This is a genomic window from Parvibaculum sp. MBR-TMA-1.3b-4.2 (assembly GCF_053628815.1).
In genome coordinates, this window is the sequence record NZ_JBRJHC010000001.1 from 3588825 (window position 1) to 3646495 (window position 57671).

Sequence of the window (57671 nt, forward strand, 5' to 3'; positions counted from 1 at the left end):
GGCGCAGGGGGCGGAAGTCATTTCTCGTCCCAGATGCCCGGCAGGTGCAGCCTTCAATCTTCGGCACCGATCGCGTCAAACCCGTCGACCGGATCGCCGGTACGGTTTCGGGCACACAGGTCGGGTGGACCGAAGCATGTGGATTACGCGTCGACTATCGTTTCGATCGCCTTTGGCTTCTCCTCGAACCTACGATCGTGACCGATATTCCCGAGGATGCGTCGGAAGAACATATCGAACTGGTTCGTGAGTTCATTCGGGAGCGTCGCGCCCGGCGGCACAACCGCCACGCCAACGCCCTGCTTGATGGATGGATCACGTTGATCGTCGGCAAGGGTCAAAGCGTGAGGCTACGAGCCTTCGATATCGGCGACGGTGTAGATGCTGAATTCGAACTTTTGCGGACATCGGGGTTCAGCGGGGTGGGACGTCCATGAACGCCGAGGCCAAGCCCTACCGCCTGCCGGGTCACATCGTTCTGCAGGAACCGCGGCTGCGCTTCGGTTCGCAGGATCAGCGCGATGTCGATATCCATCCCATGGAAGGCTTGTTACGGTTTGGTCCGTACAGCAAAGACAAACTTTCGGCCGTCTCCAACCCTATCCGAATTGGAATGATCGCGCCTGCTGGACGGACCGATCGTCTGGTGGGGCAGATTCGCGAATTGGACCAGGTTCACCAACCCCGGGAACGTAAGGCCTATCTGCCCCAGTACCGCGGCTTCGAGAGTATTTTTGGAGTTCGCCTCACCCGTGGGGGGACAGGTACCAGCGTCGAGTTGCCGGCGGATCTTTCCGATCGCATAGCGGCCTCGCCCACGCCACATATCATTCTTGCCGAGGCGCTGACTCAGGCGCTTTTCGCCCTGCGAAACCTTCGCGACGCTTACGATGTCGTCGTTATCTTGCTCACCGAGGAATGGAAGGCCGGGTTTCGCGGGACGGCCGGGGATGATTTCGATCTGCACGATTATGTGAAGGCCTACGCTGCCTCCGAAGGAATCTGCGTGCAGTTTCTCCGGGATGTAAGTGCGCTCGACTATTTCTGTCGATGCAGTGTCGCCTGGCGGCTGGGAATTGCCCTCTACACGAAGGCCGGTGGTGTGCCTTGGGTGCTCGCAGACGCCGATCCCGGCGCGGCGTTCATCGGCATCGACTACGCTTTGCGAGCTGGCGGCGGAAGGGATACGCGGTTCGCCATTTGCTGCAGCCAGGTATTCGATGCCGAGGGATCGGGACTGGAATTCGTCGCATACGAAGCAGATGGGGTCAGGATGTTCGGGAAGAACCCCTTCCTGCGCCGGGAACAGATGCTGAAGGTGATGACGCGCAGCCTTGCCATCTACCAGCGCAAGCATTCGGGCGATCCGCCGAAACGCATCGTGGTCCACAAGAATACCGAGTTCCGCGATGAGGAAGTCGAAGGTGTATTCGATGCCTTCCCTAACGCCGACAATATCGAGCTGGTTCACGTCCAGCAGAGCTGTGGGTGGCGGGGCATCCTGATCCAGAAGCCACAGCAACCGCATGGCTATCCGTGTCGGCGCGGCACGACCTTCCAGCTCGGCCCGCACGAGGCTTTGCTGTGGACGCAGGGTAACCTTCCCGAAGTCGCGGGTGGCAAGGACTATTACAAGGAGGGGAAGGGAACGCCCGAGCCGTTGATGCTGGTTCGGCACGCCGGTTTGAGTTCGATGGACGATCTCTGCCGGGAAACGCTAGCCCTAACCAAAATGGACTGGAATAATGACGGGCCATACGACCGCCTGCCTGTCACCTTGAATTTCGCCGGTACGCTCGCGACGATCGTCAAACGCATGCCGAAGCTGGAGCCGCACTCTTATCCGGTCCGCCTTTTCATGTAGACGCGGGCGGTCCGAAGTGAAGCGCATCCAGGTGGCGGTGCGCGGCCTTCAGCATCAGGCCGGCCGAATGACTTTCGTTTCGACCAAAGCGTGGAGATGGGCACGCAGGCTGACCGGAATGTGGCCGCCGGTAACGAACACGCCGGCCTCCATATTCTTTTCGAGCGCATGACCCGTCAGATTCGCGCTCGTTAGAAACGCCGCGTCGCTGTCTGCCACGGCGACTTTTGCATGAACGCGCCCGTTCGTGAACGGATGTGGCCGACCGGTCCACGAATATAGCAGGGCCGAAGGAACGCAGCCTCTCATCGTCGCCACCGGGTCGACGAGCAAACTACCGCCTTCAGTCAGGGAAGCCTCTACGAGAATTCGGGTCTCGACGCCCCGGTCGATCGCGGAATTGATTGCGCCGATGACGGACGGCACGTCGTAGGCGACGAAGCTGACGATGAAGAGTTCCGTTTTAGCTCGCTGGATGAGGTCCAATAGCACCTGCTCGGTGCGTCGGGTTGCGACGAACGGAGTCGTTGGGCCGGTCCAGACCAACTCGACGTTGCTCTCGCGTTGAGTCCGTTGTCGTGTGCGAGCGGCGCCCAGCAGCATCCCCGCCACTACGTCTCCTGAGAGTCCAGACTGTGCCCATGTCGTGAGGAGGAGATCCAATGCGGCACGGGCTGCCGGCGTGCCCACGACCTGGCTCAAGCCGCGATCCAGTTCGAGCGACGTCGTTCCCCGGATGTGAGAAGCGATTGCTCCGATCTTGGATGGAGACAGCAGGACCACGAGTTCCGCGACCGCATTTAATAGCGGCTCCATCATGCACTCCGGAAAAACGCGGCATCAGGATTTTCGAGCGTGGGGACAATCAACGCACGATCCAGATGTCGATTGCCCCGTTCGCAAGAGGTCTCTGATACGAAGGAGCAGGCGTGGCACGAAGCGCCATGCAACGATTGATCCTTGCTGGGGTCATGCTCGGAACACAAGGGATCGGACGCGCAGATATGTGCCCGATCAAGGGCCTGGTGGAGAAGTCGCCCAAGGTTTTCGGGTTTGCCCAGTTCGACCAATCCACCGAGTGTTCCATCAGAGTCTGCGGCGGCCGTGTAGATAAGGAACCCGGCCTGATCCTTGTTGTCGTCAATCTCCGCGTAAATTCGCTCTCGAATGCTAGCGGCGTTATACCCGCACTCGAGTGCGAGTTCTCTGATCAACATGTGCGCGAGGGTGTGAAGCATCACATAGCGCGCACCAGGATAGCCTTCGTTCGGATCCAGATTTCGTTTATGGCGCCAACCGCGATGTCCCAGCCGTAAGCGTGCATCAAGCGACTTCACCGCATCCTTGTCCGCCCACGACTTCAGTGCATCTGCGTTGAAGCGGATGAATATGCCCTCGCCATGGACCTGCGTCGCGGGCACCCAATCTGGTGCAGAACGACCGAGGGGAGCTCGTGGGGCTGCGGCGTCTCCTGTCCCTTCATCTGGGGATTCAATCCGAGTGAACCCGAGCAGGGCATTCACTTCGCGTAGCCGCTCCAGAAGCAGCACGCGCGTGATAGTCGGTTCGAATCCCGAAGGGACGCCGACCTTCTTGCTCATGAAATGTGGGTAGTCAGTCGGCGGATTTTCGGCCGTCAGCACATCCCACTCGGGACCTTTGAGATCGTTTTGCTCGATATCCACCGCCCCGTTCCGGTGGGCTTCTATGGCCGCCCATATCTGCTCGTTCGAGAACTGCTCGATGCCAGGAAGCTGCGCGGTCTTTTTGAGCGTCTTGACCACGAAGCCAACTTCGGACGCTGATGCGACATCCTCGAAGAACGTCCAGCCGTCGGCGACGAGTTGAGCCAAGGGGCTACCCGTTTGCGGGATGGCGAGAACGGACAATGTCACTGGGAACCAGCCATTGGTGGCGCCAAGCAGGATGGCACGTGGTTCCTCGGCGCAATCGTCCTCGAAGCGATCGACGTGCGGGTGCCTTCCCCGACACCCCGGGAGATTGTCACGCCCCGCTTGTCCGAAGGCTTGCGCCATGTTCTTGGAGGCGCCGCACCCATCGCACTTGACCCAAAGATTTTCGGTCTGAAGTGAAGCGCCGCTCTCGAAAAATCTGAGCGTGGCTCGGCAAGTGCTTGGTCCACCATGAACGAACCAGTGCCAAGCAAAGTCGTCTAAGTGGCCGGCCCGGCAAGCCATGAGGAAGCGAGCAGGTACTGCATCGGCATCCCTCGCTTTCTGGTTGTTGTTCGACCCTCGGCAGCCTTCATGAACGAAACGCGTCGATTCCGGGCGATATCGATTCTCCTTCAGCTTGAACAGGCCGGTGTCGTAGGGCGACAGCAAGCCGCATTTCACGCAGCGAAGCCACCTCGGGAAGGGCTTCACGGGGACTCCGATCAGCGCGGCAGCAGAAAAGGGATCCACGATGTCCCGCTCGCCGATCGGCGGCATTCGCAGTGAGTCGACTTGGGGGCCGAGGACGCTTCGCACGTTGGCGAGCAACCGCGCCTCCTGGATCGGCTGGCATCTATCCTTCTCCCAGCGATCGATGCCCATGGTGACGACTGACAGGTTCGGGAGGTCGATCAAGGCCCCTGGACCATAGGTCCACAGGAGTTGGCTCGGCCGGACTTCTCCTACGGGTGTCCTGCTCATTCCTGATCCTCCTCGGCCACGGTTACCCGCGGCCGCCATGTCGGATCGGTGGTCGAGCGGCTGTCTTCCATCACGAGCCTCACACCAGGCTCTACTTCGCGCATCGACATCGGGACGGTCCAATCGGTCCAAGGCTTGATGCCCGGTGCATTGAGCAGCGGGTAGGCGGTGGGCCCCGCTCCATACTTCTGGTAGACGAGGGTGCGGCCACCGACGCCGGCTTCGTTTGCCCATTCGTCGGCGCGGCTCTTCATCGCGGCTTCGGTCAAAGCCTTCTTTCCCGAATCCTCGGTGACTTCCCAGGTGCGTGCGGCGACGGCTCGAATAGTCTCCAGCATTTCATTGAGGCTGGGGCTATTCATCGCGCCGGCGCCATTGTTCGGCGCGAACGGGTCGTAGGAGTGGCGCATGATCGAAAGCATCGCGCCGGTGAGCCCTCGGTCTAGCGCCCTCGGTGAGAACGGAGTGACGGACTGGGCTTCGACATGCTGGTAGAAGGTCGCGTGGTAGTGCTCGAACGTCTCGTAGTGCGACAGGTCGCGCGGCCGCGCCCAGGTCAGCACGGTCGCCACGAGTCCCGGCGGCGTGCGGCCCACGCGGCTGGTGGCCTGGATGTATTCCGCCGTTCCCTTGGGCTGACCGTTGACGACCATCACCCCGAGACGATTCACATCGACACCGACGGAAAGCATGTTGGTCGCAAGGACGGCATCGATCGGTCGAGCTTCTCCGGGCTTCCTGTTGGTCACGCATTTGCCTTGTGCCGGATCGAAAACCCCCTCGAACGGAACCTCGAGCTGATCGAGGTATCGAGGAATGTCCTGACTGGAGACGCGCGACGTCAATTCGCTGACTTCCTCGACACGGCGCTGGGAGAGCCCCGGCCGGTCCACCAAGCTCATGTTGACGCGGAACGAACGCGTCTGGACGTCGTCCTCCGCCAATCGCTTCATACCGCCGAGTTCTCGCAGCGAGTTGAAGTAGCCGACGAGCGTCATGTAGGGGTCGGCTACGGGGCCGAACCGATCGAACAGTGCCTGCGCAGCCGTCAGGAACGCCGTGTAGGTCCTGATCAGAACCGCAGGACGCGAGCTGCCCGGCGCGCAGACGCCCATGTAGCGTCGGCCGGGCTTTTCGTTGATGGGCCGCTGAACGGAGAAGAAGTTGTCCTCGACGTCCAGTCCCGAGGGTGGAAACACAGAGATTCGCCGCATGAACACATTGCGCACTTGATCATCGGCGCGCCGCACGGTCGCGGTGGAGGCGACGACCTTGGGGCGGACTTTCGTATGGCCGAGAACCCAACTGCTCAGTTCATCGACGGCCGTCTCGTACAGACCGACCATAGTCCCCAGCGGGCCGCTGATTAGATGGAACTCGTCCTGGATGATCAGGTCTGGCGGCCTGATGGCTCGAACCGGCTTCACACTGGCGGCCGGATGTGAACCCCTCGCTCGGTGCCCGGTGCCACAGTCGTGGCTCGGCCAGAGCAAGCCATGGCGCCCGCACTCCTGATCGACCCGGCCGAACAGGTTCCGCACTTCCGGGCGCCACGCCATCATCGCGAACTTGTCCACGGTCGCGATCATCATCGTGGGGGGACGGTGGTAGATCTCCTCATCGACGACCTTCACCGGGAGGCCCGGGTGAGGCTGGCCACTCGATTTCGCTTTCGAGAAATCGCAACCGCCGAGTTTGTCGCCGCAGTGGATCAGTGTTCTTCCCGCGATCCTGTCCACCTCGATGTCGCGGCCGCCAGAGATCTCCGAACCGCACCAAGGGCAGCTGGTCAGCTGTGCGGGCGAAGCGATGCCTGCCTTGTTGCGGTCGTTATTTCGAATGGCCTCGATGGCCTGATGAGATGCTTCGGTCGTGCCCGGTGTCACACGGTTGCCGACCCAGAGTCCCAGCGAGAACGGCTCCTTGCCCCAAGTCTTGTCGTCCGCGCGGCGGATCACCTCCATCGCGCAGAGCAAGGTCGTCGCCCGCTGGAATTGCTGCAGGGTCAGAAGGCGCAGCGTGTAGCGCATGATGACGGCGAGGCCGCGCGTCGCGTCCAAACCACCAAGATCATTCTTCAGGCGCCGCATGGCCATGGCGAAGCCGGCCACGCCCAGATAGGCCTCGGTCTTGCCGCCGCCGGTTGGGAACCACAGGAGATCGGCGAATGCCTCTACCGGCTTCGTTCGGTCCGGATGCGCAGGATCGGCAAGCGAAGGGATTGAGAGCAACAGGAATGCCAGCTGGAACGGACGCCACGACCTGTTTTTCGGAAGGTCCAACGCCGCGACGTCGACGTCCTCGTTCCGTCTGCGCTTGAGCGCATAGATGCTTCGCACACGCTGCATCGCCATTGACCGGTTGGCGAAGCGAAATGCCTCCAGCGCCTTGGCATCGGTGAAGAGCGTATTCATTCCCTCGCGAAGGCGGCGCAGTATCTCTTCACAGCGCGCAACAACGTCGTTGCCCGGATCGTCGAAGCCGGTGATCTCGGTTCCCAATCGCTTCTTCTGCTCGTCGATCCAGACGGCGTAATCGTCGATGAGGCATGATAGCGCCTCGCGCAGCGGGTCAGGGTCCATGTCGGCCAGCCGCGTCATGTCGAGCCAGCCTTCATCGACCATGCGCCGCATGGCGGGGCGATCCCTCGGGTCGAGGCCCGGAGTTTCCGTCACAGCGACTTCGTAGCGGGGGATGATCTCGGTTCGGACGAGATGCGCCTTTGTCGGGTCGTCGAGTGTCGTCTCGGCATGGACAGACACCCCATGTCCGACTGCGAATTCCAGGCGGCTGCGATAGATGAGTGCGAGCCGGTCGCGTTCCGGGTCGTCGACCACGACGTCGTTGGTCGGACGGCGCCTGAACACCGATTTGTCGCCTCGGCCTTCCGGGGCTTCGACGGTGATCTCCGGCTGGAACAGCCAGGTGCGGTCCTTGTTGTCATCGGGTTCGAGCTGACCGTTCACGAGGAACACCGTGACTAGCCGTTCTCCCTTGTTGTTCGTCCGCACGGTGCCTTGCAGGCGGACGTCCGGCTGGTCGCGATCGGGTGTCGATGGTTTGATCTGGCCGTCGACGAGTGGCAGCGTGACCACGCCACCACACGGGATTCGTTGCCAGACCTTGACCTTCACCTCTTCTTCGTGACCGGTTGCGCGGTTCTTGCGAGTCTTGACGATCTCGTGCTCATCGTTGGGGACACGCTCGTAACGCCCCCATCGTGCATCGACGACCAATGTCGCGACGTCGGGCGCCACGCAAAACGTGAGACCCATGCTGGACGGGACCAAGGACTGGTTGTTGGTCGTGTCGATCTCGTCGAGTGCGTCGTCCTCCGGCTCAACGCGGCCCGATGCGCTCGCGAACTCGGCACCGGGCTCGTGGAGCGGCGCCGTCCGTTCATCCTCGAGGTCGCCACTCTCGTCTGCAGCCGAGGCAGGCTCGACCCGGGGCGTCTGATCATCATCGGGCCGCCGCGGCGCCAGCTTCCCGACGAGATAGCGGTCACGGACGCTCATGTCCTTGATCAGCTCGTGCGGTCCACCTGCGGGGCCGAGCAGATCGTCCCGCACAGCCAACTCCAGAAGGTCGCGCACATAGACGACGTCTTCGATCAGCGGCACCGCATCCGGGCTTGCGACACCGAGTAGCGACAAAACGCGAAGGTATTCGTCCCATGGCAGCCGCGCAGCCGGTCCGGTCGGCGCCGTCAGGCCGAGGTCTGCGAGCGGCACCGCCGGATCGACGGGATGCCAATGGTCGAAATGAATCGTTGCGCCGGCGAGGTCCGAGCGGATGCGGACGATACGGCCGATCCCGGAGGCATGGCCATCATCGTGCAGGACGACGATCCAGTGGCCTTCCTCAATCGCGCTCCGGGCGGGCGGTCCGCCGTCGATACGCACGGAATGGTGAGGCGAGCCGGATGCACTTTTTACGATCCAGGCGCTGGCGGGCGGCTCGGTGGTCGTGGTCGGATCAGCCATGGTCAATCGCCCCCCTCAATGGTCGTAGGAAGAACATCTTCGAGGTCGAGAGTCAGTTCGGACGCGGAAACGGCGCGCGATCGACGCGCACGCCCTTTGCTTAGGCCAGACGTCGCGCCGTGCAGACCTTGATCAACTTCTTCCTGGTAACGCTGTCGGTTCAACTCCGCCAAGCGACGTAGAACTTCGATGCGAGCCTCTTCCGAAACAGTAAAGCGAGTACGGTCGTTTTCAGGTAGGTAAGTCGCCTCGTGGAAGGCATGATCTAGATCAAAATCAGCCCACCCATAACTACGGCATACAGCCACGTCCATTTGTTGGTGGAGATCGCGGAGCCGAACTATCGCGTCATCGCTGCACCGAGGATCGTGAAAACGATTGTAAAGAGCAGTCAGTCCAACAGACATCTCGCGATTGATGGATGCTCTTAACTCGGTGTATTGCCTGCCGATTTCATCAAGCGCACCATCGCGTTGCGCTGGGAGGGGCATCTTTTCAAAGCAATCCGTTGGCGTGTACCGCAGACGAGTTTCTTGCGTGGAAGCTTGTTTTCTTGTCCAGATCTCATGAATATTTGACTGCAACAGGCAGAAATCATCAAATCCGTTAATGGCAAAGATAATCACATCGAGTGTAAATATCTGATTGTTCGGCAAGAATGCGACGTTCAAGAACTTGGAAACTCGTGTGATCCCCAAAACACGTTCTAAGGTTCTCTCATCGTGGGTCCAACCGTCTGGGTGAGACTCGAACTGCTGCCCACGTCCTAAAGCATGATAAAGTGCAGGGCGCTTTTCCGCGTATTGCCACCACCTTTGAGGCAAAGGCTTTCTCAGCTGAAAATTTCCATCTTTCTTTAGGCGCTGGCGCTCTGGCTTTACACGCTCTTCGATCCATTCGTAGGGTTCCGAATAGTTCCTCGCCTTGTCCTCTGGCCAATCCCAAAAATTAATGACCCATCGGCTAGCATTCTGCTCGGGATCAGAATTGAGATCCATGCCATTTATATAGGGGAATAGAACTTCAGCGTTGGATGGGTTTAGTTCGATCATTCTCCTTGCCTCATTCTCGTCTAGCGTGAAGCCAAGGCCGAGAATGTATGTTGCGATAAAGGAGATGCCTTTATTGGCGGCAAGCTCTTTGGGGGACCATTCATCTTGGTCCGAGAGAAAGGGCGACACAAGGTCAACCACCCGCCCTGAAAGGACCCGTTGCCCACTCCAAGCCCCTTTATGGATATGGACGCGGCTTGTGGAAACCGCAGCATCTCCTGGCCACGGTTCATTCGGATAAGCTGCACGGATGACAGCGCAGCTACGGACCATGGTCTCCAATCCAACCTGTCTCGTGTCTCCTTCCGAGATTGTATTGACTGCAAGCAGGCCGAACCCCCCGCCGCCCCGCAGCAACGAAAATGCGCGTAGGAAGAAGTAAGCCACGAGATCGGCCGATCCACGCCGTCCTTCTGCAATTTGACCCACGAGCCAGTTGCGGAAAGCCGTGCCCATAGCTCCGGTGATCCTCTGACCGCCTAGGAAGGGCGGGTTTCCAACGAAGGCATCAAAGCCACCGTTCTCACGGAGAAACACTTCGGGGAACTCCAGCGGCCAATGATACGGTCGTCGCGCCGCGCCGTCGGGTGCATCTTTGGCCAGGTCAACCGATGCGTCGCGCAAGAGCCTGTCCTTCACCGGAGTGTCGCCGCTCGCGGCAGCGTCGGCGAATGCAGCCAGCGTCTCGATCCGAGCAGTCCGATCCCCCGCACGTTCTTCGGCCAAGACGATGCCGACGAACGCGTCGGCGATGCGTCTCGGCAGTGCCAGCTCGCCGCGCGACTGTGCATCCAAAGCGGCCATGGCCTCGACGTCGTGAATGTCGCGAATGGGGATCGCACGCAGCCGCGCGCGAAGCTCAAGCGCCTTGTCGACGGCTGACTGAATGGTCCGGCCGAACAGCCTAAGCTGAGCTTTGCCCTTCGGGTTCATGTCGAGCTCGACGAGCTGGCCGAGATCATGGATGCCGAAGAGGCTGTCGCCACTGCGCAGGTTGTGGTCGAGAAAGCCGAATGGGCGCCCCTTAGACATCGTGGTCAGCCAGAGCGACAGCTTCGCGAGTTCAACGGCCAGCGGGTTCCGATCCACGCCATAGAGGCACCGCTCAGCGATGAGGCGCCGTGCGAGGATCGCGCGCTCTTCGGCGTCCTGGGACAGAGGCTCGAACCCTTCCGTATCGCCTTCGTCGAGGATGCGACCTTCGACATCCATCTTCTTGCCGCTCGCTTCGGTGACCGACCAGGCCTCGACCAGTCGATCGGAGAACCAGCGACAGGCCTGGACCAGGAAGGCTCCGGATCCCATTGCGGGGTCACATATCTTAAGATCGAGCAATTCCTCCGCGTCCCTCAGCTCCCATTCCTCGGGCGCCTTGCCCTCGGCTGGGCCGCGATAGACGACCGGCGTGAGGGTCTCCTCGACGATCTTCTCAGTCAGGCTCTTCGGCGTGTAGTGCGTCCCACTCTCGCGCCGGTCCGCGCCGAGCACGACCACGAAGGCGCCGGAATGATGGACGAGCGGATAGCCCCATGGGTCGGTCCGCAGGAGGGGTGCGAAGGGTAGGATGCGATCGCGCAGGCCAATGTCACCCCGGCAGACGGTGAGCAGTCGCGCGGCCAGGCGGTCATCGGACGGTCGCTCAAGGGAATTGCGAATGGCGGACTCCGAGCGCTCGCTCCGTTCCTTCAGAAGTTCGGCGACCCTCGCCGTGCCGTCTAGGCGCGCCGACTCCATCTCGCCGAGCGTCACACGCGGGCTCTTGGCCTTCGCACCGCTCTCGAGTTCCAGCGTCACGTCGTCGACGCGCTTCACCGTGCGGTCGAGGAGACCCTCGTACACGTGGCCGATCTGCTCCACGTCCAGCGCGCGATAGGACAGCGTGCGGCCTTCGAAGGTCTGGATCGCTTCCAGCAGGAGCAGAACGGTGCGGTCGTCGATCGGCAACGGTTCCGCCGGATCGCATCGCCAACTCGTCCCCTTCTTGCGCCCTTCGAGAAAGGGATAGCGATCGGGATCGAACAGCGAACCACCGAGTGCCGGGAGGCGCAGCGTCGGATGGTCGATGCCGCCATAGACGCCACGAAACAATGCGAGCAGACGAGACCATGCAGATCGGCGACGCTCAAGGATCTCTTCGGAATCCGCGCGCAGCTGCATCCGCAGGCTGGAGATCGCATAGAAAGAATCGTAGCGGGGATCGCCGAGCAGCAGCAGTCCGCGCTCTTCGGCAGCCAGCAGGAAGACGAGCCGCATCATGACCGTCAGGCCGGCCTCATAGAGCTCTCGTGGGTCGACGTCGCGCAGGAGGTCGCGATTGCGGTCCTGATCAGCGCGATCAAGAGCCTGGACGAGCACTTCGACAGCGCGCCGGACCTGCTCCCCCAGCGCTTCGGTCACATCGTCTTGGTGCTTGAGAGACCGCTCGAACAGGGCTGGCAGCTTCCCAACATCAGGCCCGAAGAAGCGGCGGACGCCCAGTAGGCTGACGAAGGCGCGCAGCGTTTCGGGCTCCTGACCCCAAAGCCGCGCATACCAGCTCGCGAAGCCTGCCACGACGCCGACGGGCGCATGGACGAGCATCCAGCGCTCGCCATTGGTCACGATGCCAGTGGGGCATTCCGTCGCCCGGAGCAAAGCAACCATCCGATCAGCCGGTGAGATCGCGAGGCCATCGAAACGGCGGGTCGCGTCGAGATCGGTATCAGGCTCGTAGACGTGGATGAGTAGGAGAGGTTCGTCGCTATTCGTCGGATTCACGACTGCCAGATCGGGCATGACCGTGACACCGTGTTCGGGCATCGAGACCGTCAGGCGCTCGGGCAGAGTCGTGTTGCGGCGCAACACCTCGCCATCCATCTCCAGCGCGCTGACCAGCACTTCATCGACCCATGCCGCATGCAAGGCTGGCAAGTCGAGGTCGTCCATGTCGACCGCGTCGCGCCATTCCTCATATGTTCGACGCAGCCGCTGGGGCCGGCCGGAAGTCAGAGCTTCGAGGCCCTGAGGAAAGACATCCCTCAGTACGGGGACCGCTAGGAAGGGCCCGGAAACTTCGATGAGGTTCAGCCATTCGTGATCGTTGCTCATCCGCGCTTCTCCGTCGCGAGGGAGTTCGGCACCAACAGCACAACGGCCACAGGGAAGGTGTGCTCGATGGCGTTGGAGTGCCGTTCCTCGATCGCGCGCAATTCTTGTTCTCGTTCCTTCGGGATTCGGGCCAGGCGTGCTTCGAGGGCCGCCCGATCGCGCTTGAGCTGAGTGCGCTCGTCCTCGGAGAATAGGGAGAGCTGCACGGGTTGCTGTTCCGCGGCGATCTCGGTCTTAAGCGCCCGCTCGAGGTCGTCCAGAACTTGGCGAATGTCATCGGCCTCCCTGCGCTTCCGCGTCTCGATCGTGTTCACGAGGAAGCGCAACCGATCCTTCGATCGCGCCTCGACGGCGGCCAGAACGGCATCACGCTGCTTGTCGAACCGGGTCCGTAGGGCGTCGAACGTCGAATCCGACAGGGCGGTGGGGTGCGATTCCTCCAGCCAGCGGCGAACTTCCGTAACCCGGTCCTCCCGCCGGAAACCGGCATCGCGCAGATAACCCCCGGCCTCGGTGAGTTCCTCGTGCAGGCGGTGATGGTTCCCGCCAGTCACGACGAGCCGCGACATCACGACCGCGGCTGGTCCATCGATCCGCCCGTCCGGAAGCGATCGAACGGTGACACGGTGCAGCTTCTTCACGTCGTCGCGCGCCCAGATCTCCGCACGCAGGAGACGGAGGCTCATTTGAACCAGACGGTGATTCAGGTGGACGAGAACCACGTCGTCACGCCCCTTAGCGACATCGTGGTCGAAGGTGATGGGGCGGATCTTCTGAGTGTAGGGATGTTCGAGCCCCTCCAGGCATCGAGACCACGACCCTGACAAGGGCGGCATGCGAAAGACGGTCCCGTCCGGTGCTCCCGATAGCGAGACCGGTTCCAGATCGGGTTTGTCCGCGAGATGCAATGCGGTGCGTACGGCCCGTTCGATGTGATCGGGCACCAAGCTCTGCTCGCGCCGGGTCTCGTTCAGCCGCTCGTGGAGTTTGGCGACACGGTCGCGAAGATCGCGCTCGGCCTTCACGAAGCGGCGAGACTTTTCCATCCGGGCCTCGGCTTGTCGCGTGTCGAGATCGCGGCGGCGGCCTTCGAGGAGATCGGGCAGTTGAGGTGCGATGACCGGGTTGACGCTGCCCATGTCGGCACGCATCGCATCCAGCTTCCGGAGCGCACGCAGGATGTCGTCTCCGTGGCCACCCTCAGCGTCCACCGGGTGCCAGATGACAACCTCGCTGGCGCGTTGACCGTGGCGATCGATACGGCCGTTCCGCTGCTCCATCACGTTCGGGTTGTAGGGAATTTCTAGGTGGATCATCAGGTGGCAATGGTTCTGGAGATCGATGCCCTCCGACGCAGCGTCGGTCGCCAACAGGATTCTCACAGGGGATTCCGAGGGGTTGGCCTGGAACGCGGCCTTCACGGCCTCGCGTTCCTTCGGATCCATGCCGCCATAGATCAGCGCCAATCGCTCAGCCCCGAAACCTTGGGCCGCGAGGATCTCGTGCATCCACTGCTGTGTGGCTCGATACTCGGTGAACAGGATCACCCGTTCGTTCGTCCACCGGTCACCGTTCTTCAGGTGTTTAGCCAGCCAGTCCAGCAAGGCACTGGCCTTGGCATCCGTTCGACGTGCTGCCTGCTGTGCCCACGAACGCAACCAGTCCAGCATCCGGCGTTCTTCGTCGCTTGGTGGTCGGACGTGCTTCCCGGCTTCCTCGATAGCTTCTGCTTCGGCGGCCTCCCGCTGGGCGTCGTCTGCGTAGTCCTCCTCGGTTTTCGCTATCGCCCGCCGGAGGATACGATCATCGAATTTCTTCTGGCTGCGTTCGCTCGACGCCCGGCCTTCGATCGTCGCGATATGCCGTTCCAGCGTGGCTGCGAATGCCGCAGGAGACGAAGAGAGGCGCTTGCGCAGCAATTGGTGCACGAAGTGATCGACGGCACGCCCGCCATCAGCCCCGCTTTCGCGACTCTTGATGTATGCTTCGAGCTGCCGCCGAGCATCCTTCTCTTCATCCGCATACTCGATCCGCAGCGCTTCCAGTCGCCTCTCGGGGTAGATGGGCTTGCCATTCGCATCGACGAGATCGCTCTTCAGTCGCCGAACCATGACCCGGGCGAGTTGCGGGTCGCTTGGGAGGACGTTTCTTGCAAACCGCTGATCATCTAGCAGCTCGAGCAGCGCAGTGAAGGATTCCGTGTAACCGTCGTGCGGCGTGGCGGTGAGAAACAGCTTGTGCTGGAAGTGTGGCGCGGCCAGCCGGACCAGCCGTGTCCTGAGGCTTTCGACAGCATAGCGGCCGACGGTCGGGGCGACGTTGTGAGCCTCGTCGATGATCAGCAGGTCGAACTTTCGAGGATGGCTCACGTGCGGAGGCAATGCATCGCGCAGGAGACGCAGGCCTTCGCCTTGCTTGGCCCAGTCCATCGAAGTGATCAGACGGGGAAAAGACGTCCATGGATTGGCGTGCAGGCCTCGTTCCCGGCGCAGACGCTTGACGTAATCCGTGTCGACGATCTGGAACTCGAGCCCGAACTTCTCCTGCATCTCGACGCGCCACTTTTCTTGCAAAGAGGCCGGGCAGAGCACGAGGACGGTGCGGGCGCGGTGGCGCAGGAGCATCTCTTGAACGACGAGCCCTGCCTCGATGGTCTTCCCGAGGCCGACGTCATCGGCGATCAGCAGACTGGTGCGCGCCATGTCGATCGCGCGCACGAGTGGATCCAGCTGAAAGTCTTCGATGCTGACGCCGCTGCGGAATGGCGCCTGCAGATAGCCGCGGTCCGCGTTCGTCGCGGCGCCCCAAAGGACTGCATCGAGGAACGCCTGAAGTGTCGAGGGATCGTCCAGGCCGGTCATTCGTGGCAGTCCGGCCCGTTCGATCACATGCGCGCCGGGCTCGAGTTCCCAGAGCACCTCGATCTCTTCGCCGAGCGCATCTTCGTCTATGGAGGCAAGCCGGACCAGATGCCGCTTGGGAAGTCCTGGCGCAACCGAACCGCCATCGACCTCGGAGACGATCCATTGACGGCGGCGAGCTTCGACCAGCTGGCCCGGCTCGGGGGCGGTGTTGTGGGCGACCTTGGCTGCGATTTCATCTGCGGTCATCGACATAGGTCGGTCCCATTCTTCTTGCGTGCGTCGACGAGCTCGGCGATGCGGTTCGCGGCATCGCTGGCGTCTTCGTGTTCCCAGATCCGGACGATCTTCCAACCAAGGGCGTTCAGCCGCTGATCGGTGTCGGAATCCCTGGAGCGATTGGTTTCGATCTTTTCCCGCCAGAAAACGGCATTGCTCTTCGGCCACGAGGCATGCTCGGGACAGCCATGCCAGAAGCAACCGTCGACGAAGACGGCGATACGAACGCTGGGAAATACGATATCTGCCACGCGCCTGGGCTTCGTCAGCAACGGCACGTGGAGGCGATAGCGCAGGCCTCTAGCATGCAGAATCCTGCGAAGGTTTAGCTCCGCTTGCGTGCCCTTCTGCCGCACGCGGGCCATCCGACGGCTGGCCTCATGCGACGAGGGACTTACGCGCGACATCCGCGACGCCTCCCTTCCTCTTTCCTTTCGTCCTCTCGGCCTGGACCCCTAGGTGTGACGCTATGCTTTGGCCGATCACCTCTCCGAGAGTGACCGGCACCGCGTTTCCGATCATCCGGCCCAAGGCCTTGAAATGAACGGGGGCTCCCTCCGGGATGAAGGAATAGGACTTGGGGAATCCTTGAAGGATCGCCCCTTCTCGCAGCGAGATAGCGCGATCCTGTTCAGGGTGTCCGAACCGGCCATTCCCGAAGCCGTAGAACTGGGTCGTCAGGGTCGGAGCGGGTTCGTCCCAATGCATCCGGCCATAGACGCCCGGATAGGTTTGGCCCGTCTCGCGACGGTGGCAGTCGGCGACGAGATGCTTCGGCCAGTCCCGCCACGTGCCACCGGGGCGAGACGCGCGAATTCGTTCGAGGTTCAGTTCGGAGAGCTTGGATGCCGCGTGCAGCGGGTCCTTGGGTTGGGCCCCGCCTTGGGTGATCGGGGCGAGCTTGCCTATCGCTCCACGAACGGTCGTTGGTCGATCATGTGTTGGGGCGACCAGTTCGATTGGGCCGAGGCGGGAGGCGAGCAACACCATGCGTCGCCGATTTTGCGGCAGCCCGTAGAGGGAGCAATCAACCACATCCTGGTGAACGTGGTACCCCATTTTCCGAAGCGTCTCGACGAAGTCGTCGAACACCGCGTGCTTGGCCACCGACGGAACGTTCTCCATCGTGACCAGATCGGGGCGCGTCCCTTTGATCAGTCGGCCGAACTGGTAGAGCAGCCCCCATCGGGGACTTCCGACGACGTCGTAACGCTGGGCATATGTCGAGAACGGCTGGCAGGGGGCGCACCCGGCGAGCACCCGGATTTCGGCATCGCCGAACAACTCGTTGATACGTTTTGGAGAGATACGCCCCACGTCCTCATTGATGAAGCGCGCTGCGTTGTTGGCTTCGAACGGGTGACGGCATGCTTCGTCGACGTCTATGCCAGCGACAACCTCGATGCCTTCTGATATCAGACCGTGCGTGAGCCCCCCGGCCCCACAGAAAAGGTCGACGCATGCAACATCATCCATCCTCTTTTTCTCCCCCCGCATGCTTCCCCTTCCGTGAAATCAGCCCAGCCGCTTCATTTTCCTTGTAATCGTCCGATGCTTTTCCGGTCCTGACCCAGTCATCAATTTCATCGGTCTTGAACTTCCAAAGCCTCCCGACCTTGTGGGCTGGCATGTCCTTCTTGGCGATCCAGCCGTAGACCGTGTCTTTGCTGACACCGAGATATTCAGCGATCTCCTCTACGGAGACCCAGCGGTCGGACATGGTGCGGCCTTTCAGCAGCCAGCTCGATTCAGAGCGCGAGTATTTCACCCGGCCGAGCGAGAGTAAACCGAAATAAAGCCGGTTTGGTTGGATTTGGTCGTATCTAGTGGGGTTTGCGCGGGCCTTTGCGGCAATGCTGTTGCTGGCCGAGTGCCTACGGCGATCAGGGATGAGGTGACCGCGCCATGAGGACGTCAGCAGGTCGTTGAAAAGGATAAGCGAGGGTCGCCGATCACTACTGCGACTCTATATCTCTGATGCGCTTCAGGATGGCGCCCAGGAACACATCGCGGGGATGCTCGCTTTCGGCACCGCTTGGCACCATCATCGCAGCCATATCGTCCACCAGATCGGTGCCGCTGGTGACGGGGAATTGAAGCCGCACGCCATTCGCGCGAAGATCGCTGTCGGCGATGCGCTCAATCGACGCCGTATCCAGCGGTTCAATCTCACGGCTCAGAATGCGCAGCTTTTCGGCCACTGGGAAATCGCCCACGTCCGTGTAACCAGGCGGCAGACCAATTGCAGCTTCGACATCCTGCCAGCCGTATCCCAGCGCCGCCATGCCTTCTTGAGTGAAGGCGCGGCCAGGACAGGAATGAAAGGGGAAGGCGCGAGAGCACTCGAGAAGCAGGCTTGCCAGCTTAACCAGATGTGCCGCGCAACATGCGGCGATGTCCCGGCCCGTCAGTTCCTCTGGCACTGCACGCGGCTGGCCCACGAAGCGATAGGTCCAACCACCGCCCGGAAAGGAGCCGCCTACGAAAGAAACCGGTCCTTGCTTCTGCGAAATGTTCCGCAGCTCCAGGAAAAAGCGCATCGCGGCATCGACCTTCATGCGCGCCTGCTGCTTCTCGTACCAAACGGCAAAGCCGGGCACATCCGCCAAGGTCTTCTGAAGAACGAAGGTCACGCTGCGACTGGCGGATAGGAAGGCATTCAGTTCGAACTGAAATTCCAGCCCATCCGATTGGTTCAGGCGCGCGAGAAAATGCTCGGCCTCGAGGAGTTTTTCGACAGGATGGCGAAGCGTGGTGAAAGTATGGGGCACGGGTTCCGTCAAATCGGCTATGGCGTCTGGGCGAACCTAGTTCATTTTCCTTGGTCTAGTCAGGCGTCTGATGTCCCGAATTTGTGATCCGTTCGATTTCTTCGGCCGAAGCCAGAATCGCCGGAAAATCCGGAGCCGCGCCAAAGATCATGGCAGTGGTGTTGGCATAATCACGACCAAGCGCATCAATCATCTCACCGACCGGTACGATGGCAAACGAGCCTGGGGCGGCGGAGACCAGATCATAGTCTGGGCGGTCGAAGAACATGCGCGCATGGCGCACGCAGTCAGCGCCGAGGCTGGGGTCCGCAAGCGCCGCTTTCCCGACCTCCGAGCCGAGCAGGCAATGTAGGTCGTAATAGTGCCGCGATACGCGCTGGCCTTCCTGCCGGAGAACACCGCGCCGCTCGTACCAGCGCCGCAAACCGTGGGCGATCACGACCTTGTCCCAGAAGGTGCGGGTGGCTTCGATCGTCGTGACATTGGTGACCGTCAGGTCCAGTCCCGCGGCTTCCTCGGCGATATAGGGTTTGATCGGGACTGGGCGGTTCGGATCCAGCGCCGATTTTGCGCCGGACTCGATACGCACGACCGGTCGAACATAGGCGCCGTCGCGTGGCTCGACCTCGGGATACCAGACGAGCAACGTCTGACCATCGGGATCGGCTTCGTCGATCTCGACCCGCCCGGCGCCATTGGTGACGTCACTGAGCTTCGCGCTGAGGATTTCGTGGAGCGGGCCTGTGATGTAGGTCCGGCACGCGTCCCGGATTGCATCGAGCCTGGCCCGGCGCTTCTTGTTCGACAGCGCCTCCAGTTCCTCGACCGAAGCGGGCTCGTCGAGGTCGTCGCGGAAGACGGTGACGTCGATGTCCTCGGAGAAGCGCTCGATCAGGCCATAAGCTTTCGACAACGAGGTGCCGCCCTTGAACAGCAGGCGTGGTCCGCCGACGGGCCGTTCATGATAGAGCGCATTCAGCGTCCAGCAGACCCAGAAATCCTTTTCGACATTGCCGATCGGTGTGCCGAGCCGATTGGCGGTGGTGAGAAACAGATCGAGCCGGTCACCCGGCGGCGCGGCGATGACCTGCCTGTATGCGGCATTGGTCATGACTGGCGCTCGTCTGCATCGGTTGCGCCAAGCAGGTCTCGCAGGAACTCCTGCATCCAGATCGGAAGCGCGGAGAGGCCGGCGCGAAGATCGTCACGGATCGCCTGCCCGTGCTGCGGGTCGGCGAAAAGGCGGCGCAGCGCGGCCCGGACGCGGGCGCGCTCATCGTCCTGCGCAAGCATGTCCTGCATCCAGTGCAGCGCCTGGACGACGCGCATCGCCGGCCGGCCGGCCCAATAGAGGCGGCTGGGCGCGGCGAGCTTGAAGTGGATCTCTTGGCTACCGAGCTTGATCGGCTTCAGACGCGCGTCGACCAGCACCTCGATGCGCGCCGGGACGGCGGTGGTGAGGCCGAGATCGTTGGCGGCGGTCATACCGTCCACCACGGCGCGCGCCTGGTCGCGGCGGGTGACGGCGCGGATGACGGCGCGATAATCGGGCACGGTGGGGCGGCCGGTCAGCTCATTCTTGCGGGGCTGATCGTAGAGACCGCGGTCGATACGGCGCAGATCGCCTGCAGTGGCGAGGCGCTGCAGGGTCTTGTCGATTGCTGCGCGGCCGCCAAGATCGGCGAAATCGCCGGGTGTCCAGACCTCGTTCGGGCTGGACGCGATCCGGGCGAGGAGCCGGGAGCGAAGGTCACTATCGTGTGCTGAGGTCGCCATGTCCGAAATATGATACATTTTTCGGACAAAGGCAAGTGGCGTCCGAAGGGTGCTACAATCTTCGGACAGGTTAGTGCTGTCGGCAGCGCCATGACCGGGGCTTTGAGCCTTTGGCCAGTCACCGACGATAGTCCACCCTCGGTCGGTCGTCGTCAGTTCCCACCCTCGTCAACACCAGCCCGACGGAGCAGGTCTCCGATACTTGTGGAGCCGATCCGGCAAACAGCGATCACGCGGTCGAAGGAAATGACGCGGCCACTGCGACCTCGTTCGGTCGTACAAACGACAGGCTGGCTAAGGGCCAGTCTAGCGAGCGCAGCCTTGGCCGCTTCACCACCCAGCCTATGAAGTTCCGGGGCGTCGAAGTCGGCGATCCGAACCTCGATCCATTCTTCCGGGTTGGCTGTTTGGCCCACACAGAGGCTGTCGCCATCGCCGACATATCGAACTGTGCCAGAGAACTCGACGCCGGGACGACCCGGCAGGCGGCCTTCGCAAGGATCGGCCTTCGCGGGGGTCGCCAAAACGAGGAGGGCAAGTGGGGCAGCGCCAAGCACAATTCTCCAGCTCACGCCGCTTCCTTCATGGCATTCCGGCGGCTCTTCTTCGCCAGGAGGGCGCGCACGAAAGTGTTCCACTTCTTCATCGCCGCTCGCTTCTCGGGCATGTAGTTCCAGCGATCGTAGCTCTTGGAGCTAACGTCCTGCAGCGTGTGATTTTGCAAACGATCGCGGATTTCTTTCGAAAGGCCGGCCTTCCCGGCGAGGGTCTTCCAGGTTCGTCGCAGGTCACGGTTTGTCACGACAGGGATTACTTCACGCTCCCGCTGACGCCACATGAACGAGTATAGCGTCCCGTGGCTCACGGGTTTGGATGGGTCCGTCGCTGAAGGGAAGAACCAGCCATGCGCGTTGGGTTTGATAGACTCAATGAGTTCCGCGGCGATCTCCGGCACCGGTATAGCGTGGGGCTTTCCGTTCTTGGTCTTCGACCAGTCAATGATGCGTTCTTTGGCGTCCCATTGATCCACATGTAGCCGAGCAATTTCCTGGACGCGCTGGCCGGTTAGCATGAGAATCCTGACGGCGCGCGTATAGGGTGGATGGACCGGCGTGTCGGGGCACTCGAGCCAGCGATAGAGCCGAACGAATTCTTCCTCATCAAGCCAGCGAGTGCCGACGCTCTTCGGCTCTGTCGGGATGCCAGCGGCCGGATTGTAGACAAGGCGAAAGCGACGCGACGAGGCCGTGCGATAATCATGTTCGGATTTCATGCCCCAACTGTAGGCGGACCGGATGTAGCTTCGCACATGGTCTGCCATTGACCGCTTTCCGCGCTCGTAGATCGGGCGGATCAGTTCGATGATCTCTGCAGGTTCGATTTCGCGAGCAGGGCGATTGCGCCCGAGAGTGTCAGCGATCTTGTTAAGGCCTTTTTCCGCCTCTTTCCACGATGGCTTACCTGCTCCCTTCAGGTACGTGACATAGGCCTCGAAAAGATCGGCCACCGTACCAGGGCGAGTGTCGCCGGCAATCTTGATGCTGCGGCCTTTCTGGATCAGGTCGGCAAAGTCGCGCTTGAACACCTCTCGCGCCTTGCTCAGCGTCATTGCGGGATAGGACCCGAGCTTCTTCTTGGTCCGCCTTTTGTCGCGCCATTGCTGCGCCATCCAATCCGCGGTGACGCGGGTCGGCATCGGCTTCATGACGAGGACGAGGCGGCCGGTGCCGTGCCCGTCTCCATCGACGAGGCTTAGCTGTTTCCCGGTTTGCTCAACCTGTTTGAGGGCGCGGCGTATCTCTCCATCTGTAAGGCTTGGCACTAGGATCTCCCATCGGCTTGCAAGTGGGGTCGCCGAACGGGTTTGTGGGGTCGGCGACTGGGGTCAAAAGGGTATCCGATCCCCTTGAAACCGACCCCAATATGCCATGCTATCCGGCAGTACGACAAGTCGAAAACATCAATTGATTCAATGGGTATATGCGTGACTCACCGGGATCGAAAAAGAGCGAGTGGGATGATTGTGGACGAGGATGAGGGCGGAGGCGTTGAGTTCCAGCGCGCGTTTCACCACCTCGCGCGGATAAACGGGCGTGTGGTCGACGGTTCCCTTCTGCTGCACTTCATCTGCAATCAGCACGTTCTTGCGGTCGAGAAAGAGGATGCGGAACTGCTCGGTCGGATTGTGCGCCATGGAGGCGGAGCAATAGTCGAGCAGCTCCTGCCAGGAGGAGATGACTTCCTTCTCGATCACCGTGGCGCGCGACAGGCGCAGGCCTGCTTCGCGCGCGATACGCAATTCGGTGACGATGGCATCCTTGACGCCGTTCACTTCGCGTAACCGGTCCGGCTCGGCGGAGAGCACTTCGGAGAAGCCGCCGAAACGGGCGATGAGTTCCTTGGCCAGCGGTTTCACGTCGCGGCGGGGAACGGCGCGGAAGAGGATGAGTTCCAGCAGCTCATAATCGGGGAGGGCGTCGGGGGCGGTCAGGAAGCGCTCACGCAAGCGCTCTCGGTGGCCGGCGTAATGCGGCTTCTCGTCGTGCTTCCCGCTGGTCCCCCCGGACAATGCCGCCCTATTTGCGATAGGGCGGGCAGTCGAACCCGGCAGGCGATTTGGTGAAAATCTCGTAGCCGGTCTCCGTCACGCCGATGGAATGCTCGAACTGGGCGGAAAGCGAGCGGTCGCGCGTGACCGCGGTCCAGCCGTCCGACAGGATCTTCACGCCGGGCTTGCCGGCATTGATCATCGGTTCGATGGTGAAGAACATGCCCTGCTTCAGCGCCGCGCCCTGACCGGGGCGGCCATAGTGAAGCACGTTGGGCAGATCGTGGAAGACGCGGCCCAAACCGTGGCCGCAGAACTCGCGCACCACGGAGAAGCGTTCGCCTTCGGCATACTCCTGAATGGCCGCGCCGATATCGCCCAGCGTGGCGCCGGGCTTCACCACCTCGATGCCGCGCATCATCGCCTCATAGGTGATCTGCGTCAGGCGCTCGGCCTTGCGGGAGACCTCGCCCGCGAAATACATGCGGTTCGTATCGCCGTGCCAGCCGTCGAGGATGTAGGTGATGTCGATATTCAGAATGTCGCCGTCGCGCAGCGCGCGGTCGCCCGGAATGCCGTGGCAGACGACATGGTTGAGCGAGGTGCAGCTGGAATGGCGGAAGCCGCGATAGCCGAGCGTCGCCGGAATGGCGCCGTGGTCCATGCCGTAGTCATAGACGAGCTTGTCCAAATAGGCGGTGGTGACGCCGGGTTTCACCTCATCCGCCAGCATGTCGAGCGCGGAGGCGGAAAGCTGCCCGGCCTTCCGCATGCCCTCGAAATCCTCGGGCCCGTGGATGGGAATGCCCTTGTGCTGGACAGGGCTCTCTGTGTCTTCGGCGTAGCTCATTATGACCGGATATGTGCGGTGACAAGGATCGGCAGCCGCAAACCGGCGCCTTTTCCCTAACATAGTGGTTCGAAGCGTCCGGGCCTACCCCCCATTCGTCGGCTCCATTCGCCCTCCGTTTGTGCAGGCGGGATTTGTGTGGACGGTCCGGCGGGCTTATCTTGCGGCGCAGAGCAAACGGACAGGTGCGAGAATGAGCGGGACCGGCGAAGGGCAGGGCAAAAAGACAGTCACTGCCTGCGTATTGCTGATCGGAGACGAAATCCTTTCAGGGCGGACGAAGGATTCGAACCTCTCCCATATCGCGCATCAGCTGAACCAGATCGGCATCCAGGTCCGCGAGGCGCGCGTCATCCCCGATATCGAGGCGGAAATCGTCGCCACGGTGAACGAGGTGCGCGCGAAATACGATTATGTGCTGACCACGGGCGGCATCGGCCCGACGCATGACGACATTACGGCCGATGCGGTGGCCAAGGCCTTCGACGTTCCCATCGGGCCCGATCCGGACGCGATGGCGCTGTTGCAGGCGCATTACGCGGAAACGGGAGGCGATTTTACGCCGGCGCGCCAGCGCATGGCCCGGCTGCCGCAGGGCGCCAGCATGATCGCCAATCCGCTCAGCAAGGCGCCGGGCTTCCAGATCGGCAATGTGTTCGTGATGGCCGGGGTGCCCATGGTCATGCATGTCATGCTGGACAGCCTGCTTCCGCGGCTAGAAGGCGGCGCCAGCATGTTGAGCCGCTCGCTCACCGCCTCGATCGGGGAAGGGACGATTGCGGAGAAGCTGGGCGAGATCCAGTCCCGGCATGCGGATGTCTCCATCGGGAGCTATCCCTACTATCGCGGTCGGGAATTCGGCACGAGCATCGTCATGCGGTCGGTCGATTCGTCGGCGCTGGAGCGGGCGGCGACGGATGTTGCGCAGATGTTCGCGCAGCTCGGCGTGAGCGCCGTGGAGGGCGAAAAGACCTGACTTTGTTCGTTATATTTCAGGGGCTTGCGGGAAAATCTTGTTGCAGATATGCGACATGGGGCGGGCACATTACGAAACTTTCAGGGTTTTTCGCCAAGTGCCGCGATACAATCCGGCTGGAAACATTTATTGTTCCGGTCATTAAAAGCTCCTTGTTCGCCCACCGGGGCGGGAATGAGAGTGGGGGAAAGCTCCTCTTTCCAGGCATTTTCTGGGAGTGGATTGAGAACCGGAAAGCAAGGCCGCCAATGGTGGCCAAAGTGGACAATAAGGGTCGTGTTGGCCCGGAGGGAGAAACGAATATGAAGAAGACCATTGCCATTCTGGGTATGGCTGCCGGTATCGCGATGATCGGTGCGACGCCGAGCTTTGCGCTTGATTCCAGCTTCGACGCGCTGTCGAAGTCGGGCACGCACAAGTTCTATGTGTGGTGCACGGGCAAGGCCGACAGCGAACAGTCGGAACAGGGCGCCAATGCCAAGGAAGCACAGGCCGCTCTCGCCGCGAAGGTGGGCGACACCTGCTGGCCGGTCTGGCAGGGCCTGGAGAAGTAATTTCTCCGACAGCCCGAACGGGTTTCAAGCGGCGGTCATCCGAAAGGGTGGCCGCCGTTTTTCTTTTGGGGGTTTGCGTGAGCGGCGGGACACGGGCATATCATGTCCTTCCGGCCCTTCCGGGGGATTCGGACCACCCGGCTCCCGGCCGGATCAGCGGACGTGGTGGAACTGGTAGACACAAGGGACTTAAAATCCCTCTCGGGCAACCGAATGCGGGTTCGAGTCCCGCCGTCCGCACCAACTCCCAAACGATCACCCAGTGCGGCTGTGTCCCGTAAACCAGAATGGCTACCGCTCCGGCAGCTTATTGGTTTACGGAAGGGCAACCCCAAGCACAGGTCGTCGAACAGGTCCGCTCGCTGGCACAGGTAATGGCCGGCCAAGCTGCGCGGGGGCGGTGCCCCGGCGCAGACAAGACGCAGGCGTGCGCTAAGCGGGCACACTCACAATTTGTAGTTCAGCGTCACCATCACGTTGCGCGGCGCGCCGTAACTCACGGTGTCGAAGTCGCCCTTCTGTAGCGCGTACTTCTTGTCGAGCAAGTTGTCGACATTGACTGTCACGTCGGTCGTCTCCGTGATGGCGTAACGTCCCATCAGTGACACCAGGCCATAAGGACTCTGCTCCCCGCCCCGCGTACTGGTGCCGGTGTTGGCGGACTGGTAGAAGCGGCTTTGCCATTTGACGCCGCCACCCAGCGTCAATTTTCTCCACTCTCCCGGCAATTGGTAGGTGGTGAATAGCTGGGCCGTGGTGCGCGGTATTTGCGAATTCAAGCGGACGTCGTCGCCATCTTCCGCCGTGAAGTGGGCGACACCTGCGTAGACGTTCCAGCCACGCGCCAACTCGCCCTGCAGGTCCAGCTCGACCCCGCGCGACTTCGTGCCATCGACGGCTTTGTAGGCCTGGGCACCGCCCGGCGTATAGCTTCCGGCGACGATCTGTGCCGCGTTGTCCAGGTCGGTCTCGAACAAGGCGACCGATGCATTCAGACGTCCGTCGAGATACTCGCCCTTCAGGCCGATTTCCCTGGTTTTCCCCTTGGACGGCGTGAGCACATTGCCGTTGCTGTCCCGATAGGCGGTCTGCGGGTTGAAGATGCCGGTGTAGCTGACATAGGCCGAGTAGGTCTCGTCGATGTCGTAGATCAAACCGGCATACGGGGTGAATTCGCTTTTCTTCTTGTAGTGGAAATGCGTTCCGCCGACGGTCTCGTCGATTTCGTAGTTGCTCAAGCGGCCGCCGACGATGAGCGTCAGAGGATCGGCCAGCGAAAACCGGGCTGCGCTGTAGACGCCGTTCTGCTTGATCCTGGTGTGCGTCGGGACCGACGCCATGGCATTGAAGTCGGGCCGGGGATAGGGCGTGCTCAGGTCATAGACATTGACCGGCATAAAGCCCGGATAGAACGGCGCGATATCTTCCTTGCTGGCGGTGCTGCGCGAACTCATCGCCCCGACCACCAGATCATGCTGACGGCCCAGCAACTCGAAGGGGCCGCTGGCCATCACATCGAAGGTGTTTTGACGGCTGTTCCCTCGGGCCGCCAGTGCTACCGGATAGGCTCCATTGGGAAAGGTGCCCAGTCCCGTGCTGCGATCGGGGGTGCCGACCAGGCCGAGCAACTCCGTATCGTATTTGGTGCGGTACTGTTTGGCCACGGCGCGGACGTTCCAGCCATTGGCGAAACGATGCTCGATTTCGGCAAACGCCGTCTTGAGCGTGTTGTTCCAACGGCTCCAGTCCTGCGCGTAGCTCTCGGAGCGGGAATACTCCGCCTGCGTGCCATCGCTGAACCATAACGGCAAGCCGCCCCAGGTCGCGCCTTTCGGCGTGATGTCCTGGTAGTCGTAGCCCAGGCTCACCGTCGTGTCCTCGGTCAGATCCGCCTCGACGATGCCGTAGAACCCTTTCCTCTCCGGCTTGTAGCGGTCGATGTAGGAGTGTCCGTCCCGATAGGTTCCCACCATGCGCGCGCGGATGCTGCCGTTCCCGGTCAGCGGCGTGGAGATGTCGGCCATGCCCCGGTAGGTGTGCCAGCTCCCTGCACCGAGCGAGGCGGACGCCGAGAAATCACGGGTCGGCCGTTTGCGCACCAGATTGATCGCGGCAGAGGGATTGCCGGTGCCGGTCAGCAAGCCGGAGGCGCCACGCACGACTTCGACACGATCATAGAACGCGGTATCGAGAGAACTGATGCCGCTTCCGTTGACGATGTCGCCGACGGCAGCGGGTATGCCGTCGTACTGAATGTTGTTGATCAGGAAACCGCGCGAATAGAAGCTCGTCCGTTCGCTATCGGACTGGTAGGACGTGATGCCGGCGGTATTGTCCAGTACGTCCTGCACCGAGTTCAGTTTCTGGTCGTCCATGCGCTGACGCGTGACGACCGTCACCGACTGCGGTGTTTCCCGCAGCGACAGCGGCAGGCCGGTCGCCGCTGCCGTCTCGCCGGTGGTGTAGGACCCCGTACCCTCGGTCGTCGCCGCATCCACGCGGTCTGCCGTGATGGAGATGGCCGGCGAGATTATCGCCTCCTGAGACGTTTCTTCCCCATCCTTGTTTTGGGTCTGCGTTGGTTCGGCGGCGAATGCGCCCTGCGCGCTCATGAAAATTGCCGCCGCAACTGCCGAGCCAAGCACAGTGCGGGGCGCGCTCCTCATGACGCCCTTGTACGGCCTGTCCGGATGAGGATGGGCGGCGGGCATTGCGCGCATATCGATTTTCCACCGGAGCTTTCCGGCCGTCGCGAGATCATTCATATAATAATACTCATTTGCATCTGGGTGCTGCATTTAACACCGGAGCTGCATGGGCGTGATGGTGAAAGTGGGCCAGATTGTTATTCAGTCAGGCCAAACACACTCGCCAATTCTTGGCCGTATTGCGAAATAAATTGACTTGATTTCGCAATGTAGAAGCGCGTTCACGCGGGTAGGGTGCATTTCATCGTGGTCTGCCATGCCTCGACGCAACGCGCCTGGCCGGCCGAACGAGTACCCCGTTCTTCCCGAGGAAATTCCCCTATGCACTCATTTTGCCTTGGTGGATCGGCCCCGCACGGACGATCACGCGCCACCTCAATCCCCGTTATCGCCGGGAGGAACGCATGAGCACCGCCGTGATCTCCCGTGCCAAACCCATTGCCATAAGCGTTGTCGGCCTCATCGTGGTCTTCGGTCTGCTTTATGCCTGGCGCACCGCCCGCAGCGGCGGCGCTGAACACCACGCCATGCCGCCGGTGCCCGTCTCGACGATCCGCGTAGAACCCCGCAGCGTGGGCGAGGCGTTGCAGGCCGTTGGCAGTTTGCAGGCTGTGCGCGAAGTGCAACTGGCCCCCGATACGTCAGGGCGCGTGACCGCCATCAATTTCGACGCGGGCCAGTTCGTGAAGAAGGGGACCGTGCTGGTTCAGCTCTACGACGCCCCCGAACAGGCGGACCGTGCAGCCGCGGTGGCCAAAGCCGATTTCGCGCAGTTGCAACTCCGGCGCTCGCGGAAGCTGGCCCGCACTGGTGCGGGACCGCGTGAACGGCTCGAACAACGCAAGGCGGAGCTCGCTCAGGCGGTGGCGGCAGTCCAACAACTGGACGCGCGGATCCAGCAGAAGGCCATCCGTGCACCGTTCTCCGGCCAGCTCGGCATCCGGCGCATCAATCCCGGCCAGTATCTCAATGCCGGCGATGAGATTGCGACGTTGACCCAGCTCGATCCGCTCTACGTCGATTTCACGCTGCCTCAGCAGGATTTGTCCAAGCTGACTTTAGGCGCGTCGGTGCAGGTGACGGCAGATGCAGCGCCGGGCCGGGTATTCAACGCCAAGGTCAGCACCATTGAGCCGCGTGTCGACAGCGAGACCCGCAATGTGGCCGTGCAGGCGCTGTTGCCCAATGCCGACCGGCTATTGAGGTCCGGCATGTATGTGACAGCGCGGCTGATGTTGCCCGCCACCAGCGACGCGATCGTGTTGCCGCTGACGGCAATCCAGACCTCGGCCTCCGGCGACAGTGTGGTGCTGGTGCAAGGTGTCGATGCACACGGGATCGGCAGGGCGGTCGCGGTGCCGGTCGTTACCGGTCGCCGGCTCGGCGACGACGTTCTGGTGACGCAGGGTGTCAAACCCGGCGACGTCGTTGTGACGGCGGGGCAGAACAGGCTGCCGCCCGGTGCGGCGGTGAAGGTCAATGTGCCCGCGCCTGCCGTCGCGGCACCGCATGTCGCCCCGGCGGTCGCCCCCGCCGCCGGGGCAGAGTAGAGGACGGCGCCATGCATTTCACCGACATCTTCATCCGCCGACCCATCCTGGCGCTGGTCGTCAGCCTGTTGATCCTGCTGATGGGCGCCACTGCCATATTCCTGCTGCCCGTGCGGCAATACCCTTATCTGGAAAACGCCACCATCACGGTCAGCACCAGTTTTCCGGGGGCGACCCAGGACGTGATGGAGGGCTTCGTCACCGCGCCGATCGCGCAGTCCATCGCCACGGCCAGCGGTATCGAATATCTCAGCTCGACCACCACGCAGGGCAAGAGCGAGATCAAGGCGCGGCTGGTGCTCAACGCCAAAGCCGACCGCACGATGACCGAAATTCTCGCCAAGGTGCAACAGGTCAAGTACCGGTTGCCGGCGGGCGTCACCGATCCGGTCATCAGCATGTCCACCGAGGGCGGCACCGCTGTGCAGTACATCGCCTTCTACAGCAAGACCCTGTCGATCCCGCAGGTGACGGATTTCGTGTCCCGGGTGGCGCAGCCTCTGTTCACCAGCATTCCGGGGGTGGCTTCGGCCGACGTCTATGGGGGTCAGCCGCTGGCCATGCGCATCTGGATCGACCCGGTACGGTTGGCTGCTCACGGGCTGTCGGCCGGTGATATCTCGGCCGCGCTGAGCGCCAACAACGTGCAGGCTGCGCCGGGCCAACTCAAGAGCGCGCTGACCGTCACCAACATCAGCGCCGCGACCGATCTGCGCAGCGTCGACGACTTCCGTCATATGGTCATCAAGTCCAGCCCTGGTGGCGGTGTGGTGCGGTTGTCGGATGTCGCCACGGTGGAGATTGGCGGCCAGAACTACAACAACCTCTCATTCGCTACCGGCATACCTGCGATCTTCGTCGCCATCCAACCCACACCCGACGGAAACCCGCTGAAAATCGTCAGGCAGGCCAACCAATTGCTGCCGAAGATTCGCGCCATGGCGCCGCCAGGGCTAACGGTGGCGCCCAATTACGACGTTGCACGTTTCGTCAACGCCTCCATCAAGGAGGTGAAGCACACGCTGATCGAAGCGGTCGTGATCGTCATCGTGGTGATCTTCCTGTTCCTCGGCACGTTCCGCGCGGTCATCATTCCGGTCGTTACCATCCCGCTGTCGCTGATCGGCACCGCGGCACTGATGCTGGCCTGCGGCTTCTCGATCAACCTGTTGACGTTGCTGGCGATGGTGCTGGCGATCGGCCTGGTCGTGGACGACGCCATCGTGGTGGTGGAGAACATCCATCGTCACATCGAGGAAGGGCTGACGCCCGTGCGGGCGGCATTGCTTGGCGCGCGCGAGATCGTCGCGCCGGTGATCGCCATGACCATCACGCTGGCGGCGGTCTATGCGCCCATCGGCATGATGGGCGGGCTGACCGGCGCATTGTTCAAGGAGTTTGCCTTCACGCTGGCCGGTTCGGTCATCGTCTCGGGCGTTATCGCGCTGACACTCTCGCCGGTGATGAGTTCGATGTTGCTCAGTTCCAGGCAGGGCGAGGGACGGCTGGCGAAGCTGGTCGAACACTATATGGAAGGGTTGACGGCCTTCTATGGACGTTTGCTGGCCCACACGCTGGCGGCTCGCGGCGCGGTATTGCTGGTTGGCGTGGTCGTGCTGGCCGCCATCGTGGTGTTGTTCATCGGCATCCGCCGCGAACTCGCACCAACGGAGGATCAGGGCGTCGTCATGGTCATCGCCAAAGCGCCGCAATACGCAGGCGTCGGCTATAGCGCTCGCTATGCCCAGCAGATCGAAAAGATGTTCGAGTCGATCCCGGAGTTCGATAGCAGCTTCATGAATATCGGCGACTCCGCCGGTGGCCAGAACATGATGATCGGCGGCGCAATCCTCAAGAACTGGTCGGAACGCAAGCGGTCGGCCACCGAGATCCAGGGCCAGATCCAGGCGGCCGGTGGCGCCATAGACGGCGAGACCTTGACCGCGGTGCAGTTGCCCCCGCTGCCTGGTTCCAGCGGTGGCCTGCCGGTGCAGATGGTGCTGCGCTCGCCCGACGACTTCAAGACGCTCTATGAGACCGGAGAGAAGATCAAGGCGGCGGCCTATGCCAGCGGCCTGTTCCTGTACGTGCAGAACGACCTCTCCTACGACAGCCAGCAGGCGCATATCACCATCGACAATGCGAAGGCCCGCGAGATGGGCGTTACCATGCAGTCCATCGCCGATACGCTGGCGGTGCTGGTCGGCGACAACTATGTCAATCGCTTCAACTTCCACGGCCGCTCCTACGACGTGATTCCGCAGGTGCGCGGCGGCGAGCGCATGACGCCGGAAGACCTCGGACGCTTCTACGTCAAGACGACCTCCGGCGCGCTGGTGCCGCTGTCGACCGTGACCCATGTCGAGATGCGTCCGCAGGCCAACCAGCTTACCCAGTTCAACCAGATGAACTCAGCCACGCTGGAAATGCTGCCCGCGCCGGGCGTGAGCATGGGCGAGGCCGTGAACTTCCTGCAATCGCAGCCGCTGCCTCCGGGCACCAGCGTGGACTGGCTCAGCGACAGCCGCCAGTTCGTGCAGGAAGGCAACCGCCTGCTGGTGTCCTTCGGCTTCGCGCTGGTGGTGATCTTCCTGGTGCTGGCGGCGCAGTTCGAGAGCCTGCGCGATCCGCTGGTGATCCAGGTGACAGTGCCGCTGGCGGTCTTCGGCGCGCTGGTGCCGCTGTGGCTGGGCTACGCGACGCTCAACATCTACACCCAGATCGGACTGGTCACGCTGATTGGCCTGATCTCCAAGCACGGCATCCTGATGGTCACCTTTGCCAATCATATTCAGCATCACGAAAACCTCAGCCGCATCGAGGCCATCGAGAAGGCCGCGTCGGTGCGTATGCGGCCTGTGCTGATGACAACCGCGGCGATGGTCGCCGGTCTGGTGCCGCTGCTGTTTGCCGATGGCGCGGGCTCGGCCAGCCGCTTTTCCATCGGTATCGTGGTGGTGATGGGCATGCTGGTCGGCACTTTCTTCACGCTGTTCGTGCTGCCGACCATCTACAGCTTCGTCGCCAAGGATCACCGGGCGGCAGCGGAGAGCCCTCGCGCCCGCGAACTTGCCACTGCGGAGGCCCCCGATGTCGCGCTCTAAACCGGCCATGCGCCGGTGCGGTGGCGGCCCCACCAGAGCGCACATGTTTGAGACTATCCATTAGCCACGCCGCTCCGCGTTGTCGCAAACAACAGGCGGGCCGGCATAGCCAGGGAGCAGGGATATGGAATCGCGCGATGACCCACCTCGGATCATTGACCTGATTACATCATTCGGTAGCAAGAACCTGCCGTCAGGCAAACACATGAGCAAGCACAGCACAGCAGCCAGTCCCGAAACCGGATCGCCGATGTCTTCTCAGGAACGACGATTGGCGGCGAGCCGACTGCGACCGACGATCACTCGGACCAGCGTCCTGAACGCGCTGGAGGAGGCGGCGCCGAGCTGTCTCGATGCCCGCCAGATGTATCGTATCCTCAGCACGCAACTCGACAGCGTCACACTTGCCTCGATCTATCGGGCGCTGAAGGATTTATGGGTTGCCGGCTTGCTGGTTCGCACGGAAGGCGCACATGGGCGCGGGTTCTATACCATCAAACCGGACGGGACAGACGCTCACTACGACACGCTGCGATGTCACTGTGGTGCGCGACTGGTTTTCATTGAAGACGAGGTGTTGCGTGAACACCTGCGGTCGTTGGCGTATGAGGAAGGCTTCGCTCCCGACAAGGAGTCGGCCTATACCATCACCATGACGTGTACGGAATGTCGGCAACCCCGCAAGGGAGAACAGTAGCCGGTCTCAAACCAGGACCGTCTGATCGGAAAGCACGATTCCCGGCACGGTCGTGGGCTCTCCGTCGGTCATTCGTTCCGAGAGATATCGCGCTGGAGGCTTGCCCACCGCCTTGCGGAACATGGTGACGAAGCCGCTGGCATTTTCGTAACCCAGTTCCAACGCCACGGTCTGCACGCTTTCGCCCCTCGTCAGGCGTTGAAGCGCAAGGATCACATGCAATTGCCGGCGCCAGCGTCCGAAGCTCATGCCGATTTCCTGCAGCAAAAGCCGGCTCATGCTGCGCTCGCTCATACCGATGCGGGTCGCCCAATCGCCCTTCGAGGTTTTGTCTGCGGGGTCGGCCAACAGCATTTCCGCAAGGCGGCGCAATCGTGGATCATGCGGCATCGGCAAATGCAGGTCTTCCACCGGAGCCGCCGCCAACTCATCCAGCAAGGCGGCAATCAGCCGATCTTCCCGGCTCCCCGGCGCATATAGCTTGGGAAACCCCGCCACTTTCAGAAGCAACTCGCGCAGCAGTGGCGATACCGAAATCGTGCAGCAGGTTTTCGGGAGATCCGGTGCGGCATCAGGCTCCACGAACAGGCAATAACATTCCGTGTTACCCGATCCCCGGGCCGAGTGGGGCAGGTCTCCCGGTATCCATACAGCGCATTGCGGCGGCACGATCCACACGCCATCTTCGATTTCGCAATTGATGATGCCGCGGACGGAGTAAAGCAGTTGCGCCTTGTGGTGCTGATGCCTCGCATGTTCCCAGTCACTTGTTACCGATGTGGCACTCAGGGCAACAACGGGCCGGGGGACGTTGTCGACGTCCCCGGTGACAGTGAGATCGGTAATGGCAACGCTCGACATGGTACGTGCTGAACCTCGGATCGAAGATGAGGCGTTTTGGCCTGATTGCAAAATATTATGTCCAAGTTGTGCAATGTCGTCCAGCCATTCCATCGGTACTCTGAGGCTAAATGCTGGCCGTTCTGCTCGCTCGGAGCATGGCTCCTCCCGACCGGGATAGGTCCTTTTTCCGACGGGGCACGGCAGCCGGCGATTTTTCCTTATGGTCCGAAGGAGTGTCGGCATGTTGATTGACGCCTCGCAGTTCCCTCTCGTGTGGATACGATTCAACGCGCCGGGCGCCGATCCCGAAGCTTCGCCTTTTGCCGAGTTCGAGGCGTTGCTCGCCCGCAAGGAAGTCTTTGTTCTGCTCAATGACGAGGGACTTGATAAAGGCGATCACGAACATTCGCCGGAAGAAAAGAAGCAAACGGTGCTTTGGATGAAACGCCACAAGAGCGAATTGAGAGCCTTCATCAAAGCGGGGGTCTACGTCGAGCCGAGTGCCGCCAAGCGGCTGGCGACCAAAGCGTTCGCCTCGGTGTATGAGAAATTCTGGGGCTATCCCATGCTCATGGTTGCCACCAGGGACCAGGCGCTGGCCCTGGCGCAGACATTGTTGCGAAGCGAGCAAGCGGAGACACGGGCACTTTAGGTCCGGCCAACTCCCGCGTGCGGCAATCTGCGCAGGGGTTGCGTCACGTCCCCCTCCCATAATTTGAGCGGCATCAAGGCTTTCGCCCATCCGGCGCGGGATAGTTTTCTCACGGTTATTACCGGTATTACCGGAGGAGGAAACGGCCCGTGCCCTGCCGGACGACGCAAGAACACAGACAAGCCTGTTGGACCAGACAGACAGCCATGCCGCGGGCCGACCGTCCGCATGGGGCGGCCGGTATCTGTCCGGTCGGGGCGTGATGCCGATGGGCAAGATCGTTCCTGCCAGAGAGGTCGACGTCGGGTCGCAAAAGCTGAAGGGCATACTCAATGTGCCCATGGACGCGAAGGGCCTCGTCATCTTCGCGCATGGCAGCGGCAGTAGCCGGCTGAGCCCGCGCAATATGCGTGTCGCCGAAGAATTGCAAAGCCGCGGGCTGGCGACGTTGCTGCTGGATCTTCTGACGCCGCGCGAAGCGGCGGATCGGCGGAACGTGTTCGATGTGGTGCTGCTGGCCGGACGGCTGGTCGGTGCTACGAGCTGGGCCGAAGCGCAGCCGGAGCTCCAGGGGCTTGCCATCGGCTATTTTGGCGCCAGTACCGGTGCGGCGGCGGCGCTGGTTGCGGCGGCGAAACCGGGAAACCATGTCGCTGCGGTGGTATCGCGCGGCGGACGGCCCGATGTCGCAGAGCCGATGCTCATGCATGTGCGCTCGCCGGTGCTTCTCTTGGCTGGCGCTCGCGACGGGGAGGTGGTTGACCTCAATCGGCGCGCCTTGAAGGCTCTGCGCGGGACCAAAGAAATCGTGATCGTACCGGGGGCAGGGCACCTGTTCGAGGAGCCGGGCGCGATGGAGCAGGTGATGCAGCATGCGCTGCGCTGGTTTCTGACCTATCTGCCGCGCGACTAGCCGGTTTCCTCCCCCGGTTACCGCGCATCAGGGCCGGATCAGGCGAATTCGCTGTCCGGGACGAGGGCATCGGCCGGTTCGGACCGGTCGGCTCCCAGCGTCTCGTCGAATTTGTAGAGGGTCGAGCAATAGGGGCAGATGATTTCCGTCTCGCGGCCCATATCCAGATAGACATGGGGGTGGTCATGCGGCGGGCGTGCCCCCATGCATTCGAATTCCTTCACGCCGATGCGGATTTCCCGCAAGCCTGCGTCGTTCGCGAATTTTGGGGCGCCTGTGGAAGCCATGAGCCGCTCTTCCGTTTTGCTCGTTACCGGGTGCTTGCCGCCGGAGACCGCCCGGCAGCGGGGCTAAACTAATGGCTGCCGCCGCAAAATAATAGCCCCTCGCCAAGGCTTTGTTCCGCAACGAAAAACTTCGCAAAGCTGGTTCCTGTTCTGCTTGGCGCGAGGCGGCCTCTCCCTCATAATCTCCGCGCTCAAGACGGGGCATGGAGACACCGCCAAGGCGGGAGGAGATTTGCGAATGCCGCATGAAGCGGGAACGAAGCGGACAGCGTCCGGCGAGACGTCACTTTCCAAATGGCAGCTTCTGGCCTTTGCCATACCGGCGATCCCGATTTCGGCGATGGGACTGCCGCTGGTGGTCTATCTGCCGCCCTTTTATGCCGAACTGGGCCTCGGTACGGGGGTCGTGGGCTCGCTTTTCATGTTCGCCCGCTTCTGGGACGTTTTCACCGATCCGGTGCTTGGCATTCTTTCCGACCGTTTCGAGACGCGGTGGGGCCGGCGGCGCCACTGGATCGTGCTGTCGGTGCCGATCATGATGGTGTCGGTGGTGATGATCTTCATGCCGCCCGCGGGCGTGTCGGCCACCTATCTCATCACCTGGCTCTTCATCATGTATGTGGGCTGGACGTTGCTCACCATCTCGCACATGTCCTGGGGCGCGGAGCTGCATGGCGACTATCACGAGCGTTCCCGCGTGCAGGGCGCGCGAGAGGTAGCTCTTGTGGGCGGTATGGTGCTGGTTCTCGCCATGCCGATCTTCATCGAGCAGATGGCCGATGTCGACGAGGGGGTGCGCAATGCGATGCGGGTGGAGGCGATGGGCTGGTTCGTGCTCATCCTGCTGCCCATCACCGTGCTGATTGCCGTTCTTTCCCTGCCCGAACGCAAGACGCCGCCGCCCAAGCATGTGCCCTTCCGCGAGGCGGTTCAGGTCGTCCTTCGAAACATGCCGCTGCGCACGGTGCTGTTTGCCGATCTCATTTCCGGTATCTCGGGCGGCATCGTGGCGAGCCTTTTCATCTTTCTGGCGCGCGACGTGCTGCAACTCGGCTCCTTCACCAGCGCGCTGCTGCTTTGCTATTTCATTTCCGGTCTCTGCTTCGTGCCCGCCGTGCTGTGGCTCAGCCGGAAAGTGGGCAAACATCGCGCGGCGGCGATCTCCTCGCTCTTCAACACGGTGACGGTGCCGGCCATTCTGTTCATTCCGCCCGGACAGCCTCTGATCGCGCTCGCGACATGGGTGCTGCTGGGCGTCAATATGGCGGCGGGGGCGTTCCTCTTCCGTGCGATCATGGCGGATGTGGCCGATCATGACGAAGTGCAGACCCATCAGCAGCGCACCGGGCTTTTCTATTCGCTGCTGACCAGCACCAACAAGGTGGGCGCCGCCATTGCCATCGGCGTTTCCTACTGGGCGCTCGACCTGATCGGCTTCGTGCCGTTGGGCGACAACAGCCAATGGACGCTCGATGCGCTGCGGGCCATCTATGTCTGGCCGGTGGTTTTCATCACTGCGGTCGTGGCCTGGCTGCTCTGGCGCTTTCCGCTGGATGAAAAGGTTCAGCGCGAAAACCGGCGGATCATTGAAATCCGGGCTATCGATGTCGCTGCGGCGGGCTTGTCCTCGCGGACATTGCAGCCGTCCGATCCGCAATCGAGCAATGTGTCCGCAGACTGATCCGGGGGGAAGCTCATGCCGGTCGTGAATGTCGAGGGCGTCGACATTGCCTATGAGGTCGAAGGCGAGGGGATCCCCATGATCCTCCTGCACGGCTTTGCCTCCACCGCGGCGGACAATTGGGGCCGCACGGGCTGGGTGCAGGCATTGACGCGCACCGGGCGGCAGGTCGTCGCGATCGATTTGCGCGGACATGGCAAGAGCGGGCATCCGCATGAGGAAGCTGCTTATGCGGGCGGGAAGCTCGTTGAAGACGTCGTCGCCGTGATGGACGAACTCGGCATTCAGAAGGCCGATCTCATGGGGTTTTCCATGGGGGCGGGGCTTGCGATGCGGCTGGCGTCGCAATATGGCGACCGCTTCGACAAGGTGGTGCTGGCGGGCGTGGGCGGCAAGATGCTGGCGCCGCGCGGGTCCGGCTGGAGCGAGAAAGTGGTCGAGGCGCTGACGACGGACGATCCGGAGAGCATTGACGATCCGACGGCGAAGGGATTTCGTCTTTATGCCGAACATCTGGAGCAGGACAGGCTGGCGCTTGCCGCCTGCATGAAGGCGTCGGGAAGCGGGCAAGAGGTCGATTTTGCCTCCATCGCGAACGACGTGCTGGTGATCGCCGGCGCGCGGGACGATCTGGCGGGCGATCCGGCGGAGCTTGCCGCCGTCATGCCGCGCGCGAAGGCGGAGATCGTACCCGGGACCGATCACATGTTCCTGCTCGCCAATCCGATGTGCAAGGGCATGGTGATCGACTTCCTGACCGGCTGGGAGTGAGCGCCTGGATTTCCGGCAGGGCGTATCGCCGACTGGGCGATGCAAAGGCGCAAATTGCATCAATGCCGGATTTTCCCAATAGCTGAAACCGTTCTGCTCCGGGGCGTACCTGCAAGCGGCAAGTATTCGAACAGTGTTCGAACATTCGACGCCGCCGCAGCGGACATGCTGCTTCCCCGCGAAGGGATGCTTAGGCATACTCTGCCGCAAAACAAGCAGGGAGGAAGACGGTTCCTATGTCTGAAAAGAGTGCACCTTCGGGCCGATTGTCATGGGCAAGGCTGCTGGCATTTTCCGGACCTGCCATTCCCATCGCGGCGGTCGGTCTGCCGATCAGCGTCTACCTTCCGCATTTCTATGCCGAGGAAATGGGGTTGGGACTTGCCGCGGTCGGCACGGTGTTCTTCTTTGCGCGGATGTGGGATGTCGTCACCGACCCGTTGATGGGCGTGCTGTCCGACAGGTTTCCCTCGCGCTGGGGCCGGCGCCGTCACTGGCTGGTGCTCTGCGTCCCGCTGATGATGCTGTCGGCCTATATGGTGTTCATTCCCTCTGCGCCGGTCTCGTCCTTCTATCTCGTCTTCTGGATGTTCTTTCTCTATATCGGCTACACCATGCTGACGATTTCGCATCTGGCATGGGCGGCGGAACTTTCAGACGACTACAATGAACGCTCGCGCATTCAGGGCTACCGCGAGGCTTTCGCGCTGGTCGGCGTGCCGCTGGTGCTGGCGATCCCGGTCGTGATCGAAAGGTTCAGCGCGGCGAATATGGAATCCGCCCGCGTCAACTCGATGGGCTGGTTCATCATCCTGCTGCTGCCGCTCGCGGTGCTGCTCAATGTCTGGCTGGTGCATGAGCGACCTGCGCGCAAGAGCGTCAAGTCGATTCCGGTGCGCGAAGCGCTGCGCGCGCTGACGCGGAATGTGCCGTTGCGCCGCCTGCTCGCGGCCGACCTGCTGAGCGGTTTTGCCGGGGCGGGGCTCGGCTCGCTCTATCTCTATGAGTCCGATCTCGTCTGGGGTGTGAAGGACGCGCAGAGCCTGCTTCTGCTGCTCTATTTTTTCGGCGGTCTGCTGTTCATTCCCGTGGTGCTGGCTTTCAGCTATCGCATCGGCAAGCATCGTACCGTGGTGGGGGCGGCGCTCTTCAACACCTTCTTCCCCGCGGTGATCTTCCTCATTCCTCATGGCAATGTTGTCGTGGCCGCTATCGTTCTCCTGTTCCTCGGCCTCAATGTGGGGACGACGGCGACGCTTTACCGGTCGATCATGGCGGATGTCTCCGACCTCGACGAGTTGGAAACGGGGCATCGCCGCTCCGGTCTGTTCTATTCGCTGCTGACGCTGACGCAGAAGGTGGGCGGTGCGATTGCCGTGGGTGTCGTCTTCTGGACGCTTGCCGCGCTGGGCTTCAATCCAGACGGGGCGGGCACTTCGGGCGAGGGCGTCGAGGCGCTGTCCTATGTCTTCGTCGCGATCCCGGTCATTTGCAACGCGCTTGTGGTGCTGGTGATGTGGCGTTTCCCCATCGGGCTCGAGGAGCAGCGGGCATTGCGCGCGAAGCTCGACGAGCGCGTGGTCGAGGAAATGGAATCGGAACAGCACCCGCCCTTCGAATAGGAAGGGGGGCGCGCCGGTTCAGCAGCAGCCGCACCCGCCGAGATTGGCCTCGCCCTCGGGGTTGTAGGCGGCGGCGACGGAGCGGGCGGAGCTGTCCCTGGAGCGGGCAAACTCTTCGGCTGCGCTTGTCCGCATCTTCTCGTCCGTCAGATAGTCGATGGCCGTCATGGCGAGCGCCTTGGCGCCGTCGATACAGGCTTTGTCGCCGAGATCGGAGGCGGCCCAGACCGCGAATTCCGGATTGTGGATCACCACATGCATCGGCGCGGAGCAGATCATGGGATGGATCGACGGCACGCGGTGGCTGACATTGCCCATATCCGTGCTGCCGGAGGAACCCGACGGCATCTTTTCGAGCGGGAAGAACTCCCGGCCCAGCGAGGTCATGTTCTCTTCATAGGATTTTGCAAGCGGCATGGAAGTCTTGAGGTCGAGATAGTCGGCCTTCGCCCATTTGATGTCCGCGGTGCAGCCCGAGGCCATGGCGCCGGCCTGGAAGCAGGCTTCCACGCGCTTTTTCAGCGGGGCGAGGTCTTCGGCATTCGCCGCGCGGACATAGAAAAGCGCTTCGGTGTGGTCCGGTACGATGTTGGGTGCATCGCCGCCCTTTCTGATGACGCCGTGAATGCGCTCGGTCGGATTGATGTGCTGACGAAGCTGCGCGATTGTCTGGTAGGAGGTGATGAGCGCGTCGAGCGCGTTCAGGCCCGCATGCGGCATGGCGGAGGCATGGGCGGAGCGGCCGTGGAAGGTGACAGCCACTTCAGAGATGCAGATGCAGGGCATGGTGATGAGGTCGACGCCCGCGGGGTGGACCATCATGGCGGCATCGACGCCTTCGAAGGCGCCTTCGCGCGCCATCAGTTCCTTGCCGCCGCCCATTTCTTCCGCCGGGGTGCCGAGATAGCGCACGCGGCCCGGCAGTTCGCCATTGAGCCTGGAAAGCGCCATGGAGGCGCCGAGGCCCGTCGTGGCGATGATGTTGTGGCCGCAGGCATGGCCGATGCCGGGGAGCGCATCATATTCCGACAGGATCGCGACTTCCGGTTTGCCCTCGGGGCCGAACTCGCTCGCAAAGGCGGTTTCGAGCCCATAGGCCGCGCGCGCCACCGGCATATCCGCTTCTTCGAGCTTCGCCGTCAGGATGCGCGCCGCCTCATGCTCGTGAAAGGCAAGCTCGGGCTTAGCGTGGATCGCGTGGCTCACCTCGATCAGTTCGGGCGCCATGGCGTCGATCATGTCGCAGAGTTTGGCTTTCAGCTTGGCGGCGTCGGTCATTTTTTCCTCCGAAATTTCATCAAAGGGTAGCGCCAGCCGGGAGACATTCAAAGCGCTGACTGGCTAGACTGCAGCCTCGTTTCGCGTAAGGGAATTCGGTCATGGAGAAATTCGTCTCGGACGGGCTGAAACTGGCCTATCGGGTGGAGGGGCAGGGCCATCCGGTGCTGCTGATCCACGGTTTCGGCTCCACCCATGCGGTGAACTGGGTGGATACAGGCTGGGTGAAAGCGCTCGTCCGGGCGGGATACCGCGTCATCATGTATGACGGGCGGGGCCATGGGCGGAGCGACAAGCCGCATGACGAGGATGCCTATTCGCTCTCCCTGATGGCGGAGGACGCCGTGGCGCTGCTCGACCATCTGGGCGAGCCGGGGGCCGATGTCGTCGGCTATTCCATGGGCGCGATGGTGGCGCTCGTCATGGCGATGAACCATCCCGAGCGCGTGGACCATGTGGCGGCGGCCGGCGTGGGCAGCAATCTGCTGATTGCGGAACGCGAGGCCGACAGCGTGGCCGATGCGTTGCTCGCCGACAGCCTCAAATCCGTGACGACGCGGATGGGGCGTATGTTCCGCGCCTTTGCCGATCAGAACGGGCAGGACCGCGAGGCGCTGGCGGCCTGCTGGCGCGCGGTGCGGCAGCCCTTTCCGGTGAACGGACTGAAGAATATCGCACGGCCCGTGCTCGTCGTGGCGGGCGGGGACGACGATCAGGCCGGCGCGCCGGAGCCGTTGGCCGAGCGCATACCGGGGGCGGTGTCTGCCATCGTGCCGGACCGCGACCATATGAAGGCGGTGGGCGACAAGAGCACGAAGGACGCGGTGCTGGGGTTCCTGGCCGGGTAGAGCCCGGCAATGACAGGGAATTCGGTCCTTCGGGCCTTTTTTGCCGTGCCGTTATTTAGCGCGCCGCAAGCGGGGCGAAGCCGAGGTGCATGCCTGCGTCGGTGATGAGCGTTTCGCCGGTGATGTGCTCGCCGCCTTCGTCGCAGAAGAAGACCACCGAGGTGGCGATGTCTTCCGCCATGCCTGCGCGCTGGAGCGGCATGGTTTCTTCCTGCTGCTTCACGATGCGGTCGAAGGTTTCCTGGCCGAAGCGTTCGGAGAACCAGCGCGTGCCGATGAAGCCGGGGCAGACGGCGTTGACGCGGATTTCCGGCGCCAGCGACCGGGCGAGGGACAGCGTCATGGTGTTGAGCGCGCCTTTCGAGGCGGCATAGGCGATGGAGGAGCCGACGCCGGTCACGCCGGCGATGGAAGAAATGTTCACCACCTTGCCCTTGCCGATTTCCTTCATGTGCGGCTCGGCGGCGCGGATCATCATGTAGGCGCCGACGACATTCACCTTGTAGATCCAGAGGAAGTCTTCCTCGTTGAGCGCTTCGAGCTTGGCATGGTCGGCGAATTTCGTGCCGCCCGCATTGTTCACCAGCACATCGACGCGGCCCCATTTGGCGACCGTCTCGGCGACGATGCGGCGGCAATCCTCGTCCTTGCTGACATCGCCCTGGGCCAGCAGCGTTTCGACGCCGAGCTTTTCGCACTGGCTTTGCGTCTCTTTCGCCTCGGTTTCGCTCTTGGTGTAGTTGATGACGACCTTGCTGCCGCGCTCGGCAAGTTTCAGCGCTACGGCCGCGCCGAGGCCCGTGGCCGATCCGGTGACGATGGATACCTTGCCGTCCATTGATTTCGACATGCTGGCGTCTCCCCTGATGATGCGTTTTGCGGGAGTTTAGAGGCCGAGCGGCGCTCAGGTAAGAGGCGGGTTGTTGAAAGCGGCCAGAATGAGCCGGTCGACCACGCGGTCGCGCTTTTCAGGCGGCATGTCCAGTGCGACGACGGCGTGGCCGTCTGCCGTGTGGCGGGCGGTAAACCCTCGAGCGAAGCCCACGCCGGGGACATCCAGCGCCATCCGGGCGCCGAGGGCGGGGAGCGGGGTCACCTCCACAATGGCACCGCTGGCCGACATTTCATGGATCAAACATTCCGAATCGACGCCCGCGAAGACGATCCGGCCCTCCAGCCGCGTCGCGATACGGCGATGCAACCGGCGGTTCACCGCCTCCTCAGGCCCGGAAATGTGATCGGTGGGTAATGCTTCAGCCATGTTTTCCTTCCAAAGATCAAGGCTAAAGCAGGGGCGGTTGAGGAAGTGTTGCGGTCTGCGGTGTTGCGGTGGGCGCGCTTCGCATTTAAACCTTTGGGCAAAATCGCCAGAACGTTGATTTGCCGCATTTTCGACCCGCGAAACTGGCTCCATTTTCGCCGAAAATGCCCTAAGGAGGCTCTTTATGGGACAACTGGTTTCCGGCGCCACGCGCGACTCGGGTTACGAAAGCAATCCCGATTATCTCATTCGGCTTGCGCCCGCGGGGCTCAAGGTCGAAGTGCGCTTTAACGGCCATGTGATTGCGAAGACGGAGAAGGCGCTGGAGCTTTTCGAGAGCAACCACGCCCCGGTTCTCTACATTCCGCGCGGCGATGTCGTGTCGGAATATGTCCAGCGCACCGACCACTCTTCCTGGTGCCCCTATAAGGGCCGGGCGAGCTACTATGCCGTCCGCACGCCGGAAGGCGAGGTGGAGGATGCCGCCTGGAGCTATGAGGACCCGTTCGTCCAGATGGCCGACATCCAGGAGATGGTGGCCTTCTATGCGGACAAGGTCGAGATCGTCACCGAGTCGCTCTAGGTCGTTTTCACAGGGAAAACGACCTAGTCTTTCGAGTGGCGAGCAGATTTTCCCGATCATCCTGAATTGCGTCGCAATTCAAGCTGCCCGGGATCCGCTCGCTGTCAGACGGACAGTTTTGAACCAGCCCCTTGGCAGAGGTGAGACCTCAGCTCTGGGGCTGTTTCATGTCTTCCGGCAGGGTGGAGAGGAATTCGTTGATTGTTTCCTCGAAGTCGATCCGCTTGCCGAGCGAATTCATCGGTCCGGCGGTGAGGCCGCCATCGACGGCGATGGCCTGACCGGTCACGAAGGTCGAGGCGTCGGAGGCCAGGAAGAGCGCCGTTTCGGCAATGTCGTTCGGCAAGCCGGCGCGCGCGATGGGCTGGATCTTCGCCAGACGCGGCTTCATGAATTCCCCGAACTGATCGGCCACCTGCGTGCCGAGGCCAAGACCCGATCCGAAGATCGAGGTGGCGATGCCCCCCGGGCAGATCGCGTTGGAGCGGATGTTGAGGGGGGAGAGTTCCAGCACGGCAGAGCGCGCCAGATGCAGTACCGCCGCCTTGCAGGCCGAATAGACATGCGGCCCGAAGCCCGCCTGAAGGCCCGCCACGGAGGCGGTGGAGATGATGCTGCCGCCGCCGTTTTTCTTCATTTCCGGCACGGCATATTTGTAGCCGAGGAAAACGCCCTTCAGCAGCACGCCGACCGTTTCGTCGAAGGCATCGCCCATGTCGATTTCATGGAGTTCGCCGCCGACGCCGCCGAAACCGGCATTGTTGAAGATCACGTCGAGCTTGCCGTAGCGCTTCACGGCATGCTCGACGAGCGCCTTCACTTCGGCTTCATGGGCGACATTGGTGCGGCAATAGGAGAAATTGTCTCCAAGCTCGCGCACCATTTCCTCGCCCTTGTGGTCCTGCAGGTCACCGCAAACGACTTTCGCGCCTTCCTTCAGGAACAGATCCACCGTGCCGCGGCCAATGCCGCTCGTGCCGCCCGTGATGATGGCGACCTTGCCGTCGAGCCTTCCCATGTTTCCTCCAGATTTTCTTGTTTGTGTCCCCGGACTTTACCGTCCTTTGAACTGGGGCTTTCTTTTTTGCATGAAGGCCGCGCGGCCCTCCGCGTAATCTTCGCTCGAAAAACATTCCGCGGCGAGGGCTTCGCATTTCGCGCGGTCGAAATTGCCCGGCTCCTTCACCAGTTCGTCGATGATGCGTTTTTCCGCCGTCACGGTGAGCGGAGCGTTCTCGGCGATCTGCGCGCACATGGCGTGGGTGGTCTGTTCGAGGTTTTTCGCTTCCACGCTGCGATTGATGAGGCCCATCTGCAGGGCTTCTTCCGCGCTGAACTGGCGGGCGGTGTAGAAGATTTCCTTGGCGAAGGAGGGGCCGACGATTTCGACCAGACGGTGCGTGCCTTCCAGCGGATAGGCAAGGCCGAGCTTTGCGGCCGGAATGGCGAAGGTGGAGTGATCGGCCGCGATGCGGATATCGCAGGAGAGCGCGATGCCGAGGCCGCCGCCGATGCAATAGCCATGGATCATGGCGATGGTGGGCAGTTTCGTTTCCGCGATGGCGGCAAAGGCGCGGCCCGAAATCTCGTCATAGGAATTGACGGCATCGGCGGAGGAGCGGTTCTCCTCGAATTGCGAAATGTCGGCGCCCGCCACGAAGGCCCGGTCGCCCGCGCCGGTCAGCACCATGACGCGGATATCGGGATCGGCCTCGAAATCGGCGACGATCTCCGGGATCGCCTTCCACATATCCAGCGTGACCGCGTTCATTCGCAAGGGATTGTTGAAGGTCATCCACCCGATATGGGCTTCCTTCTTCACGATCATTTCGGGTGTGGCGGACGACATGGGAGACCTCGCTCAATTTTCCGGCCCAAAGGGCATAGCCGCCGCGGGGGCCGGTGGCAACCGGGGAGGGCCGGGTGTCGCGCACTCTCAGCCTGTCATGCCCGGGCTCGACCCGGGCATCCAGAGCGGCGTTGCCGCGCATTTACGCGCTGGATTGCCGGGTCGAGCCCGGCAATGACAGCGTCAGTTGTTGGTCTACACCGGCGCCACGAATTCCAGCTTGTCCTCGCGGACGGGCGGCATGTGGTCTTTCAGATCCGCCAGCAGGTCCGATTTCAGCGCGGCATAGGCCGGGTCGTCCCAGAGGTTGCGCCATTGGCGCGGGTCTTCCTTCAGGTCGTAAAGCTCGCCTTCGGTGCCGTCATAGATGGTGCCGGGCAGGTAGGCGGTGATGGTGTAGCCGTCGCGATGGATGGTCCTGAGGTTTACCGTGGTGCCGTCCACATGTTTGCAGTCCCATTCGGTGAAGACGCGCTCACGGCCCTGTTTGTCGGCCTGCGTGTCGGTGAGCGGGAGCGGCTGGCCCTGCATCCAGTCCGGCACGTCGAGGCCGGCGATCTCGCAGAATGTGGGAGCCAGATCCACCTGACCGACGGGCTTCGACACCGCGCCGGGCGCGACGCCCGCCGACTTCGCAGGGCGCCAGATGAAGGGCAGGCGCATCAGCGCGTCGACGTGATAGGGACCCTTGAAGAGGAGGCCGTATTCGCCCTGAAACTCGCCATGGTCGGTGGTGAAGATCACATCCACATCGTCGCCCCAGCCGCGCGCCTCGATATGCGCCATGACCTTTGCGACGGCCTCGTCGATCAATTCGTTTTCGACATGGGTGAAGGCGTTGATCTCCTGTACCTGATCGGCGGTCATGTCGCAGGGACGGAATTCCGGCGGCGCCTCGAAATTCGTCACGCGCTCGCCGGTGTAATATTCCATCCAGTGGCGCGGCTTGCCTTTGAGGATGTCCTCGATCTTGTCCTTCGAGCCCGGATAGAAATCGGGCAGGGGCGTTTCCTTCCAGGGATGGCGGTTGAGTTCCGATTGCGGCGGATCCCAGGGATGGTGCGGGTCGGGGAAGGACATCCAGCAGAACCAGTCATCATCCGCCTGCAGACTATCGAGCCAGGCGACGGTGCGGTCGGCCACCCAGTCGGTGTGATAATGCTCGCGACTGATCGGGTTATAGTGAAGCTGGCAGCCGCCCGTTTCACCGCCGCCTGCCGCATTCACCTGAAACTTGTCGTTGAGGTTCCGGTAGAAGCCCTTCAGCCCTTCCGGGTCGTGCTTCTTCATCCATTCATTGTAGTGAAGGATGAGCGGGGAGTGGCTCGCCAGTTCCATATGGTCAAAGCCGCGATGGGGGCCATATTCGCCGACGCGGGCCATGCGGTTTTCATAGAATTTCAGTTCCGGATCGAGGAAGGGTTCGAAATGCGCCTTGCCGATGAGCGAGGTCTTGTATCCCTTCCTGTCATGCAGTTCCGCCGCGACGCTGGGGGCGTCGGCGGGCAGCGGCACGCCGTTCATCCAGACGCCATGGGTCGAGACATATTGCCCCGTAATCATGGTGGAGCGAGCGGGCATGCAGACGACGTTCTGGTTATGCGCGCGGGAATAGTTGATGCCTTCCGCCGCGAGTTTGTCGATCGCGGGCGTGCGGGCCACCTTGTTGCCGTTCGCGCCGATGGCGTCGAAGCGCATCTGGTCCGTCGTGATGAAAAGTATCTTGCGGCCCATAGCGTCCTCCTCGCGTGCCAGCCTTATTTTGAGGGGTAATGTATGGCATTAATGGAAGGGCAACAAGCAAGGCCCGGGGCGAGGGAGTATTTTTCGGCAGCTATTTCAAATGGTTATAGGGACTATTCTACGCGCTGATATCCACCCGCCGGCCTGCCGCTCAGATCACGCCGCCCGTCAGGAACGAGATCATGTCCGCGAAGGCCTGTTTGTCCTGCAGCATGAAGAGGTGGCCGCCTTCGTAGAATTTGAGCTCGGCATGGGGGATGCGGGAGACCATTTTCTCCTGGGTCTCGGGCTTTGCGATGCCGTCATATCTGCCGGCGCAGATGAGGGTGGGGGAGCGGATGTCGCTCAAGCGGTCCCAGGTGTCGTGCTGCGCGCGGGCCTCGAGCTGGCGGCGCTGACCCATTGCGTGACCCGGCTCGTCGGCGAAAGGATCGGCGGCGGCCATGGCGACGAGCTGTTCATAGGTGTCGGGATTGGCCTTCGCCCAGGCTTCGTCATGCCGGGTGTCCGAAATCGGGATCATGTGGCGGGCGCGCTCCTCGCGCGTCATTTCCTGCAATTCATGCAGCGGGTAGGAGGCGCCGCCCTCACCGCCGGGCGAGGTGCAGGCGAGCACCATCGCCTCGACCGCATGCGGGTGCGCGATCGCCAGTTCCTGCGCCACCATGCCGCCGAAGGAGACGCCGATCACCATGGCCGACTGCCAGCCGATGGCGTTCATCAGGTTCACCGCATCCTCGGCATATTGGGCCATGGAATAGGGCTCATCCGGTTTCGCAGTCTGGCCGAGGCCGCGCTGGTCATAGGCCAGCGTGTCGAAATGCTTCGGGAGGGGCCCGTCCATGACATTGGGCTTGTTGCGCAGATCGCCGCCCGTCCCGGAGATGAAGAGGAGGCGGGGGCCCTCTCCGGCGCGCTCATAGTGGATTTCGATATCTCCGACCTTCGCGATGGGCATGTCTTTTCCTCAAATTCACGTCGCGGCGGGGCAGGGGTCAGTTCTTCTATTGAACTCGTTTCCCTGCCCCCTATGTGTTAATCTCACAGCAATCTGCGCCATGCTTCGGTGAGGCGCAAAGCGGCATTTCGCGCCCCGAACCTGTCATGGACAAGACGTTCAGGGGAATGGCCAGAGGGAAGGGTCGAGCCATGTCTAAGCCGGCTGAAAGGGAAAACGCCAAGCAGAACCTTGCCGTGTGCGACCCGGTATGGGAGCGCGTGCGCGAGGAAGCCTCGGAGATGGCGTCGGGCGAACCGATTCTCGCCAGTTTCCTTTACGCGACCATTCTCAATCACCGTACCTTCAACGATGCGCTCTCCTATCACCTCGCGCAGAAGCTGGGGAATGACGAAGTGCATTCCATGCAGCTTCGCGAGCTGTTCGACGAAGCGCTGAAGGCGGATGCCTCGATCGGCGAAAGCACGCGGGCCGATGTCGTCGCCTATTACGAGCGCGACCCGGCCTGCAGCACCTATATCCAGCCCATCCTCTACTTCAAGGGCTTCCACGCGCTCCAGTCCTACCGCGTGGCGCATTGGCTCTGGGGGCAGGGGCGCAAGGCCATCGCGCTCTTCCTGCAGAACCGGATTTCAGACCTCTTCGCGGTGGACATTCATCCGGCGGCGCGACTCGGGCGCGGCATTTTCATCGACCATGCTACCGGCATTGTGATCGGCGAGACGGCTGTGGTGGGCGACGACGTGTCCATGCTGCATCACGTGACGCTGGGCGGTACCGGCAAGGAGCAGGGCGACCGTCACCCCAAGGTCGGGCGCGGCGTGCTCATCAGCGTGGGCGCCAAGGTGCTCGGCAATATCCAGATCGGCGAGTTCAGCCGCATCGGCGCGGGCAGCGTTGTGCTGCATGACGTGCCGGAAGGCTGCACGGCGGTGGGCGTGCCTGCGAAGATCGTGGGTTGCGCGGGCTGCGACAAGCCGAGCCATGCCATGGACCATGTCATCCCGGAAGCGGATGAAGGGTCGGGGCAGTAGGCGGTTACGGCCAGTCCTGAAATCAATTTCTTGTTGTCACCCCGGGCTTGTCCCGGGGGCCAGGGCCTCTTGCTCTGCGCCTGTCGCCCCTGGGTCCCGGCATAAAGCCGGGATGACAGTAAAGAGAATGCCGCTAGCCCGGCAGACGGTCCTTCATCGCATACCAGAGCATGCCGGCCACAAGGCCCGGATAGCGCAGTAGCGTGCCGCCCGGGAATTTCGGCGTTTTGAGATCGGCCATCCAGTCGAAGCGTTCGGCCTGTCCGGCGACGGCTTCGGCGACCAGCTTGCCGCCCAGCGTCGCCATGTTGATGCCCTGTCCCGAATAGCCATGCGCATAGATGAGGTTCGGCGCGAGCCGGCCGAAATGCGGCATGCGCTTCAGCGTGATGGCGAGCGTGCCGCCCCAGGCATAGTCGATGCGGATATCCTTGAACTGCGGGAAGGCGAGCGACATCGGCTTCCTGACGAAGCCCGCAATGTCCTTCGGGAAGTTGGGCGAGTAGTTTTCGCCGCCGCCGAAGAGCAAGCGGTTGTCGGCGGAAAGACGGTAATAGTCGATGACGAATTTCGTGTCCTGAACGCAGACGTCGTCTCGAATGAGCTTGCGCGCATCGGCGTCGCTCAAGGGTTCGGTCGCGATGATGAAATTATTGATGGGCATGATCATGCCTGCGACGCGCGGTTCCAGCTTGCCCAGATAGCCGTTGCAGGCCAGTACGACATGCGGCGCCGTGACCGAGCCCTTGTCCGTCTTCACGACGGCGGGATCGGTGTGGCTGATGTCCACCACGCGGGATTGCTCGTGGATCGTCACGCCCAGCGAGCGTGCGGCGCGGGCGAGACCCAGCGCGTAATTGAGCGGGTGGAGATGCGCGCCGCCCATATCGAGATTGCCGCCCCAATAGCGGTCGGTGTCGACCATGCCGCGGATCTCGTCGCGCGGGACGTAGCGAACCTGATCGTAGCCGTATTTGTCCTGCATATGAGCGGCTTCGTCTTTCAGCCACTCCGCATCGCCTTTCTTCCAGGCGGCATGCAGCACGCCGGGTTTCAGGTCGCACTGGATGTCATGCTGCTCGATGAGGCCCTTGACGGTCGCGACGCTGTCTTTCGCCAGCTCCCAGAGGCGGGCGGCCCATTCGTCGCCCAGTTCCTTTTCCAGCGTTTCCTGATCGTGGCGCTGACCGGTGCCGAGCTGGCCGCCATTGCGGCCCGAGGCGCCGAAGCCGACGCGCTCGGCCTCCAGAAGGGTGACGGCATAGCCGCGCTCGGCCAGGTGGATCGCTGCCGACAGGCCGGTATAGCCCGCGCCGACGATGCAGACATCGGCCTTTTCATCGCCCATGAGAGGGCTTACGGGCTCGATACCGTTTGCCGTGGCGACGTAATAGGAGTTGGCGGGGTAGCCGGCAGCGTCTGTCATGGGATCAACGAGATTTGTGAATGGGTGAAGCCATTATAGCTCCACAATCTCGTCTTTTCGGTCATCGGCGTAAATGTCGCAGAGGTCGAGGCTGGCTTCCCAGGGGGCGCTGTCCGTCACCTCGTCCATTGCCTCCTTGTCGGCCCATTCCGTGCGATAGACGACCTTGCCGTCTTCTTCCTTCAATTCGACGCTTATGAAGCCATCCGGCGCGTTGCGGTCCAGTTCACGCTCCTTATAGGCGCGGAGCTGGGTCAGGATGCTGTCCGGCTGGTCGGTTTCGAAGGTGATGATGAGTGCGACGGCCATGGGTCCTCTGTCTCTGCTCTTTCATGGAAAGCTCTTTTCGAGCGCTTTCGGGCTCTATAGCACGGCTTGGCGTCGTTTTCTCGATTGGAAGCGGCGCGTGCGCGGGCCACAATGAGGGAAAGCTCAATAAGAGAAAAATCCTCGGAACATAAGAAGGAGACAGGGATGGGACGGCTTCAAGGCAAGGTGGCGCTGGTAACGGGCGCGGCAAAGGGCATCGGCGCGGCAACGGCAAAGCGGCTCGCGGAAGAAGGCGCCAGCATCGTCTGCACGGATGTGGACGCCGATGCGGGGCAGGCGATTGCCGATGAGATTGCCAATGCGGGCGGGGCGGCGGCTTTTATCGCCCATGACGTGACCGACGAGGCGCAGTGGGAAGCCGCGGTAACGCTCGCGGAGGAGAAATTCGGCGCGCTTCATATCGTGGTGAACAATGCGGGCATTGCGCCCGATTCCACCTCCATCGAGGAAAAGACTCTGGAAAGCTGGCGCCATGTGATCGCCATCGATCTCGACAGCGTGTTCCTCGGCTGCAAATGGGGCATCCGCACCATCAAGAAATATTCAGGCGCGGGCGGTGGCGGCGCCATCATCAATATCTCGTCTATTCTGGGCCTGGTCGGGCAGCCGAATGCGTCGGACTATAATGCGGCGAAGGGCGGCGTCAGGCTGCTCACCAAGTCGGCGGCGCTCGAATGTGCGGAAGCGGGATACGACATTCGCGTCAATTCCGTGCATCCCGGCTATATCGACACGCCGCTGGTGCAGGATGTGATGGCGAAAGGCGAGATGGGCGGCCAGCAGGTCGGCGCGAACGAGATGCGTGAGCTTCTCACCATGCTGCATCCCATCGGGCGGCTCGGCATTGCCAAGGAAATCGCCAATGCGGTGCTGTTCCTCGCCAGCGACGAGGCGAGCTTCATGACCGGCTCGGAAATGGTGGTGGATGGCGGCTATACCAGCCGCTGATCCATCCGGCCCTCGGCCAGTGTCACCATGGGATCGGTGACGCTGGCGGTGGGGTAATCCGGCGCCCTTGCCCCGCGTATGGCCTGTTCTGGCGCGATGGCGAAGGACAAGGCAGCGGCCGCCGTCAGCAGGACTGCGAATACGATCAGCATTCTTTGCGTGCGGCGCTTCATCGGGACTGGCCTTCGCCTCGTTCGGGACGAACAACCATCTCACGGGGCAGCAGGGGAAAGCCATCGGGCGAAGCGCCGCACCGGGGGCCCCGCGGCGTGGCGAATTGCCGCTTTTCGGGCCCCGCGCGTTTGCACGGGGCGGTTCAGTTGGTTAAAACCCGGGATCGCCGGAATCAGCCCGTTCGGGGCTTTTCAGGACTTTTGGACCGATTACTCATTGGGGGATCCCTTGGATCGCAAAGAAATTACCCGTCTCGAAGCTTATCTGCGGACGAAGTTCGAGCTGCCCTCCATCGAGGTCCGTCAGCGCCCGCAGAGGGACGATTCCGGCGAGGTCTATATCGGCGATGAATTCATCGGCGTGATCTTCCGCGACGAGGACGAGGGCGAGATTTCCTACGCCTTCAATATGGCGATCCTCGATTTCGACCTTCCCGAGTAGTCCGGCCCGGACAAGGCTCTTCAGTCGGTGAAAGAGCCTTGCAGGCCGTCGACCTTCCGGGTCGTGTCGAAGGATGCCGCCAGGGCGCGGATCCTCCGGTCGATTTCGGCCCAATCCTTCAGATGCGTCCGCTTGTAGCGGTAGGTCAGCTCCAGATTCGGGGCGATGAGAAGCGTGCGGCTGCAATTGGGGCTTTCCACCAGCGGCATGTCGCGATCGCAGGTGAGCAGCAGCGTGTGCTGGTCCGCATCCTGTCCCACCAGCATGAACTGGTCGCCGTACCCTGAGTCCTCCCGGAAGGCGAAGCGTTCGAGGCCGGTTGCGTCCTTTTCCGGTTTGGGCGAGGCAAGATATTTCGAATAGATGTTCTTCAGCCGCTTGTCGGTCGAGAGCGGCGTTTCGGTTTCCTTGAACGAAAAGAAGATCACGTCCGAGTCGGGACCGTTATTGGCGAAATCCTGCTCATGCTCGGCGGAGTAGGGCGCCATGTCGGGCCAGAGGGCGTGCATGTCTATCTCGCGCCGGGCGCCGCCGCTGCGCTGGGCCGGGTAGCGCGTATAGTTTTCGGGGATCAGGAAGCGCCGGTCCGCGACGATGGCTTCCACGGGCGTGCCGTCGATGCTGGCGCGCGGGTCGAGGCCGAGCAACTCCTTCGTGGTCGGGCCGAAATAGTAATAGAGGAAGAAGCCGGAAAGGATCAGCACACCCGCGGCGACGGCGGCCGGGATGATCCAGGCCGGGCGCTCATGCACCAGTTCCTCGTTCGACCGCCTTCCATATGACAAGGACCTGTCCTCCCTCTTCGTTTTCCCGGGCGTATTACGGGGCGTTTGTCGCGGGCCATCCTGTACCGTGCTGGCACAGAGATTCAATCCTGCACGGCACAAAGCGGAACGTCCGGGCGCACGGCTTTGCCGCCCGCTTTCCCTTATCTCTTTAACTCACTGAAATTAAAAGATCATTTCCGGCATCCCGTGCTTGGGTTCATGGCGGTGAGAACTGGCACCACCCTTGCGGATAAGGGCGCATGAGTGGAGCACTTACAAAACTGATCCTGGCCGCGGGAATGACCGTCGCATTCGGTGCCTATATCGGCCCTGTGCGGGGGGCCGTGGACCGGGCCGCGGGGCCGGACGGTCTTGCCTGGCTCGACCAGATGGCCTTTGCCTGCGCACCGGATTTCCGGGCCTGCAGGGTGGGGGGCATGGTGTTCGATCTGGGGCCTGACGATCAGGTATCGGAAGGCGCCGTACAGTCAGAGACGGTGCCGGCAGAGACGGTGCTGGGCGATATCGGCGAGACGGCAAGGCGGGGCGCGGCGAAAGCGTTTGTCGCGGCGGTCAGCCGGCCGGATGTAGTGCAACTGCTCGACCGGCAGGTCGTGCCGGATGCAGTCGTGGGTCGGGTCCGTAGCGAGGTGCAGCGCTTCGCGGTCGATCTTCTCAACAACAAGACTTCCATCGACAATAAGACAATTCGTGATGACAGGGCGGCACGGCAGCGTGTGGCGCGGCTCGACTCAGGCGAATAACGGGTGGCTGGGGGCGATAAGTGGCAATGAGTTCGATAATGGTGTTTCTCTTCTGTGTGGCGACGGGATATGTGTCGGGTGGGCTGACGGGCAGCTTCTACAGGCTTGTGACGAACAAGCCAGCGAGCTTCCACCTCATTTCCGAGAATGCGAGAATGCAGATCCTCGGCATTCTGACGCTGGTTTTCGCAGGCCCGGTGGTCATCATGCGGAATGCGATGATGGCGCAAGTCTATGAAAACCGCCCGCCTTACTGGCTGCTTCTTTCCGGCTGCATCGCGTCGGGCTGGAGCTTCCTGTCAGGGATGCTGGTGCTCGATATCGTGCTCACCACCATTGCCTAGGTGAAGATGCGCCGCTGGCGGCGGCGCTTGCGCACGGAGCGCACCACGCCACCGAACAACATGGCGCCGATGGCCGCGCCGATTTCCCAGATCCAATGAAGAGCCAGCAGGACGAGGTTGGCGACCGACTTGAAGGCCCTGAGGCTCGTCTTGCCGGTGATCTCGATAATGCCACGGGTTTTGGTGCCGAGCTTGCCGCTCATTTTGGAGAGGCGGGCGAGGTCGTCCGTATTGTCCACATATTTCAGTAGACGGACGGTTTCGGCGGGACCGGCGGTCCTGTTCAGGGCAGCTACATCGTCCAGCAGGGGCGTTACCTTCGCAAAGGAGACCGTGTCGGCATATTCGCTCACCGCGCGGCGCGTGGCGGAGGTGTTGGCGAGGTCCGTCGAGCGCAATACATCACGAAGCCTGTCGAAATTGACCGCCTCGCGCAGGAGCCGCGCAACGTTCTTCGCGAAGGCTTCGGTGATGCGGCCTGCTTTTTTCGCGACTTTCAGAATGGAGACCCCGATCCGGGCGGGCAGGCCGCCGCCGCCCGTCGCCACTGTGGCGGTCGTTGCGGCAAGGCCGACCACGGACAGGCCGAGGATGAACTGAGAATAGTCCTCGCCCTGGATCATCTTGCCGCCTTCCGACCCGATGTCGCGCACATCGCCGACCACGGTGAGGTCGGAGGTGATGGCGCCGGCCATGGAGGCGGTGTCGTCGCCCTCGCCGGTGACGAAGCCGGAAAAGAACCCGCCGGTAGACCGCAGCAGGGTGGCGGGCAGACCTTCTTCCTGTTTCAGGCGGGCCTCGGTGTCGGGATCGAGCGGCATGTTCATGTAGCTTGCAATGTCGCGATACATCACCGCATCGTCGAACCGGTCCTCATCGAGCGCGCTGTCGATACGGCGGCTCAGATCCGCGCCATTGGTGTCATTGGCAAGTTCGGCCCGGATGAAGGGTTCGGCCGGAATGTCATCAGGATTGACATAGCCTTCAAGCCAGCCCTTCTGCAGAGCGAAAATGAATATGAAAGGTGCCGCCACCAGAAGAAGGATGATCGTCAGTACGCCACGCATGGACTGCCCCCACCTCATCGCTTGCCGCGCGATGGTTTTGCCGCGTCATTCCGTGCCCCATGTGCCAGCTTGGGCCATCGGGCTGCCTGACGCAACCTTGAGGCTCCCGGGGCCGCTCAGGTCGCGATTTCGCCGCCATCCTCGCGCGTGATGGCAACGATGGAGGGGCGGGGCGGCATGTCGTCCCTGAAATCCGGCCAGCGCGTGGCCGGATCTTCGAATGTGGACTTGCGTTCGAAGCCCTTGAAAGATCCGGTTCCGTCGGTGCCGGGATGCTGGACGGCCACGAAGAGGGTGGCGCTGTCCGGCGTAAAGCAGGGGCCGCACATTTCGGCGCCAACGGGCACGCGGAAGAACATGCGGCCCGTGCCGCGATACTCGCCCTCCGTCTCCAGCGCAAAGATACCGTCCGCCGAGCCCGTTACCTCCGGCCATGCGCGGCCCTGGTCGGTGGCGACCCAGAGACGGCCGGCCTTGTCCACGGCGAGATTATCGGGACAGGCGAACCAGCCGTTTTCCGAGGTTTCGTCGTTCCAGCTTGCGCCTGTCGCTTCGTCGGCGGGATTGCCGCACAGCACGACCATGTTCCAGCCGAACACCTCCTCGGCGTGGTCCTGCGCGAAGGGTTCGATTTCGACGATCTGGCCCCATTCGTTTTTCGCACGCGGGTTCATCTTGTCGGTCTGGTCTTGCTTGCGCTTGTTGTTGTTGGTCAGCGAGACATAAACGCGGTTGGTGACCGGATTGGGCTGCACGTCTTCGGGGCGGTCCATGGGAGTGGCCTTCATGAGGTCGGCGGCCAGGCGCGCATCGATGACGACATCGGCCTGCGACCGGAAGCCGTTTTCCTCCGTCAGCGGGCCCCAGCCGTAAACCAGAGGAAGCCATTTGCCGGTGCCGTCCTCGTTGAAGCGCGCCACATAGAGCGTGCCGTAATCCAGCAGGTCGGCATTGGCCTCGCGGTTGACCAGATCCACCGGGTCCCGGCTGACGAATTTATAGAGATATTCGAAGCGCTGATCGTCGCCCATATAGACGACGAGGCGTCCATCCTGCGCGACGATGCTTTCGCAACCTTCATGTTTGAAGCGGCCGAGCGCCGTGCGCTTTTTGGGCTGTGCGGTCGGGTTCAGCGGATCGACTTCCACCACCCAGCCGAAGCGGTTCGGCTCATTGGGCTCCTGAGAAATGTCGAAGCGTTTGTGGAAACGGCCCCAGCCATACATGGTCGTGGGAATGCCCATGCGCTTCAGCTTGTCGGCTTCCGGGTGCCCTTCGGGGTCGCCCATGAAGTACATGTTCACATTCTCTTCGGCCATGAGGTAGGTGCCCCAGGGCGTGATGCCGCCGGCGCAATTGTTGAACGTGCCGATGACGGTGCCGCCGACCGGGTCTTCGCCGGTGCGCATGCGCGGATGATGCGCGGCGGGGCCGGCGATCTCGATCTGCGTATCGAGAGCCGTGATGCGGCGGTTGAAATCGCTGTCCGGTACGGGTTTCCAGTTTCCGTTTTCGTCGCGGCGGATCTCGACGATGGACCCGCCATGGGCGGCCATGGTCACGTCCACCTGCTCGCGCGTCAGCACTTCGCGCGGGTCCTTGCCGGCGATGCCGGGCAGCATGACGGGATCGGAGGTGAACTCATGATTGACGCAGAGAAGGCCCCGGTCGCTTGCATCGGTGCCATAGGGAAGCGGCACGAAGCCTACATAGTCGTTGTTGTAGCCGAATTGCCGGCGCTGGGCGGCGGCGGTCTGTTCCATCGGA

The 57671-nt window shown here is 62.1% G+C and carries 49 protein-coding genes and 1 tRNA gene (2 of these 50 cut by a window edge); 20 read left to right on the top strand and 30 right to left on the bottom strand.

The features are described 5' to 3' along the window. A protein-coding gene (locus tag ACSSVQ_RS17205) for an SIR2 family protein (protein ID WP_454184519.1) crosses the window boundary here: on the top strand, nt 1–437 show its 3' end. The gene continues 1384 nt to the left of window position 1, outside the view; 437 of the gene's 1821 nt are visible here — the last part of the coding sequence; the start codon falls outside the window, past its left edge; the stop codon is at nt 435–437. Further along, the gene (locus ACSSVQ_RS17210) at nt 434–1864 is read left to right on the top strand and encodes an argonaute/piwi family protein (RefSeq protein WP_454184520.1); all 1431 of its coding nucleotides are present in this window, start codon (nt 434–436) and stop codon (nt 1862–1864) included. The genes ACSSVQ_RS17205 and ACSSVQ_RS17210 overlap by 4 nt, the downstream gene beginning before the upstream one ends. Nucleotides 1865–1918: 54 nt before the next feature. Here ACSSVQ_RS17210 and drmC read toward each other — a convergent pair whose 3' ends face one another. From drmC to map, 14 genes are all read right to left on the bottom strand, one after another. Continuing rightward, complete coding sequence (gene drmC / locus ACSSVQ_RS17215; protein ID WP_454184521.1) at nt 1919–2683, bottom strand: DISARM system phospholipase D-like protein DrmC; 765 nt, start codon at nt 2681–2683, stop codon at nt 1919–1921. Continuing rightward, the gene (drmB, locus tag ACSSVQ_RS17220) at nt 2680–4521 is read right to left on the bottom strand and encodes a DrmB family protein (protein ID WP_454184522.1); all 1842 of its coding nucleotides are present in this window, start codon (nt 4519–4521) and stop codon (nt 2680–2682) included. The genes drmC and drmB overlap by 4 nt, the downstream gene beginning before the upstream one ends. After that, complete coding sequence (drmA, locus tag ACSSVQ_RS17225; RefSeq protein ID WP_454184523.1) at nt 4518–8507, bottom strand: DISARM system helicase DrmA; 3990 nt, start codon at nt 8505–8507, stop codon at nt 4518–4520. Before drmA ends, drmB begins: the two co-directional genes overlap by 4 nt. A gap of 2 nt (nt 8508–8509) precedes the next feature. Beyond that, on the bottom strand, nt 8510–12646 hold the full coding sequence (locus tag ACSSVQ_RS17230) for an Eco57I restriction-modification methylase domain-containing protein (RefSeq protein ID WP_454184524.1): 4137 nt from the start codon (nt 12644–12646) through the stop codon (nt 8510–8512). After that, complete coding sequence (gene drmD, locus ACSSVQ_RS17235) at nt 12643–15762, bottom strand: DISARM system SNF2-like helicase DrmD (RefSeq protein ID WP_454184525.1); 3120 nt, start codon at nt 15760–15762, stop codon at nt 12643–12645. The genes ACSSVQ_RS17230 and drmD overlap by 4 nt, the downstream gene beginning before the upstream one ends. Continuing rightward, entirely contained in the window at nt 15753–16193 is a 441-nt protein-coding gene (locus tag ACSSVQ_RS17240) for a very short patch repair endonuclease (RefSeq protein ID WP_454184526.1), read from the bottom strand. Before ACSSVQ_RS17240 ends, drmD begins: the two co-directional genes overlap by 10 nt. After that, nucleotides 16165–17262 carry a DNA cytosine methyltransferase gene (locus ACSSVQ_RS17245; protein WP_454184527.1) on the bottom strand — a complete coding sequence of 366 codons (1098 nt, stop codon included), beginning with the start codon at nt 17260–17262 and terminating at the stop codon, nt 16165–16167. Before ACSSVQ_RS17245 ends, ACSSVQ_RS17240 begins: the two co-directional genes overlap by 29 nt. Continuing rightward, complete coding sequence (mads1, locus tag ACSSVQ_RS17250) at nt 17255–17506, bottom strand: methylation-associated defense system helix-turn-helix domain-containing protein MAD1 (protein ID WP_454184528.1); 252 nt, start codon at nt 17504–17506, stop codon at nt 17255–17257. The genes ACSSVQ_RS17245 and mads1 overlap by 8 nt, the downstream gene beginning before the upstream one ends. Nucleotides 17507–17741: 235 nt before the next feature. Next, the gene (locus ACSSVQ_RS17255; RefSeq protein ID WP_454184529.1) at nt 17742–18569 is read right to left on the bottom strand and encodes a hypothetical protein; all 828 of its coding nucleotides are present in this window, start codon (nt 18567–18569) and stop codon (nt 17742–17744) included. A gap of 43 nt (nt 18570–18612) precedes the next feature. Then, nucleotides 18613–19668: a nucleotidyl transferase AbiEii/AbiGii toxin family protein gene (locus ACSSVQ_RS17260; RefSeq protein ID WP_454184530.1), complete on the bottom strand. Its 1056-nt coding sequence runs from the start codon at nt 19666–19668 to the stop codon at nt 18613–18615. Next, on the bottom strand, nt 19665–20333 hold the full coding sequence (locus tag ACSSVQ_RS17265) for a DUF6088 family protein (protein WP_454184531.1): 669 nt from the start codon (nt 20331–20333) through the stop codon (nt 19665–19667). The genes ACSSVQ_RS17260 and ACSSVQ_RS17265 overlap by 4 nt, the downstream gene beginning before the upstream one ends. Before the next feature lie 568 nt (nt 20334–20901). Further along, nucleotides 20902–22155, bottom strand: coding sequence for a tyrosine-type recombinase/integrase (locus ACSSVQ_RS17270; protein WP_454184532.1), 1254 nt, complete (start codon nt 22153–22155; stop codon nt 20902–20904). A 147-nt stretch (nt 22156–22302) separates the two neighbouring features. Then, on the bottom strand, nt 22303–22902 hold the full coding sequence (locus tag ACSSVQ_RS17275) for a JAB domain-containing protein (RefSeq protein WP_454184533.1): 600 nt from the start codon (nt 22900–22902) through the stop codon (nt 22303–22305). A gap of 7 nt (nt 22903–22909) precedes the next feature. Further along, the gene (gene map, locus ACSSVQ_RS17280; RefSeq protein ID WP_454184534.1) at nt 22910–23731 is read right to left on the bottom strand and encodes a type I methionyl aminopeptidase; all 822 of its coding nucleotides are present in this window, start codon (nt 23729–23731) and stop codon (nt 22910–22912) included. A 193-nt stretch (nt 23732–23924) separates the two neighbouring features. On the opposite strand from map, the gene ACSSVQ_RS17285 reads away from it, so the two are divergent. The 3 genes from ACSSVQ_RS17285 to ACSSVQ_RS17295 all read left to right on the top strand — a co-directional run bounded on the left by ACSSVQ_RS17285 (nt 23925) and on the right by ACSSVQ_RS17295 (nt 25504). Continuing rightward, nucleotides 23925–24707, top strand: a complete 783-nt coding sequence (locus ACSSVQ_RS17285) for a competence/damage-inducible protein A (RefSeq protein ID WP_454184535.1) — start codon at nt 23925–23927, stop codon at nt 24705–24707. 302 nt (nt 24708–25009) lie between these two features. Beyond that, on the top strand, nt 25010–25261 hold the full coding sequence (locus tag ACSSVQ_RS17290; RefSeq protein WP_293325808.1) for a hypothetical protein: 252 nt from the start codon (nt 25010–25012) through the stop codon (nt 25259–25261). Between the two features lie 156 nt (nt 25262–25417). Continuing rightward, a tRNA-Leu gene (locus tag ACSSVQ_RS17295) sits at nt 25418–25504 on the top strand. Nucleotides 25505–25707: 203 nt separating this feature from the next. Here the strand turns inward: ACSSVQ_RS17295 and ACSSVQ_RS17300 are convergent. Beyond that, complete coding sequence (locus ACSSVQ_RS17300; protein WP_454184536.1) at nt 25708–28026, bottom strand: TonB-dependent siderophore receptor; 2319 nt, start codon at nt 28024–28026, stop codon at nt 25708–25710. Between the two features lie 347 nt (nt 28027–28373). Between ACSSVQ_RS17300 and ACSSVQ_RS17305 the strand changes: the two genes are divergently transcribed. The 3 genes from ACSSVQ_RS17305 (at nt 28374) to ACSSVQ_RS17315 (ending at nt 33320) form a co-directional block, all read left to right on the top strand. Further along, nucleotides 28374–29519: an efflux RND transporter periplasmic adaptor subunit gene (locus tag ACSSVQ_RS17305; RefSeq protein ID WP_454184537.1), complete on the top strand. Its 1146-nt coding sequence runs from the start codon at nt 28374–28376 to the stop codon at nt 29517–29519. An 11-nt stretch (nt 29520–29530) separates the two neighbouring features. Further along, nucleotides 29531–32623 (top strand): efflux RND transporter permease subunit, encoded by a 3093-nt coding sequence (locus ACSSVQ_RS17310; protein WP_454184538.1) that lies wholly within the window; start codon nt 29531–29533, stop codon nt 32621–32623. A 124-nt stretch (nt 32624–32747) separates the two neighbouring features. Further along, nucleotides 32748–33320 carry a Fur family transcriptional regulator gene (locus ACSSVQ_RS17315; RefSeq protein ID WP_454184539.1) on the top strand — a complete coding sequence of 191 codons (573 nt, stop codon included), beginning with the start codon at nt 32748–32750 and terminating at the stop codon, nt 33318–33320. Nucleotides 33321–33326: 6 nt separating this feature from the next. Here the strand turns inward: ACSSVQ_RS17315 and ACSSVQ_RS17320 are convergent, their stop codons facing one another. Further along, entirely contained in the window at nt 33327–34274 is a 948-nt protein-coding gene (locus ACSSVQ_RS17320; RefSeq protein WP_454184540.1) for an AraC family transcriptional regulator, read from the bottom strand. A gap of 130 nt (nt 34275–34404) precedes the next feature. On the opposite strand from ACSSVQ_RS17320, the gene ACSSVQ_RS17325 reads away from it, so the two are divergent. Further along, entirely contained in the window at nt 34405–34815 is a 411-nt protein-coding gene (locus ACSSVQ_RS17325; protein ID WP_454184541.1) for a hypothetical protein, read from the top strand. 187 nt (nt 34816–35002) lie between these two features. Further along, nucleotides 35003–35728, top strand: a complete 726-nt coding sequence (locus ACSSVQ_RS17330) for a dienelactone hydrolase family protein (RefSeq protein WP_454184542.1) — start codon at nt 35003–35005, stop codon at nt 35726–35728. Nucleotides 35729–35766: 38 nt separating this feature from the next. On the opposite strand, the gene ACSSVQ_RS17335 is transcribed toward ACSSVQ_RS17330, so the two are convergent. Continuing rightward, entirely contained in the window at nt 35767–36015 is a 249-nt protein-coding gene (locus ACSSVQ_RS17335; RefSeq protein ID WP_454184543.1) for a zinc-finger domain-containing protein, read from the bottom strand. A 238-nt stretch (nt 36016–36253) separates the two neighbouring features. Between ACSSVQ_RS17335 and ACSSVQ_RS17340 the strand changes: the two genes are divergently transcribed. From ACSSVQ_RS17340 to ACSSVQ_RS17350, 3 genes are all read left to right on the top strand, one after another. Then, nucleotides 36254–37696 carry an MFS transporter gene (locus ACSSVQ_RS17340; RefSeq protein ID WP_293328554.1) on the top strand — a complete coding sequence of 481 codons (1443 nt, stop codon included), beginning with the start codon at nt 36254–36256 and terminating at the stop codon, nt 37694–37696. Nucleotides 37697–37711: 15 nt separating this feature from the next. Further along, on the top strand, nt 37712–38467 hold the full coding sequence (locus tag ACSSVQ_RS17345) for an alpha/beta fold hydrolase (RefSeq protein ID WP_454184544.1): 756 nt from the start codon (nt 37712–37714) through the stop codon (nt 38465–38467). Between the two features lie 236 nt (nt 38468–38703). Beyond that, nucleotides 38704–40089 (top strand): MFS transporter, encoded by a 1386-nt coding sequence (locus ACSSVQ_RS17350; RefSeq protein WP_454184545.1) that lies wholly within the window; start codon nt 38704–38706, stop codon nt 40087–40089. An 18-nt stretch (nt 40090–40107) separates the two neighbouring features. Here the strand turns inward: ACSSVQ_RS17350 and ACSSVQ_RS17355 are convergent, their stop codons facing one another. After that, nucleotides 40108–41367, bottom strand: coding sequence for a M20 family metallopeptidase (locus ACSSVQ_RS17355; RefSeq protein ID WP_454184546.1), 1260 nt, complete (start codon nt 41365–41367; stop codon nt 40108–40110). Between the two features lie 101 nt (nt 41368–41468). On the opposite strand from ACSSVQ_RS17355, the gene ACSSVQ_RS17360 reads away from it, so the two are divergent. Then, nucleotides 41469–42215, top strand: a complete 747-nt coding sequence (locus ACSSVQ_RS17360; protein ID WP_454184547.1) for an alpha/beta fold hydrolase — start codon at nt 41469–41471, stop codon at nt 42213–42215. A 55-nt stretch (nt 42216–42270) separates the two neighbouring features. On the opposite strand, the gene ACSSVQ_RS17365 is transcribed toward ACSSVQ_RS17360, so the two are convergent. After that, nucleotides 42271–43065 (bottom strand): SDR family NAD(P)-dependent oxidoreductase, encoded by a 795-nt coding sequence (locus tag ACSSVQ_RS17365; RefSeq protein ID WP_454184548.1) that lies wholly within the window; start codon nt 43063–43065, stop codon nt 42271–42273. A gap of 54 nt (nt 43066–43119) precedes the next feature. After that, the gene (locus ACSSVQ_RS17370) at nt 43120–43476 is read right to left on the bottom strand and encodes a hypothetical protein (protein WP_454184549.1); all 357 of its coding nucleotides are present in this window, start codon (nt 43474–43476) and stop codon (nt 43120–43122) included. Between the two features lie 184 nt (nt 43477–43660). On the opposite strand from ACSSVQ_RS17370, the gene ACSSVQ_RS17375 reads away from it, so the two are divergent. Next, nucleotides 43661–44059: a DUF427 domain-containing protein gene (locus ACSSVQ_RS17375; protein ID WP_339614105.1), complete on the top strand. Its 399-nt coding sequence runs from the start codon at nt 43661–43663 to the stop codon at nt 44057–44059. A gap of 148 nt (nt 44060–44207) precedes the next feature. Here the strand turns inward: ACSSVQ_RS17375 and ACSSVQ_RS17380 are convergent, their stop codons facing one another. The 4 genes from ACSSVQ_RS17380 to ACSSVQ_RS17395 form a co-directional block, all read right to left on the bottom strand. Continuing rightward, a complete protein-coding gene (locus tag ACSSVQ_RS17380; RefSeq protein ID WP_339614104.1) occupies nt 44208–45077 on the bottom strand; it encodes an SDR family NAD(P)-dependent oxidoreductase in 870 nt (289 codons plus the stop codon). 36 nt (nt 45078–45113) lie between these two features. Then, complete coding sequence (locus ACSSVQ_RS17385) at nt 45114–45908, bottom strand: enoyl-CoA hydratase (RefSeq protein ID WP_454184550.1); 795 nt, start codon at nt 45906–45908, stop codon at nt 45114–45116. 195 nt (nt 45909–46103) lie between these two features. After that, complete coding sequence (locus ACSSVQ_RS17390) at nt 46104–47642, bottom strand: sulfatase family protein (RefSeq protein WP_454184551.1); 1539 nt, start codon at nt 47640–47642, stop codon at nt 46104–46106. A 160-nt stretch (nt 47643–47802) separates the two neighbouring features. Further along, nucleotides 47803–48609 (bottom strand): alpha/beta fold hydrolase, encoded by an 807-nt coding sequence (locus ACSSVQ_RS17395; protein ID WP_454184552.1) that lies wholly within the window; start codon nt 48607–48609, stop codon nt 47803–47805. Nucleotides 48610–48800: 191 nt separating this feature from the next. On the opposite strand from ACSSVQ_RS17395, the gene cysE reads away from it, so the two are divergent. Beyond that, entirely contained in the window at nt 48801–49643 is an 843-nt protein-coding gene (cysE, locus tag ACSSVQ_RS17400; protein WP_293325820.1) for a serine O-acetyltransferase, read from the top strand. A 133-nt stretch (nt 49644–49776) separates the two neighbouring features. Here the strand turns inward: cysE and ACSSVQ_RS17405 are convergent, their stop codons facing one another. Both ACSSVQ_RS17405 and ACSSVQ_RS17410 read right to left on the bottom strand, forming a co-directional pair. Next, complete coding sequence (locus tag ACSSVQ_RS17405) at nt 49777–51069, bottom strand: NAD(P)/FAD-dependent oxidoreductase (RefSeq protein WP_454184553.1); 1293 nt, start codon at nt 51067–51069, stop codon at nt 49777–49779. A 33-nt stretch (nt 51070–51102) separates the two neighbouring features. Beyond that, nucleotides 51103–51378: a hypothetical protein gene (locus tag ACSSVQ_RS17410; protein WP_293325826.1), complete on the bottom strand. Its 276-nt coding sequence runs from the start codon at nt 51376–51378 to the stop codon at nt 51103–51105. A gap of 165 nt (nt 51379–51543) precedes the next feature. Between ACSSVQ_RS17410 and ACSSVQ_RS17415 the strand changes: the two genes are divergently transcribed. After that, complete coding sequence (locus ACSSVQ_RS17415; RefSeq protein WP_293325829.1) at nt 51544–52347, top strand: glucose 1-dehydrogenase; 804 nt, start codon at nt 51544–51546, stop codon at nt 52345–52347. Here ACSSVQ_RS17415 and ACSSVQ_RS17420 read toward each other — a convergent pair. Further along, complete coding sequence (locus tag ACSSVQ_RS17420) at nt 52332–52499, bottom strand: hypothetical protein (protein WP_293325832.1); 168 nt, start codon at nt 52497–52499, stop codon at nt 52332–52334. The two genes, ACSSVQ_RS17415 and ACSSVQ_RS17420, sit on opposite strands and share 16 nt — an antisense overlap. Nucleotides 52500–52749: 250 nt before the next feature. Between ACSSVQ_RS17420 and ACSSVQ_RS17425 the strand changes: the two genes are divergently transcribed. After that, complete coding sequence (locus tag ACSSVQ_RS17425; RefSeq protein ID WP_454184554.1) at nt 52750–52962, top strand: DUF3126 family protein; 213 nt, start codon at nt 52750–52752, stop codon at nt 52960–52962. 20 nt (nt 52963–52982) lie between these two features. On the opposite strand, the gene ACSSVQ_RS17430 is transcribed toward ACSSVQ_RS17425, so the two are convergent. After that, entirely contained in the window at nt 52983–53747 is a 765-nt protein-coding gene (locus tag ACSSVQ_RS17430) for a hypothetical protein (protein WP_293325836.1), read from the bottom strand. A gap of 242 nt (nt 53748–53989) precedes the next feature. Here ACSSVQ_RS17430 and ACSSVQ_RS17435 point away from each other — a divergent pair, with 242 nt between their 5' ends. Further along, complete coding sequence (locus ACSSVQ_RS17435) at nt 53990–54493, top strand: hypothetical protein (protein WP_454184555.1); 504 nt, start codon at nt 53990–53992, stop codon at nt 54491–54493. A 26-nt stretch (nt 54494–54519) separates the two neighbouring features. Next, nucleotides 54520–54837 carry a DUF6949 family protein gene (locus ACSSVQ_RS17440; protein WP_454184556.1) on the top strand — a complete coding sequence of 106 codons (318 nt, stop codon included), beginning with the start codon at nt 54520–54522 and terminating at the stop codon, nt 54835–54837. On the opposite strand, the gene ACSSVQ_RS17445 is transcribed toward ACSSVQ_RS17440, so the two are convergent. After that, nucleotides 54834–55904, bottom strand: a complete 1071-nt coding sequence (locus ACSSVQ_RS17445; protein ID WP_454184557.1) for a hypothetical protein — start codon at nt 55902–55904, stop codon at nt 54834–54836. The two genes, ACSSVQ_RS17440 and ACSSVQ_RS17445, sit on opposite strands and share 4 nt — an antisense overlap. 116 nt (nt 55905–56020) lie before the next feature. Then, nucleotides 56021–57671, bottom strand: the 3' portion of a protein-coding gene (locus tag ACSSVQ_RS17450; protein ID WP_454184558.1) for a PhoX family protein. The gene runs 365 nt beyond the window's last position; only the last 1651 of its 2016 coding nucleotides appear in the window; its start codon lies beyond the right edge, outside the window; the stop codon is at nt 56021–56023.

Excerpts from the sequence above, each read along its gene's own strand:
- ACSSVQ_RS17340 (WP_293328554.1), top strand. The coding sequence starts at position 36,254 with ATGCCGCATGAAGCGGGAACGAAGCGGACAGCGTCCGGCGAGACGTCA.
- ACSSVQ_RS17405 (WP_454184553.1), bottom strand. The coding sequence starts at position 51,069 with ATGACAGACGCTGCCGGCTACCCCGCCAACTCCTATTACGTCGCCACG.
- ACSSVQ_RS17290 (WP_293325808.1), top strand. The coding sequence starts at position 25,010 with ATGAAGAAGACCATTGCCATTCTGGGTATGGCTGCCGGTATCGCGATG.
- ACSSVQ_RS17420 (WP_293325832.1), bottom strand. The coding sequence starts at position 52,499 with ATGCTGATCGTATTCGCAGTCCTGCTGACGGCGGCCGCTGCCTTGTCC.
- ACSSVQ_RS17395 (WP_454184552.1), bottom strand. The coding sequence starts at position 48,609 with ATGCCCATCGCGAAGGTCGGAGATATCGAAATCCACTATGAGCGCGCC.
- drmB (WP_454184522.1), bottom strand. The coding sequence starts at position 4,521 with ATGAGCAGGACACCCGTAGGAGAAGTCCGGCCGAGCCAACTCCTGTGG.
- mads1 (WP_454184528.1), bottom strand. The coding sequence starts at position 17,506 with ATGTCCGACCGCTGGGTCTCCGTAGAGGAGATCGCTGAATATCTCGGT.
- ACSSVQ_RS17285 (WP_454184535.1), top strand. The coding sequence starts at position 23,925 with ATGAGCGGGACCGGCGAAGGGCAGGGCAAAAAGACAGTCACTGCCTGC.
- ACSSVQ_RS17375 (WP_339614105.1), top strand. The coding sequence starts at position 43,661 with ATGGGACAACTGGTTTCCGGCGCCACGCGCGACTCGGGTTACGAAAGC.
- ACSSVQ_RS17370 (WP_454184549.1), bottom strand. The coding sequence starts at position 43,476 with ATGGCTGAAGCATTACCCACCGATCACATTTCCGGGCCTGAGGAGGCG.
- ACSSVQ_RS17365 (WP_454184548.1), bottom strand. The coding sequence starts at position 43,065 with ATGTCGAAATCAATGGACGGCAAGGTATCCATCGTCACCGGATCGGCC.
- ACSSVQ_RS17445 (WP_454184557.1), bottom strand. The coding sequence starts at position 55,904 with ATGCGTGGCGTACTGACGATCATCCTTCTTCTGGTGGCGGCACCTTTC.
- ACSSVQ_RS17305 (WP_454184537.1), top strand. The coding sequence starts at position 28,374 with ATGAGCACCGCCGTGATCTCCCGTGCCAAACCCATTGCCATAAGCGTT.
- ACSSVQ_RS17230 (WP_454184524.1), bottom strand. The coding sequence starts at position 12,646 with ATGAGCAACGATCACGAATGGCTGAACCTCATCGAAGTTTCCGGGCCC.
- ACSSVQ_RS17320 (WP_454184540.1), bottom strand. The coding sequence starts at position 34,274 with ATGGAATGGCTGGACGACATTGCACAACTTGGACATAATATTTTGCAA.
- ACSSVQ_RS17435 (WP_454184555.1), top strand. The coding sequence starts at position 53,990 with ATGAGTGGAGCACTTACAAAACTGATCCTGGCCGCGGGAATGACCGTC.
- ACSSVQ_RS17390 (WP_454184551.1), bottom strand. The coding sequence starts at position 47,642 with ATGGGCCGCAAGATACTTTTCATCACGACGGACCAGATGCGCTTCGAC.
- ACSSVQ_RS17300 (WP_454184536.1), bottom strand. The coding sequence starts at position 28,026 with ATGAATGATCTCGCGACGGCCGGAAAGCTCCGGTGGAAAATCGATATG.
- ACSSVQ_RS17245 (WP_454184527.1), bottom strand. The coding sequence starts at position 17,262 with ATGGATGATGTTGCATGCGTCGACCTTTTCTGTGGGGCCGGGGGGCTC.
- ACSSVQ_RS17345 (WP_454184544.1), top strand. The coding sequence starts at position 37,712 with ATGCCGGTCGTGAATGTCGAGGGCGTCGACATTGCCTATGAGGTCGAA.
- ACSSVQ_RS17350 (WP_454184545.1), top strand. The coding sequence starts at position 38,704 with ATGTCTGAAAAGAGTGCACCTTCGGGCCGATTGTCATGGGCAAGGCTG.
- ACSSVQ_RS17380 (WP_339614104.1), bottom strand. The coding sequence starts at position 45,077 with ATGGGAAGGCTCGACGGCAAGGTCGCCATCATCACGGGCGGCACGAGC.
- ACSSVQ_RS17335 (WP_454184543.1), bottom strand. The coding sequence starts at position 36,015 with ATGGCTTCCACAGGCGCCCCAAAATTCGCGAACGACGCAGGCTTGCGG.
- ACSSVQ_RS17265 (WP_454184531.1), bottom strand. The coding sequence starts at position 20,333 with ATGGCGACCTCAGCACACGATAGTGACCTTCGCTCCCGGCTCCTCGCC.
- drmC (WP_454184521.1), bottom strand. The coding sequence starts at position 2,683 with ATGATGGAGCCGCTATTAAATGCGGTCGCGGAACTCGTGGTCCTGCTG.
- drmA (WP_454184523.1), bottom strand. The coding sequence starts at position 8,507 with ATGGCTGATCCGACCACGACCACCGAGCCGCCCGCCAGCGCCTGGATC.
- ACSSVQ_RS17385 (WP_454184550.1), bottom strand. The coding sequence starts at position 45,908 with ATGTCGTCCGCCACACCCGAAATGATCGTGAAGAAGGAAGCCCATATC.
- cysE (WP_293325820.1), top strand. The coding sequence starts at position 48,801 with ATGTCTAAGCCGGCTGAAAGGGAAAACGCCAAGCAGAACCTTGCCGTG.
- ACSSVQ_RS17355 (WP_454184546.1), bottom strand. The coding sequence starts at position 41,367 with ATGACCGACGCCGCCAAGCTGAAAGCCAAACTCTGCGACATGATCGAC.
- map (WP_454184534.1), bottom strand. The coding sequence starts at position 23,731 with ATGAGCTACGCCGAAGACACAGAGAGCCCTGTCCAGCACAAGGGCATT.
- ACSSVQ_RS17260 (WP_454184530.1), bottom strand. The coding sequence starts at position 19,668 with ATGACCAATGCCGCATACAGGCAGGTCATCGCCGCGCCGCCGGGTGAC.
- drmD (WP_454184525.1), bottom strand. The coding sequence starts at position 15,762 with ATGTCGATGACCGCAGATGAAATCGCAGCCAAGGTCGCCCACAACACC.
- ACSSVQ_RS17310 (WP_454184538.1), top strand. The coding sequence starts at position 29,531 with ATGCATTTCACCGACATCTTCATCCGCCGACCCATCCTGGCGCTGGTC.
- ACSSVQ_RS17240 (WP_454184526.1), bottom strand. The coding sequence starts at position 16,193 with ATGTCGCGCGTAAGTCCCTCGTCGCATGAGGCCAGCCGTCGGATGGCC.
- ACSSVQ_RS17410 (WP_293325826.1), bottom strand. The coding sequence starts at position 51,378 with ATGGCCGTCGCACTCATCATCACCTTCGAAACCGACCAGCCGGACAGC.
- ACSSVQ_RS17415 (WP_293325829.1), top strand. The coding sequence starts at position 51,544 with ATGGGACGGCTTCAAGGCAAGGTGGCGCTGGTAACGGGCGCGGCAAAG.
- ACSSVQ_RS17210 (WP_454184520.1), top strand. The coding sequence starts at position 434 with ATGAACGCCGAGGCCAAGCCCTACCGCCTGCCGGGTCACATCGTTCTG.
- ACSSVQ_RS17360 (WP_454184547.1), top strand. The coding sequence starts at position 41,469 with ATGGAGAAATTCGTCTCGGACGGGCTGAAACTGGCCTATCGGGTGGAG.
- ACSSVQ_RS17325 (WP_454184541.1), top strand. The coding sequence starts at position 34,405 with ATGTTGATTGACGCCTCGCAGTTCCCTCTCGTGTGGATACGATTCAAC.
- ACSSVQ_RS17440 (WP_454184556.1), top strand. The coding sequence starts at position 54,520 with ATGAGTTCGATAATGGTGTTTCTCTTCTGTGTGGCGACGGGATATGTG.
- ACSSVQ_RS17315 (WP_454184539.1), top strand. The coding sequence starts at position 32,748 with ATGGAATCGCGCGATGACCCACCTCGGATCATTGACCTGATTACATCA.